Genomic DNA, 57,205 nt, shown 5'->3' with positions numbered 1-57,205 from the left:
ATCACGCCGCAAATCTTCTGAAACCTTGTACTGCCCGGCGATGGACACCAGCTCAGCACTCAGTTGCTGGCAGAAAATCCGTGCCTTGGTATCACCCTTGACCCCGGCCAGTGCCCGACCGCGCATTGGGCCGTATACATGGATGTTGCCATCGGCGAGAAGTTCCGCACCGGGACTGACGGGGGCGACTACAACCAGATCGCCGCCCTGGGCGTAAATTTGCTGCCCGCCGCGTACGGGGGAGGTGATGATCTTTGTAGGCTTGATCGTCGGCTCGGGTGGTTTTTCCGGTTTTTTCTTCACTTCAGTTTCCACCGGGTCGAGCACGCGCTCGCGGGCGCCGGACGGTGGCAATACTGGCAGTTCAATGGCGATGGCCGCAGCGATGTCTTCAATGCGGCTGGCGCGAATGGCCAGGGTGCGCAGGCCATGTTGGCGGCACACGCGCATCAAGCCCGGCAGATCAACGGCGCCCTGGCCGGCTGGCAATTTGTCCAGGGCCAGCACCAGCGGCGCATTGTTGAAGAAATTCGGCGCGAGGGCGACTTTGGCGGCAAGCTGGCGATCCAGTGCGTCAAGGTCGTTGCGGGCCAGTTCCAGCACAGTAATGGCCAGCATGCTGCCCTTGAGCTGGAATACGGGATCTTGGTCTAGCGATTCAGTTTGGCTCATGGTCGGCAAAGCGGCTTGTCACGAAAAGTGTCGAGACTTATAACGAGAACATCCGCTAGCCGCAAGCCGGGTCGAACCGTTGTAGAATGCGCGGCCCTTGTCTTTACCGGAATCTGTAATGGATCGCCCGCGTTTTCGAGCTGTATTTTTTCACCCGCGCTTCTGGCTGTTGTGGCTGGGACTTGGTGTGCTGTGGTTGATCGTGCAGCTGCCATACCGGGTTTTGTTGGGGATTGGCCGTGTCCTGGGTGCGTTTATGTACCGAGTGGCCGGTGAACGTCGGCGTATTGCCGCGCGAAACCTGGAACTGTGCTTCCCGCAAATGTCCGCCCAGGAGCGTAAACATTTGCTCAAGGAAAACTTTGCGTCCACCGGCATCGCCTTCTTCGAGATGGCCATGAGTTGGTGGTGGCCCAAGCCGCGCCTGGCGCGCCTGGCCCATGTCGAAGGGCTGGAACACCTCAAGCAGGCACAACTGGAAGGCAAGGGCGTGATCCTCATGGCCCTGCATTTCACCACCCTGGAGATCGGCGCTGCCTTGCTGGGCCAGAAGCACACCATCGATGGCATGTACCGTGAGCACGGCAACCCGTTGTTCGATTTCATCCAGCGCCGTGGCCGCGAGCGCCACAACCTCGATTCCCTGGCGGTAGAGCGTGAAGACGTGCGCGGCATGCTCAAGCTGCTGCGCGCCGGCCGGGCGATCTGGTATGCGCCGGACCAGGACTATGGCGCCAAGCAAAGCGTTTTTGTGCCGTTGTTCGGTATCCAGGCCGCCACGGTCACCGCCACCAGCAAGTTCGCGCGGCTGGGCAAGGCGTTAGTGGTGCCGTTTACCCAGCAGCGCCTGGCGGATGGCAGCGGTTACCGCATGGTGATTCATCCGCCGTTGCGCGACTTTCCCGGTGAGTCCGACGAAGTCGATTGCCTGCGCATCAACCAGTGGGTGGAAACGGTGGTGCGCGAGTGCCCTGAGCAATACCTGTGGGCCCATCGCCGTTTCAAGAGCCGGCCGCCGGGCGAACCCAAGCTGTACGAAAAGCGTCGCTGAACAAACGGACTGTCCCCCGCCCATGGAGTTATGCAATGCGCCCAACTGAACCGGTCACTGGCTTGATTCTTTCCGGCGGCGGGGCGCGTGCGGCGTATCAGGTCGGGGTGCTGGCGGCGATTGCCGAACTGTTGCCGCCGGGCGCGGCCAATCCCTTCCCGGTGATTGTCGGCACCTCGGCCGGCGCAATCAACGCCGTGAGCCTGGCCAGCGGGGCCATGGATTTTACCGCCGCCATTGAACGCCTCACCGCCTTCTGGCAGGGCTTTCGCAGCCATCTGGTACTGCGCAGCGACTGGCCGGGGGTGATTCACCAGGCCAGCCGCTTCCTGACCCGCAGCCTGTTGGGCCTGGGATCGCCGGTGCCGGTGGCGCTGCTCGACAGTTCGCCACTACGGGAACTGTTGCAGGAAAAATTGCATTTCGAAGGCATCAATGAGGCGATCCGCCATAAACACCTGCACGCCGTCGCCGTGACGGCGTTCGGCTATGAGTCGGGGCAGGCGGTGACGTTCTATCAGGGTGGCGGCACCATCGACGCCTGGCTGCGCCACCGGCGCATTGGCCTGCCCACGGAGTTGACCGTGGAGCACCTGCTGGCCAGCTCGGCGATTCCGTTGCTGTTTGCGCCAGTCAAACTCGATCAGGAGTATTTTGGCGATGGCGCCGTCCGGCAGTCGGCGCCGATCAGCCCGGCTTTGCACCTGGGGGCGAGCCGGGTGCTGGTGGTGGGCGTCAGTGGCAACCCGCGTTCCGTTGACCCGAATGAGCCGCAGCAACGCACTTACACCGGCCAGCAGCCGACCCTGGCGCAGATCGGCGGGCACATGCTCAACAGCACGTTCATTGACAGCCTTGAGAGCGATATCGAGTTGCTGGAGCGCCTCAACCAGTTCAGCCATCTGCAGCCGGCCGACAGCGCCGCGCGCGGTCTGGCACCGGTAGACGTGCTGGTGATTGCGCCCAGCCAGCCAATCGACGAGATTGCGGCGCGCCATCGCCAGGAACTGCCGGCAGCGTTGCGTCTGTTTTTACGTGGGCCAGGGGCGACCAAGACCAGCGGGGCGGGGGTGCTCAGCTATCTGCTGTTCGAGGCGGGGTATTGCAGTGAGTTGATCGAGCTGGGCCGGCGCGATGCACTGGCCAAGCGCGAAGAGTTGCAGCGGTTCCTGGGCTTGGCCTGATCCCTTGTAGGAGACAAGCTCCTACAGGGGGCCGTGTTCAGGCTTTAGAAGTGGTACTTGACCAGCAGGCTCGCCGTGTCCTGATTGGTCTCGAACGCGCCGCTGTCCTGGATCCCGTACTTGTTCTTCCAGTAGTCGTATTCAAAGCCGACATACAACTGCTTGGCGCCCCAGCTCATGGCCTTGCCCAAGTCATATTTGACCTGCGGGTTGAAGTGCAGGTTGGCGTGGTAGGTGCCACGGGCGTTCTTGTCGTTATCCACCACCCAGTCCATGAAACCGTCGATCAGCACGTCGGAGTTGCCCACGGGAATGGTGTACGACCATACCGGCGTGATCTGCCATACGCCGTCACCCGGGCGATTGCCTTCGGTCTGGCGCTGGTAGAAGTTCAACTGGAAGTAATCGAAGCCGGGGATGTTCAAGTCAAATGCCGGGCCTACCAGGTAGGACTCATTGTCGCCTTCGCCGAACTCGTAAGTGAACGCCAGCAAGACATCTTTGATCGGTCCGAAGGACAAGTCTTTATCGAAGATCTTGCCAAACGACAGCCGTGGGCTGAACTCGCCATAGTAAGTATTGGGGCCGACGTTGCCGTCTTCCTTGCCGTTGTAAAAGATACGGTCGAGGAAGAAGAAGTTGTCGCCGTACTTCCACGCATCGGCATGTTCAAAGGTGACGGTTTGCTGGATCTCTGGGTTGACTTTGAAGTTCTTGCCCCACAGGTAAGTCAGGCTGTTGTTCTGCCACTGCAGCAGGTCACCCGCCATCGCTTGGCCCCCAACCAACAGGGATCCTGCCAACATAAGGCTGTTCACGGTACGTTTCATTCGGTTGCTCCCGAGCTAAGGTTTTGTGGTTTTTCTTCTACGCAGGCGCTCTGGTGTGGCGCCTTTTGGTTCGCTGCAAAAATCGTCTGTTCGGTCAGCTTTAATGCTTTTAGCAAGAGCTGCGCCAAGGTGTTTGAAAAGCCAAAAAATCCCCGTCGGCTGCAGGGGATGCAGTCGAATTCAGAGGACTTTTGCGCACTTTGGCAGCCAACATAAGGCCGGGATAAGTTGGCCTTTAAGTCAGCTTTTACATTCGCTGTTTTTTTTTGAGTCGATTTGAGCGGGCGCGGAGAATACTGGCTCCAGAGCCTGTGCTCAAGTGCGCTGTAAAAGAGCGCGAGGGGCGAGAATGGGGCACGGCGTGTGGCCGGCCCCAGGTGAATGGCGTGCATGTGGATATTCCCTGTTCGTTGTTATTTTTGTAGTAACGAAGGAATCAATGCGTATGGGCGATTTCGGGTCGTTCTGAACCGCCCAGGATGTTGAACAACACGTTCAGCGACAACGCACTGAGCGTGGCCATGGCAATGCCGCTATGGGTAATCGGGCTCATCCACAACGGCAACTGGGCGAAGAACTCCGGGCGTACCACCGGAATCAGGCCCATGCCGATGCTCACGGCCACCAGCAACTGGTTACGGCGGTCGGCAATGTCGGCTTCCTGGAGGATCTTGATCCCGGTCGCCGCGACCATGCCGAACATCGCGATGGCCGCACCACCCAGCACCGCAGGTGGAATCGACGCTACCAAAAACGCCGCCTTGGGCAGCAGGCTCAGCACAATCAGAAAGGCCCCGGCCATGATCGTCACCGAGCGGCAACGCACGCCGGTCATCTGCACCAGGCCGATGTTCTGGGCGAAAGAGGAGTGGGTGAAGGTGTTGAAGAACCCGGCAAAGAACGATGCGCCGGCATCGCACAGCAGGCCGCGCCGTAGCATTTTCGGGGTGACTTCCTGCCCGGTGATCTTGCCCAGGGCCAGGAACATGCCGGTGGACTCGACGAAAATAATCACGACCACCAGGCACATCGACAGGATCGGCGCCAACTCGAACGTGGGCATGCCGAAGTGCAACGGCGTGACCACTTGCACCCACGGCGCCTGCTCCAGGCCACCGAGGTCGACCATGCCGAGCAAACCGCACAAGGCATAGCCCAGGGCCATGCCGATCAGCACCGAGATATTGACCCAGAAACCGCGCATGAAACGGTTGATCAACAGGATGGTGGCGAGTACCAGGCCGGCGATGGCCAGGTAGATCGGTGAGCCGAATTGCACAGCGCTGGCGCCACCGCCCGCCCAGTTCACCGCGACGGGAAACAACGAAAGACCGATGGCGGTGATCACGGTACCGGTCACCAACGGAGGGAAGAAGCGTACTACCTTGGACATGAACGGCGCGATCACCATACCAAAGAACCCGGCGGCGATGGTTGCGCCGAAGATCCCTTGCAGGCCGATACCCGGCATGCCTGCCATGGCGACCATGCTGCCGACCGCAGCAAAGCTGGCGCCCATCATCACCGGCATACGGATACCCAGCGGGCCGATGCCAAAGGACTGGACCATGGTGGCGATCCCCGCCACCAACAGGTCGGCGTTGATCAGAAAGGCGATTTCTTCACGGCTCAAGCCCGCGGCTTGTCCGATGATCAGCGGTACGGCCACGGCGCCGCCGTACATCAGCAGTACATGTTGCAGGCCTACCAGGATCAGTTGCAAAAGTGGAAGCCGCACCATGGCGGGCGCGGCAGGAATCTGCGTTTCTAACTGGGACATGCAACACCTCGGATCTTTTTTATTTTTGTGTTGTTTGGCAGTCAATTGCCATTTGGAGCTCGATCTCAAAATCACCGCAGATCCCCTGTGGGAGCGGGCTTGCTCGCGAAAACGGCGGCTCAGTCACCTTAAGGGTTGAATGACACACCGCATTCGCGAGCAAGCCCGCTCCCACATTTTGGATTTGCGTCAGGCTGTCAGTTAGTGCGGGCCCCCTGATTGATCCAGCTACCAATCAACTCGCGTTCCTGTTGAGTCATCTGGGTAATGTTGCCCAGCGGCATGATCTGGCTGGCAACCGCCTGCGCTTGAATGCGCGCCGCTTGCTGCTGGATCTGCGCCGGGGTATCGAACATCACCCCGGCCGGTGCGGTGCTGAACAGCGGGCTGGTGGGCTTGGCCGAATGGCACACGGTGCAACGCTCTTCAATCACGCTATGTACCTTGCCAAAATCCGTCGAGGCCTGGGCCGCAGGCGCTTCTGCCGCTGGTGCTGGCGCGGCGGGAGCTGCTGGCTTGAGGCCGCCACCCAATGCGGTTTCCGGCAATGGCTGGTACTCGATCGCTGCTGGCGCCTTGGCCACGTCCGGTGTGGTAACCGCGGGTTTTGGACCGGTGACATAAGCCAGGCAGATCATCGCCAGGGCACCGACCGGCAGAGTCCAGGCGTATTTCTGGCTGTCGTGGCGGGTGTTGAAGTAGTGACGCACCAACACCGCCGCCACCGCGATCCCGGCCAGGATCAACCAGTTGTACTGGCTGCCGTAGGTGCTCGGGAAGTGGTTGCTGATCATGATGAACAGCACAGGCAGGGTGAAGTAGTTGTTATGGCGTGAACGCAACAGGCCCTTGGCCGGCAGTGCCGGGTCTGGCGTGCGGTTTTCCGCGATCGCCGCCACCAGCGCACGCTGGGCCGGCATGATGATGCGGAACACGTTGCCGACCATGATGGTGCCGATGATGGCGCCCACATGCAGGTACGCGCCACGGCCACTGAACACCTTGCTGAAGCCATAGGCGGCGCCGATCAACAGGACGAACAGGATGAAGCCGAGCAGGGCAGGGCGTTTGCCCAGGGCCGAGTCGCACAGAAAGGAGTAGATGAACCAGCCGGCGAACAGTGAGCCAATGCCCAGCAACACGCCTTCGGTACCGCTGAGGCTGCTGCCGGGGGCGAGCAGGTACAGCGTCGGGTTGAGGTAGAACACCACGCAGAGCAGCGCGACGCCCGACATCCAGGTGAAATAGGCTTCCCATTTGAACCAGTGCAGGTTGTCCGGCATGGTCGGTGGGGCCAGTTTGTATTTTTCCAGGTGGTAGATACCGCCACCGTGGATTGCCCATAAATCGCCAGCCAGGCCGCTTTTGGGGTTGACGCGGTTCAGGTTGTTTTCCAGCCATACGAAATAGAAAGACGCACCGATCCAGGCCACGCCAGTGATCATATGAACCCAGCGCACGCTAAGGTTCAGCCATTCCAACAGATGTGCTTCCACAGTCTTTACCTCTCGCCCGTCACCCTTGTTGTCGGGTGATCGGACCTTCTCTTATTGGTGGGGGGCGAGGATCAACCGCTCATCCTCTTTGAAAAAATGCTCATCGCAGTTATTGCCTGTGCCACTGCGATCAACCACCAGGAAGTCATCCCGCTTTTCGATCGTCAGCACCGGGTGGTGCCAGACGCCGCGATGGTAATTAATGCCCTGCCTGCCGTTGGTGACGAAGGCGCGGACCAAGCCTGATACAGGTTCATCGCCAACCGGCGCGACCACGATCAGAAAGGGGTTGCCGAGCAGCGGGATAAAGGCCTGGCTGCCCAGCGGGTGTCTTTCCAGCATGCACACGGTCAACGGCATGTCCTGCGCATCGGCGCGGAAGATGCTGATGATGGCGTGGTCTTCTGGCGTGGCGGTCTCGACCGTCGCCAGTTTATGAAAGCGCATGGTCGAGCCGTTGTTGATCATGAAGTGATCGCTGCCTTCGGTTTCGATAACGTCTCCGAAAGGGGCGAAGGCTTCTTTGGTCAAGGGTTCGATCATCAGTGTGCGCATGGCTGTCTTCTTAATCTGTTTAGTTATTGATGGATCTGTGTAGGAGCGAGCTTGCTCGCGAAAAACTCAAGGGCACCGCGTTTATCCAGGAGGGGCGCGTTATCGTTGACGATCTTCGCGAGCAAGCTCGCTCCTACATGGGCGGCCTTATTTAGCGACCTTGCCGAAAACCCGCAGGCGGCTCACACCACCATCCGGGAATACGTTGAGGCGGATGTGGGTGATCGGGCCCAGTGCCTTGATCTGCTCGGCGAAGGTGTGTTCGGCGTGCATTTCCAGTTTCTGTGCTGGCAGCAGTTCGCGCCAGAACAGCGATTGGGTTTCGATCTGGCTGTCGGTGCCGCCTTTGACGAACGCGCCCTGGATCGAGCAAGTGTCCGGGTAGTTGCCCTTGAAGTGCAGGGTATCGACCACCACTTTTTCGATCTCGCCGGCATGCCCCAGCGCGACGATTACCCAGTCATTGCCAGGCGTGCGACGGCGTGCGGTTTCCCAGCCATCGCCCATGTTGATGCCGCGGCCCGGGTTGAGGATGTTGCCCATGCGCCCGAAGTGTTCATCGGAGCAGGCCAGTGCGCGACCGCCATTGAGGGAGGAGGCCAGGTCCACTTGTTCGTTGTCACCCACGGTCGACCAGTCGCGGAACGGAATGCCGTACACACGCAGACGTGCTACGCCGCCATCCGGGAAGATGTTGAAGCGCAGGTGGCTGAACGCCTGGTCGTTGTTGATCTCGTGGAAGTGATGGCTGTTGCCCTGCAACTCTACGGCGGACAGCACTTCAACCCACTGGGTGTTGTCATCGGGCTCGCCCGAAGCCAGGAAGCAGCCTTCCAGGGACGCCGATGGCGGGAAGTTGCCGGTGAAGAATGAAGTGTCGATGTCCACGCCCTTGATCGAACCCGGTACGCCCAGGCGGATCACCGCGCTGTCGAAGCCTTCGAAGCGCTTGCGGCGGGACTCCCAGCCGTCCATCCACTTGCCGTTATCATCGAAAACGCCCTCCTTCCATACGGCCGGGGTCGGCTGGAACAGTCGGTTGGCGTCGGCGAACCAGTCATCGGTCACCGAGATGATCTTGGTGCCCAGGCGGGCGTCGGCCAGGTTGACGAACTTCTCGAAAGGTACGGGTTGCGCTTTCATTCTTCTTGTCTGCCTTAGATAGAGTGGCTTGGGATGCTTGCCAGGCCCTGGGCGTTGATCGATTCGCTCGGGCCAGGTTTGCTAAAGGGTCAGTAATCGGAACAACGCGATCTTGTTGATCTCTGCCAGTGCGCACTTGAACTCGGTCTCGACCGGGTTGTGGATGCGCGTTTCAAACGCGGCGAGGATCTGATGCCGGTTGCTGCCTTTTACCGCCATGATGAAGGGAAACTTGAACTTGGCCTTGTAGGCATCGTTCAGCTCGGTGAAGCGCGAAAACTCGTCGCTCGAGCATTGGTGGATACCGGCGCCAGCTTGTTCGTTAGTGCTGGCTTCGGTCAGTTGGCCCTGGACGGCAGCTTTGCCGGCCAGGTCCGGGTGAGCGTTGATCAGGGCCAGTTGCCTGGTGTGATCGGCACTCAACAGGATATCGCTCATGCGCTGGTGCAGGGTCTCAATCTCATCGATCGAAGCGTCCTGGCCCAGGTCGAAGGCCTTTTCGGCCACCCATGGCGAGTGTTCATAGATATCGGCGAAGGCTGCGACAAATTCGTCGCGGCTGAGGGTCGATGGTTTCAAGGTTTGGAACGCTGTCATTTGGCGGCTCCCTGGAAAGGGTGTACGTCATGCCAGTGGCGGGCAATGTCGACGCGGCGGGTGAACCACACCTGGTCATGGCCCTTGGCGTATTCGATAAAGCGCTTGAGTGCGGCCAGGCGCGCCGGGCGGCCGATCAGGCGGCAATGCAGGCCGATGGAGAGCATTTTCGGGGCCTCGGCACCTTCGGCATACAGCACATCGAAGGCGTCCTTGAGGTATTCGAAAAAGTCGTCGCCCTTGTTGAAGCCCTGGACCTGGGTGAAGCGCATGTCATTGGTGTCCAGGGTGTAGGGGATCACCAGGTGCGCCTTGCCGGTCGGGTTGTTCGGTTCCCAGTAGGGCAGGTCGTCGTCGTAGGTGTCGCAGTCATACAGGAAGCCGCCTTCCTCCATCACCAGTCGCCGTGTGTTGGGGCCGGTGCGCCCGGTGTACCAGCCCAGTGGGCGTTCGCCGGTCAGCTCGGTGAGGATACGGATGGCTTCGAGCATGTGCTCGCGCTCCTGGGCCTCATCCATGTACTGGTAGTCGATCCAGCGGTAGCCGTGGCTGCAGATCTCGTGACCGGCGGCGACCATGGCACGGATCACATCGGGGTGGCGCTGGGCAGCCATGGCCACGGCGAAGATGGTCAGCGGAATGTCGAATTCCTTGAACAGCTTGAGGATGCGCCACACGCCGGCACGGCTGCCGTATTCGTACAGTGACTCCATGCTCATGTTGCGCGCGCCTTGCAGCGGTTGGGCCGAGACCATTTCCGAGAGGAAGGCTTCCGACTCTTTGTCGCCGTGCAGGATATTGCGCTCACCGCCTTCTTCGTAATTGAGTACGAACGACAGGGCAACGCGCGCCTTGCCCGGCCAGTGAGGGTGCGGTGGGTTACTGCCGTAACCGATCAGGTCGCGTGGGTAGTCAGCGCTCACTGCAGTCTTCCTTCTTGTTCGTGATCGATGGTGTGGCGGTCGTGGCGTCACAGCGATGGGCTGATTGTATACAACTTGATGGTCACTTTGTAAGCCTGTATTTCTGCATTTTTTCCAGGCGGTAGCAGAGGCCTATCCTTGCAAGAAACTTGCCCAATTGGTCAACTAAAATATGAAAAACCATCTGTAGGAGCCGGCTTGCTGGCGATGGCATTCTTGCCGTTGCCACATCTGTGGTCGATACACCGTCATCGCCGACGAGCTGGCTTCTACAGGGGGAGGGATGTTTGTTGAATTTATTGTGTACAATTTTTTTGAAAAATGTCTTAATCGGCTATCGCCGGCTTTTCATTGCCCTGCAAAGGTGCGGCCTCTTTATTAATCCACGACACGGGAGCTCCGATCCATGGGACGACTGACCACACACGTACTGGACGCCGCCCACGGCTGCCCAGGCAGCGCCATCAAGGTTGAACTGTTCCGCGTCGAAGGCGCGCAACTGGAGCTGGTCGCCAGTGCCCTGACCAACAGCGATGGCCGTTGCGACGCGCCGCTGCTGCAAGGTGATGAGTACCGCAGTGGTGTCTACCAGTTGCAGTTCAGTGCCGGCGACTACTACCGCGCCCGTGGCGTGCAACTGCCGGAACCTGCGTTTCTCGATGTGGTAGTGCTGCGTTTTGGCATCAGTGCCGAACAGGATCACTACCATGTGCCGCTGCTGATTTCGCCCTACAGCTACTCCACCTATCGCGGTAGCTGAGTCGTCACCTCGCTTCACACCCCCAAATGCTCTTCGTTGGTTTCGCCCGCTCACACTGCGGGCTTTTTTTTGCCCGCGAATAAAGGCGGGTCATGAGCCAATGCCAGCGAATATGAGGATTAAGTGTGGGAGCTGTCGAGCTCCAGCGAGGCTGCGATAGCGGCGGGTCAGCCAACATCAATACTGGCTGTGCCGACGTCATCGCAGCCTCGCTGGGGCTCGACAGCTCCCACAGGGTTGTGTGTTAGCCCCTGAGCAGCGATGCCGCCCCGGCGCTGCCAAACAGCCCGGCACTGAAACGGTTGAACCAGCTCTGGCCCTTGCCGGTGCGCAGATACCGCGCGGCACCATGGGCTCCCAGGCCGTAGGCCAGCTTGCATAGCAGGTCCAGCACGGTCCAGGTGGCGATCATGATCAGCAGTTGCGGCAAAAACGGCTGCTGGCTGCTGAGAAACTGCGGCAGGAAGGCGGCGAAAAACAGAATGTCCTTGGGGTTGCTCGCGCCCAGCACAAAGGCCCGGCCAAACAGCGCGCGAAAGCGCGGTACGGGTGCTGCGTCCGGCACCACGGCGCCCTGGGACGGCAGGCGCGACTGCTGCCAGCTCTGCCAGGCGAGGTAGAACAGATACAGCGCACCGACGATCTTCAAGGCGCTGAACAACTGCTCCGACGCCAGCAACAAGGCCCCCAGGCCGAGGGCCGAGGCGCTCAGCAGGCAGATCGAGGCAAACACCCCGCCAAGAAACGCCGGGTACGAACGGCGCAGGCCGTAGTTCAGGCTGTTGCTGATCATCAGCAACGACAGCGGCCCCGGAATCAGGATCACGATCAAAGCAGCGCCGCTGAACAGCAGCCAGGTTTCCACGCTCATTACATTCCTCCATACATGCAAAAGCCCCACCCGAGGGTGAGGCGGTTTTCGCCGGCTTCCGAGTTACAGGAAGACAAACTTGGCGATGAAAATCGCGCACAGCACCCACAGGCTGATGGAAATTTCCTTGTACTTGCCAGTACCGGCCTTGAGGGCCACGTAGGTGATAAAACCCAGGGCGATGCCGTCGGCGACGGAAAAGGTCAAGGGCATCATGATCGCCGTGACAATCGCCGGGATGCTGTCGGTGGCGTCGTCCCATTCGATATGGGCCATGCCGCTCATCATCAGCATCGCCACATAAATCAATGCACCGGCCGTGGCATACGCGGGAATCATGCCCGCCAGCGGGGCGAAAAACATCGCTGCCACAAACAATACGCCCACGGTAACGGCGGTCAGCCCGGTGCGCCCGCCTGCGGCCACGCCCGCAGCGCTTTCCACATAACTGGTGACTGGTGGCACACCCACCACCGCACCAAACACGCTGGAGGCGCTGTCGGCTTTCAAGGCGCGCGAGAGGTTTTCGATCTTGCCGTCGGCGTTCACCAGCCCGGCGCGCTGGGCAACGCCCATCAGGGTGCCGGCAGTGTCGAACATGTGTACAAACAGAAATGCGAACACCACGCTGATCATGCTGACGTTGAACACGCCCATCACGTCCATCGCCATCCAGGTCGGTGCCAGGCTCGGCGGGGGCGCCACAATACCCTGGTAATGCACCAGGCCCAGGCCCCAGCCGGCCAGGGTAACGGCGATGATGCTGATCAGGATCGCACCGAACACCCGGTGATAACTGAGGATCGCGATCAGCAAAAAGCAGATGGCCGCCAACAGCGGAGCCGGTTCATGCAGGGAGCCGAGCTTGATCAGGGTGGCGGGGCTTGCAACGATGATGCCGGCGGTTTTCAGGCCGATCACCCCCAGAAACAGACCCACCCCCGCGCCCATGGCGTGGCGCAGGCTTACCGGGATGCTGTTGAGCAGCCATTCGCGGATGCGCGACAGCGTCAGAATCATGAACAACACGCCGGAGATAAATACCGCACCCAGCGCGGTCTCCCAGGTGTAGCCCATGGTGCCGACCACGGTGTAGGTGAAAAACGCATTCAAGCCCATGCCGGGAGCCAGGCCTACAGGCCAGTTGGCATACAGGCCCATCAACAGGCAGCCGAGAGCTGCGGCGATACAGGTCGCGACAAAGGCGGCGCCGTGGTCGATGCCGGCATCGGCCATGATGTTGGGGTTGACGAAGATGATGTAGGCCATGGTGATGAAGGTCGTGAGGCCGGCGATCAATTCGGTCTTCACTGTGGTGCCATGCAAGCTGAGTTTGAACAGGCGTTCCAGCCAGCCCTGCTTCACGGTTGAAAGGTGGGGCGGACTGCGATCCAGCGTAGGGGCGTCGGATTTATGGCTTTCCACAGCAAGTACTCCTCAAGAGTTTTATTGTTATTTCCAGCACCGGACACAGGGGTGGGCAGCGGTGCTTTGAGGTACCAGCGGGTTTTGTTGACCAGTAGGTCAGGAACTCGCACGAAGCGAATTATGCTTTTGTATACAAAGAAAGCAAATAATGTTTGCGATTATGTGTGCAAAAAAGATGAAAGGCCACTCTCAAGGCAGGGTCAGGGCCTTGTTCACCGCCAGCCAGCCATTCACTGCGTCCTCGCCGGCCTCGGCAAAGGCGCGCTGCAGCAACTTGACTTGCTCGCGGCGCAGGGCGTGTTCGAAGCGCTGGCCTTCTTCGGTCAATTGCAGCAGGCGCTTACGTTTGTCGGTGTCCGAGGCGATGCTGTCGACCAGGTGCATTTCCTGCAATTGGCGCAGTGGCATATTCAGCGCCTGCTTGCTCACCCCCAGCAGTTCCAGCAGTTGCTTGACGTTCAAGGCGGGGTAACGGGCGATAAAAAACACGATGCGCTGATGCACCCGGCTCAAGCCCCGGCGCTCCAGCATTTCATCGGCCTTGGCGGTGAAGGCCTGATAGCCGAAGAAGAACGCTTCCATGGCGGCTTGCTGCGAAGTCTGGTTTTTAAGGTCAAGCATATTGACGTATCTACCCGGGGCGTCGTAATTTCGGTCAACCAGTTTGACGTATTTCCCCCAGGCTTTGCTACCGGTGACCCTATGGCTTTCTCTGAACGTGTTTCGCGCCTTAAAAGCTCCTTGATCCGTGAGATCCTCGCGGCGGCCCAGCGCCCGGAGGTGATGTCATTCGCCGGAGGCCTGCCCGCCGAAGCCATGCTGCCGGCGCTGGATTGGCAGGGCATGCCGCCGGCCATGGGCCAGTACGGCATGAGCGAAGGCGAGCCGCAATTGCGCGAGTTGCTGGCGGCCGAAGCGCGAGCGCTGGGGGTGGCCTGCGAGGCCAGCCAGGTGTTGGTGGTCAGCGGCTCGCAGCAAACCCTGGACCTGGCGGCCAAGCTGTATATCGACCAGGGCACGCAGATCCTGCTGGAAGGTCCGACCTACCTGGCGGCCCTGCAGATCTTCCAACTGTTCGGCGCCGATTGCCTGACCGTGGAACTGGAAGCCGATGGCCCGGACCTGACGGCGCTGCGCAGCAATCTGGAACGCCATCGCCCGGCATTCATCTACTTGATCCCGACCTTCCAGAACCCTTCGGCGGTGCGCTACAGCGAAGCCAAGCGCGACGCCGTAGCGGCCTTGCTGGATGAGTTCGGCGTGACCCTGATCGAAGACGAGCCTTACCGCGAGTTGACCTTCGATGGCGCCAGTGCGCGGCCGATTGTCAGCCGGCTGCGCAAGGCCAGCTGGATCTACACCGGCACCGTATCGAAAACCCTGCTCCCCGGCTTGCGTGTCGGTTACCTGATCGCCAGCCCCGATTTGTTTCCCCATCTGCTCAAGCTCAAGCAGTCGGCGGACCTGCACACCAACCGCGTTGGCCAATGGCAGGCCATGCAGTGGATCGGCACCGAGCGCTACCAGCAGCACCTGGTGCAACTGCGCAGTTTTTACCGTGAGCGTCGTGATGGGTTCCAGGCGGCACTGAAGCGCCACTTCGATGAGCTGGCCGACTGGCAAGTGCCTCAGGGGGGATTATTCTTCTGGCTGACCTTGAAACAGCCCTTGGATACCCGCACCTTGTTGGCACCAGCGCTCGATCAGGACGTGGCGTTCATGCCCGGTGAACCGTTCTTTTCCGAGCCAGACCAGCACCATGGGCACCTGCGGCTCAATTTCAGCCACATCGACCCGGCGCGCCTGGACGAAGGTCTCAAGCGTCTCGCGGCGGTGGTCCGTCAAGCACAGCGCGCGCAAGCGGCATAAGGGGAGCTTCATGTACAAGGTTTATGGCGATTACCGCTCGGGCAACTGCTACAAGATCAAGTTGATGCTCAACCTGCTCGGCATCGCGTATGAGTGGGTGAATGTCGACATCTTGAATGGCGACACACAGACCGCCGAGTTCCTGGCGAAGAACCCCAACGGCAAGATCCCGGTGCTGGAACTGGAAGACGGCACTTGCCTATGGGAGTCCAATGCGATCCTCAACTTCCTCGCCGACGGCAGCGAATTCCTGCCCAGCGAGCCGCGCCTGCGCACGCAGGTGTTGCAATGGCAGTTTTTCGAGCAATACAGCCATGAGCCGTACATTGCAGTGGCGCGGTTTATCCAGCTTTACCTGGGCCTGCCGGACGATCGGCTGGAGGAGTACAAAACCACCCATAAAGGCGGCTACAAGGCGCTGAAGGTCATGGAAAAACAACTGCAAGCCACGCCGTACCTGGTGGGCGACCAGTATTCGATTGCCGACATTGCGTTGTATGCCTACACCCATGTGGCCCATGAAGGTGGCTTCGACCTGAGCCCCTACCCAGCCGTGCAAGCCTGGCTTGAGCGTGTGGCCAGCCACCCCAAGCACGTGCCGATGCTCGACTGATAGGCGCGGTCAAAATGTGGGAGCGAGCAAGCCCGCTCCCACATTTTGACCGCGTTTTCTGTCAGATCGCGGCGAAGCGCTTATCCAGGTAATCGATGATTACCTTGGAGTCATACATCCAGGTGGTCTGGCCGTTTTCTTCGATACGCAGGCACGGCACCTTGATCTTGCCACCTTGCGTCAGCAAAGCCTCGCGGTCCTGCTCGTTGTTCTTCGCATCCTTGAGCGCCACCGGCACATTCAGGCGGTGCAGGGTGCGGCGCGTCTTCACGCAGAACGGGCAGGCGTGGAACTGGTACAGGGTCAGGCCCTTGGCCGCTTCATTGACCTGCGCCTGTTGCTCGGCGCTGCGCTGTTTTTTACGTGGGCGGGTCAGGAAATCGCCCGCGATGATGACGTGGCCGAGGCCCACTCGAAGTGCTTTGACGAACATGGCTGAAACCTCTTGCCCATGACAGAAGGGGCCGCAGCTTACCTGATTTCCACGGGCGAAAAAAAACCGGCGATGAATGCCGGTTTTTCCTGGCGCCGCCGGTTACTTGATCAGGCTGAGGAACTCGCTGCGGGTGGCCGCGTTTTCGCGGAACTCACCCAGCATCACCGACGTGATCATCGACGAATTCTGCTTCTCCACACCGCGCATCATCATGCACATGTGCTTGGCCTCGATCACCACGGCAACGCCCAGGGCACCGGTCACCTGCTGGACCGCATCGGCGATCTGGCGGCTGAGGTTTTCCTGGATCTGCAGGCGACGGGCATACATGTCGACAATCCGCGCGACCTTCGACAGGCCCAGCACCTTGCCGCTCGGGATATAGGCGACATGGGCCTTGCCGATGAACGGCAGCAAGTGGTGTTCGCACAGCGAGTACAACTCGATGTCCTTGACCAGCACCATTTCGCTGCTGTCGGAGCTGAACAGGGCACCGTTGGTGACCTCTTCCAGTGTCTGCTCATAGCCGCGGCAAAGGTATTGCATGGCCTTGGCGGCACGTTTTGGCGTGTCGAGCAGGCCCTCGCGGGAGACGTCCTCGCCGATTTGGCCGAGGATCGCTGTGTAATTCTGTTCCAGGGACATGAAACTACCTGTGGGATTTTCGCAAAGTGCAAGGGTACGGTGGCCGGCAGATCGCTGCAAGCGTGGGTTACTCGTCACGCCCTTCGAGCATCGTGCGCTTGAGCATCACATACACCGCGCCGGCGCCGCCATGGCGCGGTTGGCAGGAGGTGAAGCCGAGCACTTGGGCATGCTGGCGTAGCCAGGTATTGACGTGGCTCTTGATCATGGGGCGCTTGCCGTCCAGGCGCACGGCCTTGCCGTGGGTGACGCGTACGCAGCGGATTTCGAATTTGGTGGCTTCGGCAAGGAAGGCCCAGAGGGTTTCCCGGGCCTTTTCCACGGTCATGCCATGCAGGTCGAGGCTGCCTTCGAACGGGATCTGCCCAGCCTTGAGCTTGCGCACCTGGCTTTCCTGGACCCCGTCGCGGGACCACATCAACTCGTCTTCGGGGCCGACGTCAATCACGAACTGGTCCGACAGGCCGTCCACCGTGGTGGCGTCAGTGCGCACCGTGGCCGCCTGGCGCAGTTTGGCGATCTGCGCGCGGTCGGCCTTGGGTTTGCCGGTATCGGCGCGGTCGTGCTTGATCGGCTTGACGCCGCGCAGCTCGTTTTTGAACAGGGAAAAATCGTCGTCTTGCATGGCAGCCTCCGCGAAGGGCGGGCAGTTTACCCAAATCAGCGCGGTTGATGCGGGACAAAACGCTATCAGTGCTCGATCAGTCGTGCTTTTTCATCAGGTGTGAGGCGATGTTCAGCGCCAGTGGTTCACGCATGCGGCGTCGGCAACGGCGCCACAACCAGACGCCGAGCCACAGGATCAACAGCCCGCCGACTAACAGCACCGCCGCACCGCCCGGGCTGGTATTGAGTTCGCCCAACGCAGGCGAGTGGCCAGACAGCGCGGCGCCACCGGCCAACGAGAGCAGCAAGCCAAACAGCGCGAGCAGCGCGGCAAACACCGCGCCCAGGCGCAAACGCCAGTTGCTCTGGCCCTTGGGGCGCAAGCGACGAGCGTCAAATCCATCGGATATCTTCATTCCGACCTTTCCTCCAGGGTATCGGCCCTTCGACCGGAAGATAAACAACTTGTTCCGGGCTGGGAGGCAATTGCGGTAAATGACAGGCTTTAGCGGATGAGCGGGGCCGCAAGATGGCCGCGCCGCTCATCGACAGGGCGATCAGATCAGATCTTGGGTCAAGGCGAGGGTGGCGAAGTTGTCGGCCATGATGGCCATTTCAGTTTGCTGGACATGTTCGGCGCTGAGGATGCCGCCCTTGTAAGGCAAATCGCGGGTGGCGCAGGCGTCTTCCACCAGGGTGCAGCGAAAGCCCAGGTTCTTCGCCGCGCGCACGGTGGTGCTGACGCTGGAGTGGCTCATGAAACCGCAGACGATCAAGTCCAGGGAGCCCAGGTCCTGTAGGGTTTTTTCCAGGGGCGTGCCGTGGAAGGCGCTGGGCAGCAACTTGCCGATGATGGTTTCGTCGTCTTGCGGTTCCAGGCCAGGAATGAACTCGCCGCGCTCGCCCTGAGGGTCGAACAGGCCGCCGACGGTGCCCAGGTGACGGACATGCACAATGGGGCGCCCGGCCTTGCGTGCGGCGGCGCTCAGTTGCTTGATGTTGTCTACCGCTGCGTCCATGCCCGACAAGGCGAGCGGGCCGCTCAAATACTCTTTCTGGGCATCGATGATCACAAGGGTCGCGTGGCTCAAATTGGCCGGTGCGTAACCGCGACCGCTGAGTTGAAACATCGTCTTTGGAACGGACATTCTGGGGCTCCTGTGAGTGGGGCTTTTGCGACATTGTCCTCTGGCTGAGCGGTTCTGTGAATCGCTACTAACGTAAGGTGCGCCGTTGTTGGCCTACAGCCATGTCAAGAGGGGGTGCTGTGTAGCAGAAAAACCTTGAATCAGGTTAACACTGACGTGCTGCAAAGGTTTTTCAGACATCGTCCGTACAGCTTAAGGCTGTTAGAATTGCCAGTCGTTTTTTCCTGGAGCTTGCCCCCGTGATCACTTCCCGCCTGCGCACCTTGCGCGACCATATCCGTTGGGCTGTCAGCCGTTTCCATGGGGAAGACCTGTTTTTTGGCCATGGTACCGACAATGCCTGGGACGAAGCCCGGCAATTGGTACTCGGTGCACTGCACCTGCCTTGGGAAATTGCCGACAGTTACCTGGACTGCAATCTGGAAGAAGAGGAAGTCGCCCATGTGCAGCGCTTGCTGCATCGCCGTATCCACGAGCGCGTGCCTACGGCCTACCTGTTGAAAGAGGCCTGGTTCTGCGGCATGTCGTTTATCGTGGACGAGCGTGTGCTGATCCCGCGCTCACCGATTGGCGAACTGATCGAAAACCGCTTCGAACCCTGGCTGGCCCAGCCGCCGGCGCGCATCCTTGATCTGTGCACCGGCTCCGGTTGCATCGGCATTGCCTGCGCCTACGAGTTCCAGGAGGCCGAAGTGGTGCTGGGGGACTTGTCCTACGAGGCGCTGGAAGTGGCCAACCAGAACATTGAGCGCCACGGCGCCGATGAGCGCGTCTACACCGTGCAGGGTGATGGCTTCGACGGTTTGCCCGGCCAGCGTTTTGACCTGATTGTGTCCAACCCGCCGTATGTCGATGCCGAGGATTTCGCCGACATGCCCGACGAATACCAGCACGAACCCGAGCTGGGCCTGGCCTGTGGTGATGACGGTTTGAACCTGGTGCGTCGGATGTTGGCCGAAGCGGCCGATCATTTGACCGAGAAGGGCTTGCTGATTGTCGAGGTGGGCAACAGCCAGGTGCACGTTGAAGCGCTGTACCCGGAAGTGGATTTTGCCTGGCTGGAATTCCAGAACGGTGGCCATGGCGTGTTCATGCTGACGGCGCAGCAGTGCCGGGAGCATCAGGCGGTGTTTGCCTCCAGGGTCTAGCCCGGCCCATGTAGGAGCAGGCTTGCCTGCGATGGCATCAACTCGGTGTAGCTGATACACCGAGTCGTCTGCATCGCAGGCAAGCCAGCTCCTACATTTGAGGTGCTTTGTTCAGTTAAACCGCGTTGTCAGCGGTGCGTCGCAATCCAGATCAGCAACCCCGCCTGGAACACGGTAAACGCCACCAGGCAGGTAATGGTGAAGCGCAAGCCGCTGTCTTCACGCTTGAACTTGATGACCTTTTCTTCTTCGTGGCGCAGTTTCACTTCCTGCTCCACCAGGTTCTGCTCGGCCTGTTGCAGCATCTGCGCCGCCTCCAGGATCTCCACGAACTGCACCTTCTCGGTGTTCCAACTGTCCAGCACCTCGCTGACCTTGCCCGGTTGCACATGGCCCTTCAGATGCTGGACATCGGCATAGGCCACGTCAAAACCCTGGATGCGCAAGAAGTGGTCGCGACGCAGGCGCGTGGCTTCGTTCAGTGCGTCCTTGTTCGCCAGGTCGACGCCGTCGACGCGATAGTGCGACCACTTCTTTTTCGCCCATGCGGCGCCCTGGGCGACCAGGAAACGGCCAAGGCCACGGTTTGCCGGTTCGATTTCCAGGCTGTTGCCCGGGCCGAAATGCACGCGGTGGGTGGCGTGGTCGACCCAGACATCGAGGTGATTCTGTTCGCGTCGCACCCGTTGGCTGGGCAATTGGATGACCATGCGCAGCAGGCTATGGTCCTTGTTGTTGCGTTCGGCGTAGCCAAACTGCACAAAGCGCAATGGCCGTGCACCCGTGGCGCGATCGGTGGCCAAGGGCGCCAGGCGCAGCATTTTGAAGTGTTCGGCCTCAACCTCCGCCCACGGCAGCGCAGCCGCTGCCGCCGTTTCGGTGTCGGCGGTGGTGTCGGCGGGAGGTTGCGGTACTGCTTCGGTGTTCGTCATTCGGCGCGATCCTGTCCAAGCCCTGCAAGTCGACAGGCTTTTTGCTGTCGACCCTGTGCTTATCGGCCGTTTTCTCCAGGACTGGAGGGTCAATAGTCGCTTATCGGGGGCGAAGTCCGTCGATAAAGCCAACCAGGCGCCTGCCCAGCGCATCGGCGAGGGGCAATTGCGGATCGTTGTAGGAATTCAGTTGCTGTTTCACGTCGTTGGGCACGATGCGCATGACGTGGTTCATGCCGGGAATCACCGCCAGTTCGGCGTCGGGTTTGGCCTCTTTGAGCTTTTCGGCATCGGCGACCCCCACTTGCAGGTCGGTGGTGCCCTGGACAATCAGCGCCGGCATCGTCAGGCGGGCGAAAGCCGCCGCAGGGTCTGCCCGAAACAGGCTAATCAGGTAAGGCTGAACGCTGGGACGGAAAATACTCTGCAACGGGCCGGGCACATCGGCATCGACCTGGCCGGCCTTGAGCCGATCCAGAATCTGGTTACTGCGCAGCAGCAGGGCAGGGGGCATGTGGTCGGCCAGTTGCTGGCGAATTACCTGGTCCACCGGGCGGGCACTGCCGGACAGGGAAATCACCCCGGCGGGGTCGAGTTCAGGCGCGGCCAGGGTCGCAACCAAGGCACCTTCACTGTGGCCCAGCACCACCAAGGGCCCGAAACGCGGGTCGGCCTTGAGCAATTTGCCCCAGGCCACGGCGTCGGCTACATAGGCATCCAGGGTCAGGTTGCGCTCGTCGGGCGTGGCCTTGAGGCTGGCGGCCACGCCGCGTTTGTCATAGCGCACGCTGGCGATGTTGTGCCGGGCCAGCACCCAGGCCAGGCGCTTGAGGCTGTCGTTGCGTGCACCGTCGGCGCTGTTGCCGTTGCGGTCGGTGGGGCCGGAGCCGGCAATGATCAGCACCACGGGCACGGGTTTGGCGGATTGGGGCAGCAGCAACGAGCCAAACAACTCGCCGCTGCCGGTGTCCAGGCTGATGGGGCGTTGCAGCACCACAGGCGCGGCGGCGTGGGCCACGGTACAGATCAGGGTGAGGGTGAACAGCAAAACTCGCAGCATCATCGCGCCATCATGAGGAAGGTGCCGGTTGGACCAACGTCTACCGGGAAGGTTTCGAGGATGAACTACTGGGTGAGCCTGCGTATACTGGCGCGCTTAGTTATCACGGTTGAGTTGATTCAACTGATTTCACGGAGCGCCCTGCATGTCCGGCAATACCTACGGCAAGCTGTTCACTGTCACCACCGCGGGCGAAAGCCATGGCCCGGCGTTGGTCGCCATTGTCGACGGCTGCCCGCCCGGCCTTGAGCTGTCCCTGGACGACCTGCAGCGCGACCTCGACCGCCGCAAGCCCGGCACCAGCCGCCACACCACCCAGCGCCAGGAGCCCGACGAAGTCGAAATCCTCTCCGGCGTGTTCGAAGGCCGCACCACCGGGTGCGCCATCGGCCTGTTGATCCGCAACACCGACCAGAAGTCCAAGGACTACTCGGCGATCAAGGACCTGTTCCGCCCGGCCCACGCCGACTACACCTACCACCATAAATACGGCGAGCGCGACTACCGTGGCGGTGGCCGCAGTTCGGCGCGGGAAACCGCGATGCGCGTGGCGGCCGGGGCCATCGCCAAGAAGTACCTGGCAACCCAGGGCATCGTGATTCGTGGCTACATGAGCCAACTGGGCCCGATTGAAATCCCGTTCAAGACCTGGGACAGCGTGCAAGACAACGCTTTCTTCAGCCCCGACCCGGACAAGGTGCCGGAACTGGAAGCCTATATGGACCAGTTGCGCCGTGACCAGGACTCGGTGGGCGCCAAGATCACCGTGGTCGCCGAAGGGGTGATGCCGGGCCTGGGCGAGCCGATCTTCGACCGCCTGGACGCCGAACTGGCCCACGCGCTGATGAGCATCAACGCGGTCAAGGGCGTGGAAATCGGCGCCGGTTTCGCTTGCGTGGCCCAGCGCGGCACCGAGCATCGCGATGAGCTGACCCCCGAAGGTTTTGTCAGCAACAATGCGGGCGGCATTCTCGGCGGTATCTCGTCCGGCCAGCCGATTGTGGCGCACCTGGCACTCAAGCCGACGTCGAGCATCACCACGCCGGGCCGTTCCATCGATGTGCATGGCAACCCGGTGGAGGTGATCACCAAGGGCCGCCATGACCCTTGTGTCGGGATCCGCGCCACGCCGATTGCCGAGGCAATGATGGCCATTGTGCTGATGGATCACCTGTTGCGTCACCGTGGGCAGAATGCCGATGTGCGTGTGAGTACCCCGGTGCTGGGCCAGCTGTGACGGTCTGACCGTGACAGCGCTCCCGTACTGGCGACTTTCCAGCTTCTATCTGTTCTATTTCGCCCTGCTGGGGGCGACGGCGCCATTCCTGGCGCTGTACTTCCATCATCTGGGGTTCTCCAGCGCGCGCATTGGTGAGCTGGTAGCGATCCCGATGCTGATGCGCTGCGTAGCTCCCAATATCTGGGGCTGGCTGGGGGACTACACCGGTCGGCGCCTGGCCATCGTGCGATTTGGCGCGGTGTGCACGTTGCTGAGCTTCTCGCTGATCTTCGTCAGCCAGAGCTATGCCTGGCTGGCGCTGGTGATGGCCCTGCATGCGTTCTTCTGGCATGCGGTGCTGCCACAGTTTGAGGTCATCACTCTGGCGCACCTGCAAGGCCAGACCTCGCGCTATAGCCAGGTCCGCTTGTGGGGCTCCGTCGGGTTTATCCTCGCAGTGGTTGCCTTGGGGCGATTGTTCGAGGCCTTGAGCCTGGATATCTACCCGGTGGCGATCGTGTTGATCATGGCCGGTATCATCGGTGCCAGTTTGTGGGTGCCCAATGCCCAGCCGGTTTCCACTGGCGATGGTGGGGTCGGCGACGGTTTCCTGCGGCAGTTGCGCAGCCCTGGTGTGCTGGCGTTTTATGCCTGTGTCGCCTTGATGCAAATGAGCCACGGCCCGTACTACACCTTCCTCACCCTGCACCTGGAAAACCTGGGCTACAGCCGTGGCGTGATCGGCCTGTTGTGGGCCCTTGGCGTAGTGGCGGAAGTGTTGATGTTCATGGCCATGAGCCGGATTCTCACGCGTTTCTCGGTGCGTCGGGTGCTGGTGGCCAGCTTTCTGTTGGCGGCGTTGCGCTGGTTGTTGCTGGGATCGTTCGCCGAGTTCCTGTGGGTGCTGCTGTTTGCCCAACTGCTGCATGCCGCGACCTTTGGCAGCTTTCATGCGGCGGCCATCCAGTTTGTGCAGCGTAGCTTCGGTGCGCGCCAGCAAGGCCAGGGTCAGGCTCTTTATGCTGCGCTGGCCGGTACGGGTGGTGCGCTGGGCGCCTTGTATTCCGGGTACAGCTGGAACCAACTGGGGCCCACCCTCACATTCAGTATTGCCAGCCTCGCGGCCTTGGCAGCCGCGTTGATCATGGCCGTGCGCTTGCCCGAGGAGCGGCCATGAGCCCGGTCCATCATCTGAATATTCTTACTGCCCGAGGACTCCTTTCATGAGCATTCTTTGCGTTTATCACGTCTCTACCCCGGACACCCCGAACAAAGTCTTGACCCACGTTGACGATATTGCCCAGACCCTGGCCGAGCAGGGTGTGGGTTTTGAACGCTGGCAGGCCAGCACCCGCGTGGAGGCCGGGGCCAGCACGGCTGAGGTGACGGCGGCGTACCAGGGGCAGATCGACAGCTTGATGACCGCAGAGGGCTACGCGCAGGTGGAGGTGTTGAGCGTGAGCCGCGAGCACCCGCAGCAGGATGGGGTGCGGGCGCGCTTGCGTGATGAACATCGCCATGACGCCGATGAAATCCGCCTGTTCGCTGCTGGGCGCGGGCTGCTTGGCCTGCACATCGACGACTATGTCTACACGGTGCTGTGCGAAAAACACGACCTGCTGCGCATACCGGCCGGCGTGCCACGCTGGTTTGATTTGGGAGAGGAGCCGCGAGTGGTCGCAATCAGCCTGTTCAAGACCGCGTCCGGGGCCGTGGCACACGTGACTGGCAGTGAGATCGCCCAAGGATTTCCTGGGCTGGATGATTGACGTTAGTTCACGATCTGCAAACTTATTCAATACACTTAAGTTGGATAAGTTTGTGGGAATGGACTCTATAGTTTGTAAGTTCCGGCTATTTGTCTGTGGGTCGATGTGTTAATCCCAGGCTTTGTGTAACTCTCCCGTCGCTGTGTACTTATCTGTCAATAGGAGGAGTCCGAATATTGGCAGTGCAAATCACTACGAGAGGGAGAGGCATGCATGAGCAGCCCAGAGGAGCCCACCCCATCCGTTGAGCCTGCGGCAAACGCGGCGGTGGATGTGTGTGAGCAGGCGTCCGACGACCGGGCTGGCGGCGCACCGTCGTTGCCGGATAAACCGCTGACGGTCAAAGAGTTGGAAATACTGCGCTGGGCCACGGAGGGCAAGACAGTGTGGGAAATCAGCCGTATACGTTGTGTCTCACAGGCCACGGTGAAGTTTCATCTGCGCAATATCTACTGCAAATTGCACGTCAATAACCGAGTCCAGGCGGTGAGCGAGGCGATCAAGCGCGGATTGTGCGGGTAAAAAAAGGGCCGTGAAGCATCACGGCTTCACGGCCCTGGGAAACTGACCTGCACTTATGCCGAGTGGTACGTCGGCAGGGCAAAGCGATTCTGACTTTGCAGCATCGAAATCTGTGGCAATTCGCTGGCCTGTTCTGCCAGGTCACGACGGATGGCGCTGATGACCCAGGTCAGTTGATCGGCGGTGTGCAGTTGCTGGTAGGAGATCGAGCGCTTGATCTGCTTGCCTTCGGTGTTACGCAAGGTCAGCAGGATGCCACCGTCAGGACGCGGTTGGGTGGTGACGTCGTAGCTGGAGAATACAGAAGCGAATTTGTCTTGGATCAGGCTCATGTCTATCGGCTCCATTGGCTCGTGTTGTGCGGCATGGAGTGATAGGTGCAGTGATTGTGCCAGTATTGTGATTTATAAAATATCCTTATAAATCAATGATTTACAAAAAATCAGCATTTTCGGTTTCGTGCAATATGCATGAATGGCCATCGTGCATCCTGCATTTTGCGCTATTGACCGGTGACGAGCGGTACTGGGGGGCGCCGTTCCCCGGGATACAAAACATTGCAAATCCTGCGTGTACAGCCAAGGAATGGCTGGCGTATTTTCCTGCAAGGCATTCAGGAACGGTCCTACACCGTATGAACGCCCGCGGGTCATACGAATAATAAGAAAAAGGACTTTTGTGCATGAGCAATCCGAACAGCGAGATGATCACCCTCGGCATGATGTTGCGTAAGGTGCCGACCATTGTCAGGGCCCTGCCACGATTGGTGCGCGGTATCCGCGTCGCCAATATCACGGACCCCGACCAGCCGTGCGGGCTGGGCTGGACCTTCGAACAGGCCACCCAGCGCAATCCCGAGGGTGCGGCCCTGTTGTACGGCGATCAGGTCCTCAGTTATCGCCAGGCCAACCAGCACGCCAACCGCATCGCCCATCACCTGCAGGCCCAAGGCATTGGCAAGGGCGATGTGGTCGCGCTGTTTATTGAAAACCGCCCCGAGCTGCTGCTGACCGTGCTGGCAGTGGCCAAGGTCGGCGGTATCTGCGCCATGCTCAACACCGCACAAACCCAGGCGGTGCTGGTGCACAGCCTGACCCTGGTGAACCCGGTGGCGATTGTTGTCGGTGCCGAACTGGTCGCAGCCTTTGACGCGGTGCGTGAGCAGGTGGCGATCGATCCGCTACGCACCTGGTATGTTGCCGATCAACAGGCGGTGCCGGTGCCTCACGGGTACATCGACCTGATGGCCGTCAGCGCGGACTGCTCGACGGATAACCCGGCCAGCAGCCAACAGATCTACTTCAACGACCCGTGCTTCTATATCTATACCTCCGGCACCACCGGTTTGCCCAAGGCCGGCATCTTCAAGCATGGCCGCTGGATGAAGTCCTCGGCCAGCTTCGGCACCATCGCCCTGGATATGGGGCCTGAGGATGTCGTCTATTGCACCCTGCCGCTGTACCACGCCACGGGGCTGTGTGTGTGCTGGGGCTCGGCGATTGCCGGCGCGTCGGGGTTTGCCATCCGCCGCAAGTTCAGCGCCAGCCAGTTCTGGGACGATGTGCGCAAATTCAACGCAACGACCCTGGGGTATGTCGGTGAGTTGTGCCGCTACCTGATCGACCAGCCGCCAAGCCCGCGCGACCGCGACAACCGCGTGGTGAAGATGATCGGTAACGGCTTGCGCCCCGGGGTGTGGGGGCCGTTCAAGGAGCGCTTTGGCGTCGATCATATCTGCGAACTGTATGCAGCCAGCGACGGTAATATCGGTTTCACCAATGTGCTGAATTTCGACAACACCATCGGCTTTTCCCTGATGCACTGGGCACTGGTGGACTACGCTCACGACACCTGCGAACCGATCCGTGGCAGCAACGGTTTTATGCGTGAAGTGCAGAAGGGCGGCCAGGGCCTGCTGCTGGCCAGGATCGACGACAAGGCGCCGTTCGATGGTTACACCGACCCGGAAAAGAACCGCAAGGTGGTGTTGAGCGACGTATTCGAAAAGGGCGATCGCTATTTCAACACCGGCGATCTGTTGCGCAGCATCGGCTTTGGCCATGCGCAGTTCGTCGACCGCCTGGGCGACACCTATCGTTGGAAGGGCGAGAACGTTTCCACCACCGAGGTGGAAAACATCTTCATGCAACACCCGCAGATCACCGAGGCGGTGGCCTACGGTGTGGAAATCGCCAACACCAACGGGCGGGCCGGGATGGCGGCGATTACCCCGACCGAATCCCTGGCAACCCTGGATATGCAGGCATTGCTGCAGTTCGCCCAGAGTCAGATGCCAGCCTATGCTGTGCCGCTGTTCCTGCGGGTCAAGGTGAAGATGGAAACCACCGGCACCTTCAAGTATCAGAAAGTGCGGCTCAAGGAAGAGGCGTTCGACCCGGCCAAGGTCGGTGATGACCCACTGTATGCCTGGCTGCCGGGCACTGATGCCTATGTTCCGGTGACCGGGCAGGTGTTGGCGGATATTCAGGGTGGAAAATATCGCTACTGACGGTATGTGATAGGGCACGACTATCGCGGCCTTCGGCAAAAAAGGGATGACAGGCGTACGGTTGCTCGGGAAACTGACGGCCTTACGAAACACCTTACAGGGAGCCGCAGATGTCAGATCAAGCCAAACAAATGACCGAAGAAGAAGCCGCCGAATTTGCCGAGCAGGTCTTCGACGTAGCTCGCCGGGGCGATGCCGCCATGTTGGCGGCACTGTTGGCCAAGGGCTTGCCGGTCAATCTGCGTAACCACAATGGCGATACCTTGTTGATGTTGGCGGCCTATCACGGGCATGCCGAGGCGGTGAAAGTGTTGCTGGAGTTCAAGGCCGACCCGCAGATGGCCAACGACAAAAACCAGTTGCCCATCGCCGGTGCTGCGTTCAAGGGCAACCTTGAGGTGGTCAAGGCGCTGATCGAAGGTGGCGCCCCGGTTGAAGGGGCATCTGCCGATGGCCGCACGGCACTGATGATGGCGGCGATGTTCAATCGCACCGAAATGGTCGAGTACCTGCTCAGCGTGGGGGCCAACCCCAAGGCTACGGATGCCCAGGGTGTAACCGCCCTGGTGGCCGCCCAGACCATGGGGGCTGTGGATACGACGGCGCAGTTGCAAAAACTGGTGTAGGCTTTGCGCCCTCAAAATCAGCCTCGCCACAGGATTCGCCCATGAACACCGCGCTCGTCGAACTCATCACTAAAATCAGTTCCGGTTGCCTGGGTGACGCCGAGATCGTGCAGATCGCCGACGAAGCCACCCAGGCCTACGCCGATGCCGAGGGATTTCTGGCGGCCAACCCTGATATCAACTACGACGACACCTTCCCCATCCCCCTGGGTGAGTGGATTGTGGTGGGCAGCCTGCCGGAAACGGTGCTGTTCCAGGCCGATACCTACCAGGAACTGTTCGCCCAGATCGTCGCGTCCTTTGGCCCCAGCGTTGCGTTCAACCTCAAGCCCAAGCAACTGGCCAAGACCGAGGCGCTGACTGCGCTCAATCGGATCCAGATCCAACTCGGCGCCATGAACCCGGAAAACGGCGGTTATACGCTGATGAATTTCAGCCAGTTGCTCGATGACGAAATCCAGGCGGTATTGGTGTATGGCAACGACGTACCACGGGTGCTGGAGTTGTGTGCCGAAGTCGGGATCAAGGGTGAGCCGTCCCTGGAGGCCCTGCGCATTGCATTGCACGTCTGAAATAAAACGGAACCCTCGCCAGGGCTGGCTATCCTAAGCAGGCAAGCCCTCACTTAGGAGCGACACCATGGGTTCCACATTTAACAGCCTGATCGGGTTGATCATCCTGGCGCTGGATATCTGGGCGATCATCAACGTCTTCAAAAGCGGCGCCGGGACCGGGGCCAAAGTGTTGTGGATCCTGTTGATCCTGTTCCTGCCGGTGCTGGGCCTGATTATCTGGGCCATTGCCGGGCCACGGGGCAATGTGCGGATCTGACCGACACACTCCATTTTTCGAGTGAGCACAGTAAATGTGGGAGCAAGCCCGCTCCCACAATTGCTTCTCCTGTGTTCTGAAGATTTGTGTGTCGAGATATTCGCTGGACAAAATTTTCACACTTCATCCAAGACAATTCCCCCGCTTTATTTTCCTGCCACGGCCCGTGTGTGCCGCCAGGAGCCCTGCGCGATGAGTAATCAATAGCGTTGCCGACGTTGATCGGGCACCATCTGCCCACCGCGTAATACCTGGACCCTGCGCCTTCATTGGCCGGGGCAGGACGCCGCTGCATTATTTCGCAACTTAAACTTCCAATGGGTCCTCAAACAACATGGCAAACCCGGACGCCCTGAATCAGCAGCGAGCTTCTAATCGCTTGCTGCAACCCACCGTCAAATCCCACCTGGCCTACACGCTGCTTTGCGCCCTGGTCATGATGGTGATGCTCTCCCTGCTGCGCCTCGGGCTGTTGGTGTACAACAGCGACATGATGCTCGATACCCCGGCCTCGACGTTCCTTGAAGCGTTCGTCAATGGCCTGCGCATGGACTTGCGTCTGGTGGTGTACCTGAGCATTCCGCTGATCCTGGCCCTGTTCAGTGTGCGCGCCATGGCTGCCCGCGGGTTCTTCCGGTTGTGGCTGACCGTGGTCTCCAGCATCGCGCTGTTCCTTGGCCTGATGGAGATGGACTTCTACCGCGAGTTCCACCAGCGCCTCAACGGCCTGGTCTTCCAGTACGTCAAGGAAGATCCGAAAACCGTGATGAGCATGCTCTGGTACGGCTTCCCGGTGGTGCGCTACCTGCTGGGTTGGGCGGTCGGTACGTTTATCCTGAGCATCGCCTTCAAGGGCGCCGACCGCGCGACGCGCCCGCGTGGCCCGTTCAGCGGTGGCACCGTCGGCACTCGCCAGGTTGCCCCGTGGTACAGCCGCATTGCGGTGTTCGTGGTCTGCCTGCTGATCGCCGTGGTCGCCGCACGCGGCACCCTGCGCCAGGGCCCGCCGATGCGTTGGGGTGACGTGTACACCACCGACTCCAACTTCGCCAACCACCTGGGCCTCAACGGTACGCTGTCGCTGATCGGTGCGGCCAAGGCGCGTTTCTCCGAGCATCGCGAGAACGTCTGGAAAGCCACCCTTGAGCAACCGCTGGCCACCCAGACCGTGCGCGACATGCTGGTACTGCCGGACGAGAAACTGGTGGATACCGACACTGCCGCCGTGCGCCGTGACTTCACGCCACCGGCCGAGAAGACCCTGCCGATCAAGAACGTCGTGGTGATCCTGATGGAAAGCTTCGCCGGTCACTCGGTGGGCGCGTTGGGCAGCAACGGCAAGATCACGCCGTACTTCGATGAGTTGACCAAGGAAGGCCTGCTGTTCGACCGTTTCTTCTCCAATGGCACCCATACCCACCAGGGCATGTTCGCCACCATGGCGTGCTTCCCGAACCTGCCAGGCTTCGAATACCTGATGCAGACCCCGGAAGGCAGCCACAAGCTGTCGGGCTTGCCGCAATTGCTCAGCGCCCGTGATTTCGACGACGTGTATGTCTACAACGGCGACTTCGCCTGGGATAACCAGTCGGGCTTCTTCAGCAACCAGGGCATGACCAACTTCATTGGCCGCAACGACTTCGTCGACCCGGTGTTCTCCGATCCGACCTGGGGCGTGTCCGACCAGGACATGTTCGACCGTGGCCTGCAAGAGTTGAAGGCGCGCGAAGGCGGCAAGCCGTTCTACGCACTGCTGCAAACCCTGTCCAACCATACGCCGTATGCCTTGCCGACACCGTTGCCAGTCGCGCCGGTCACTGACCGTGGCCGCCTCAACGAGCATTTGACGGCCATGCGTTACTCCGACTGGGCCTTGGGCCAGTTCTTCGAGAAGGCCCGCAAGGAGCCGTACTTCAAGGACACCCTGTTTGTGATCGTCGGCGACCATGGTTTCGGTAACGAGCAACAGATCACCGAAATGGACCTGGGCCGTTTCAACGTGCCGTTGCTGTTGATCGCACCGGGCGTGCAGGACAAGTTCGGCGTGCGTGACCACACCGTGGGTACGCAGATCGATATCGTGCCGACCATCATGGGGCGCCTGGGCGGTGAAACCCGTCACCAGTGCTGGGGCCGTGACCTGCTCAACTTGCCGGAAGGCGACAAGGGCTTTGGCGTGATCAAGCCATCGGGCAGCGACCAGACCGTGGCCTTGCTCACCGCTGACCGCGTGTTGGTACTGCCCAAGGAAATGCCACCGAAGCTGTGGCAATACGAACTGGGTGCCAACCCTACTGGCAAGGTGATCCCTGAGTCGGCGGATGAGGCGCAACTTAAGCAGAAACTTGAGTCGTTCCTGCAAACTGCTACCAAGAGCCTGTTGGATAACACCGCAGGCGTGGTAGACGGCAAGCCGGACTAATCGTCGCCAATAAAAAAGAGGCCTTCTTCAAGGCCTCTTTTTTTTGCATCTTTTTCTGTAGGAGCGAGCTTGCTCGCGAAGAACTCAGAGCCGGCACGTTTATCCTGAAGAAACGCATTGCCTGGGTGTTATTCGCGAGCAAGCTCGCTCCTACAGTTATGGGTTACAGCCGTTATATCTTGCCCAGCAGCAACAGGATCAACAGCACCACCAGCACCGTACCGAGAATGCCCGATGGCCCATAACCCCAGTTGCGTGAGTGCGGGAACACCGGCAGGCCGCCGACCAGCAGGAGGATCAGAACAATGATAAGAATGAGGCTCATAGTGTGTTTTCCTTATTCGTCTTCTGAGAAATACCTGAGTATCAAGTGATAGCGCCGGTCATTTAAAACGGCTGCCTTAATTGATCCGACTCCTGCACTTTGCAGAAAATTCCCTGTTTTTTTAACTCGATTTGGCTACTGGTTTATTTCTTTTTTAATTGTTGTGCTGCTTCGCACTTAGTTTGAAAAGATTGAACTTACCCCGTGCTCCGGCATCCGACCGGGCCTTTGGTTTGCTTCGGGCATTCAGCAACTTGATGGTGCATGGGTCGATGAATAACCTTCGCTACACTGGCGCGTACTTCTTCCCTGAACCACAAGGCTACTTCCTATGCAAAATCGCATGATGATCACCGGCGCTGGATCTGGCCTGGGTCGCGAAATCGCTCTGCGCTGGGCCCGGGAGGGCTGGCAACTGGCCTTGTCGGATGTCAGCGAGCCGGGCTTGCAGGAAACCCTGGCGCTGGTGCGCCAGGCCGGTGGCGACGGGTTTATCCAGCGGTGTGATGTGCGTGACTACAGCCAGCTCACGGCCTTTGCCCAGGCCTGCGAAGTCAAGCTGGGCGGTATCGATGTGATCGTCAACAACGCCGGGGTTGCCTCCGGTGGGTTCTTCAGCGAATTGTCCCTGGAAGACTGGGACTGGCAGATCGCAATCAACCTCATGGGCGTGGTCAAGGGCTGCAAGGCTTTCCTGCCGCTGCTGGAAAAGAGCAAGGGCCGCATCATCAACATCGCCTCCATGGCTGCCTTGATGCAAGGCCCGGCCATGAGCAACTACAACGTGGCCAAGGCCGGCGTGGTGGCGCTCTCGGAAAGCCTGCTGGTGGAGCTCAAGCAACAGGAGGTCGGGGTGCACGTGGTTTGCCCGTCGTTCTTCCAGACCAACCTGCTGGATTCGTTCCGTGGCCCGACGCCTGCGATGAAGGCCCAGGTCGGTAAATTGCTGGAAAGCTCGCCGATCAGTGCGGCAGACATTGCCGATTACATCTACCAGCGTGTGGCCGAGGGTGAGTTCATGATCCTGCCCCACGAGCAAGGGCGGATGGCCTGGGCACTGAAGCAGAAAAATCCGCAGTTGCTGTATGACGAGATGACCAGCATGTCGGAGAAAATGCGCGCCAAGGCGCAGTCGGTCAAAGGCTGATAGATATAAACAATATGTTTATATTTTTGCGGTCCTGCTTGGCTATTTGATATTTGTCTGTCAGTAAAACAAACCCTAGGTTGTAGGGAAGATCTGTTTATTTGGCAGGTCATTGATGGCTCGTAGGGGAGGGAGCATGGTCGATGTCCGGTAATTTTCCAAAGGACAAACACCATGCTGGTACTTAGCCGCGCGGTAGGCGAAATCATTTCCATCGGCGATCACATCACCCTGCGGATCCTGGAGGTCAACAACCTCCAGGTGAAACTCGGCGTGGAAGCGCCGACAGGGGTCAACGTGCACCGGGCGGAGGTCTATGAAAGGATCCGCCACCAGCAGGCAAACCCGGTATCCGTGCCTAATCCCTAGTCAAACAGGTGCTTGGGCACATCGTGCTTGAGCATCAATTGGCACTGTTCACTCTCAGGGTCGAAAACGATCAGCGCCTGGCCCTTGGTCAACGCCTGGCGTACGCGCAATACGCGGGTTTCCAGGGGCGTGTCGTCGCCGTTATCGGTGCCGTCGCGGGTCACGAAGTCTTCGATGAGGCGGGTCAGGGTGTCGACTTCAAGTGCATCGTGGGGAATCAGCATACAAGCCTCAAATGATTGATCCCGGCGATGCTACTGTGCCGGGATCATTGTTGCCAGCTTCAGGATTTCTGCCCGACCAGGCTGTCTACCGAGGGCACGCGGGTATCGCTCTCCATTTGTGTTTCGTGTTCCAGCTGATGACTGAAGCGGTCCAGGGATCCCTGGGCCGGTTGGGCATCGCTGGCAAACACCGGCGGGCTGAGGATGTAGGCGCCCAGCAGGCGACTCAAGGCTGCCAGGCTGTCGATATGGGTGCGCTCGTAGCCGTGGGTTGCATCGCAGCCGAAGGCCAGCAGCGCGGTGCGGATATCGTGGCCGGCGGTGACGGCCGAATGGGCATCACTGAAGTAATAGCGAAACAGGTCACGCCGTACCGGCAAATCGTTATCTGCCCCCAGGCGCAGCAAGTGTCGGGACAGGTGATAATCGTAAGGACCACCAGAATCCTGCATCGCCACGCTCACCGCATGTTCACTGGAGTGCTGGCCGGGGGCGACCGGTGCAATGTCGATGCCGACGAATTCACTGACATCCCAGGGTAATGCGGCCGCCGCGCCACTGCCGGTTTCCTCGGTGATGGTGAACAGCGGGTGGCAGTCGATCAGCAACGGTTCACCACTGTCGACGATAGCCTTGAGCGCCGCCAGCAAGGCGGCGACCCCGGCTTTGTCATCCAGGTGACGGGCGCTGATATGGCCGCTCTCGGTGAATTCCGGCAGCGGGTCGAAGGCCACGAAATCACCGACACTGATCCCCAGGGAATCGCAATCGGCACGGGTGGCGCAGTAGGCGTCCAGCCGCAGTTCGATATGGTCCCAACTGATTGGCATTTCATCCACGGCGGTATTGAACGCGTGTCCGGAAGCCATCAGCGGCAGGACGCTGCCACGGATCACGCCATTGTCGGTGAACAGGCTGACGCGGCTGCCTTCGGCAAAACGGCTGGACCAGCAACCGACGGGGGCCAGGGTCAGGCGGCCATTGTCCTTGATCGCCCGCACGGCGGCGCCGATGGTGTCCAGGTGCGCGGAAACGGCGCGGTCCGGGCTGTTTTGCTGGCCCTTGAGGGTGGCGCGGATCGTGCCGCGCCGGGTCATTTCAAAGGGGATGCCGAGTTCTTCCAGGCGCTCGGCGACGTAACGCACGATGGTGTCGGTAAACCCGGTGGGGCTGGGGATGGCGAGCATTTCCAGCAGCACTTTGTGCAGGTAGTTGAGATCCGGTTCGGGGATGGTTCGGGTCATAAGGGGTCCTTAGCTGCAAGTTTCAGGCTGCAAGCTGCAAGATAAATAGGGGCTGCTTTATTCTTGCGGCTTGCAGCTTGTCACTTGCAGCTTTTCACTATGTGGAAACAACAGATCCACGAATTTCTCCGCAGTCGGTTGCGGTTCATGATTGGCCAACCCAGCACGCTCATTGGCCTCGATAAATACGTACTGCGGCTGGTCGGCGGCCTGCACCATCAAGTCCAGGCCCACCATGGGAATATCGAGGGCACGGGCCGCGCGGATGGCGGCATCCACCAGCGTGGGGTGCAGGATTGCGGTGACATCTTCCAGGCAACCGCCGGTGTGCAGGTTGGCGGTGCGCCGTACCGCGAGCACTTCACCGCAAGGCAAGAGGCTGTCGTAGTCATATCCCGCGGCCTTCAGGGTGCGCAGGGTTTCGTCGTCCACCGGGATCTTGCTCTCGCCGTCTGTGGCAGCCTGGCGACGCCGGCTCTGGGCCTCGATCAGGGCCCCGATCGAGTGCTTGCCATCACCGATCACCTGCGCCGGGCGACGGATCGCAGCGGCCACCACTTCGAAACCAATCACCAGGATGCGCAGGTCCAGGCCCTCATGAAAGCTTTCCAGCAACACCCGTGAGTCGAACTGGCGCGCCGCTTCGATGGCGCGTTGCACTTCTTCGATGGTCTGCAAGTCCACGGCCACGCCCTGGCCCTGTTCCCCGTCCAGCGGCTTGACCACGATGCGCCGGTGTTCGTCGAGAAACTCCAGGTTATCGTCGGCGCTGGCCGCCAGTTGTTGCGCCGGCAATTGCAAACCGGCGGCGCTCAGTGCCTTGTGGGTCAGGCTCTTGTCCTGGCACAAGGTCATGCTGATCGCGCTGGTCAGGTCGCTCAATGACTCGCGGCAGCGCACCCGGCGCCCGCCATGGCTGAGGGTAAACAGCCCGGCATCGGCGTCATCTACCTGTACGTCGATCCCGCGCCGGTGGGCCTCCTCGACAATGATCCGCGCATAGGGGTTGAACCCGGCCTGTGGCCCCGGCCCAAGGAACAGCGGCTGGTTGATGCCGTTCTTGCGCTTGATGGCGAAGGTGGCGAGGGCGCGAAAGCCGAGCTTGGCGTAGAGGCTTTTAGCCTGGCGATTGTCGTGCAATACCGACAGGTCCAGATAACTCAGGCCACGGCTCATGAAGTGTTCGATGAGGTGGCGTACCAGCACTTCACCGACCCCTGGCCGCGAGCATTGCGGGTCCACGGCCAGGCACCAGAGGCTGCTGCCGTTCTCCGGATCATGGAAGGCCTTTTGATGATTAAGGCCCATGACGCTGCCGATCACTGCACCGCTGTCTTCATCTTCGGCCAGCCAGTACACCGGGCCGCCTTGATGGCGCGGGGTCAACAGGTTGGCGTCCACCGGCAACATGCCGCGCCCCTGGTACAGGCGATTGACGGCCTGCCAGTCGGTTTCGCTCTGTACGCGACGAATGCGAAAGCCACGAAACACCCGGGTCGCCGGACGGTAGTCGGTGAACCACAGGCGCAAGGTGTCGGAGGGGTCGAGGAACAACTGTTGTGGATCAATCCCGAGGATCTGCTGGGGCGCGGCCACATACAGGGCGATATCCCGTTCCCCGGGCTGCTCGTTGAGCAACTCCAGGGCCAGGCTCGCTGGGTCGGGGAAGGTATGCCCAATCAACAGGCGGCCCCAGCCGCAATGCACGGCGATGGGTTGCGCGCTGGGTTCGCTGCCGTCTTCGGCGAAGCGCGCCTGCAGGCGCTCGTAGGACGGCGCCTGGCCGCGCAGTAGGCGTTGGCTGTAGGCCGTGGCGTGAGGTTTCATCAATCAGATTCCTTGTTCGCTGAGCCACAGGTTCAGCGCTGCCAATTGCCACAATTTGGAGCCGCGCAACGGCGTCAGTTGCCCTTGCGGGTCAGTGAGCAGGCGGTCGAGCATCGCCGGGTTGAACAGGCCACGATCCTGGCTCGGGTCCAGCAGCAGGTCGCGCACCCAGTTGAGGGTATCGCCCTGCAAGTGCTTGAGGCCGGGCACCGGGAAGTAGCCTTTCTTGCGGTCGATGACCTCACTGGGGATCACCCGGCGCGCGGCTTCCTTGAGCACTTGCTTGCCGCCGTCCGGCAGTTTGAATTGACCCGGCACACGGGCCGACAACTCCACCAGGCGGTAGTCGAGAAACGGCGTACGCGCTTCCAGGCCCCAGGCCATGGTCATGTTGTCCACACGCTTGACCGGGTCGTCCACCAACATCACCGTGCTGTCCAGGCGCAGGGCTTTGTCCACGGCGGCAGTCGCGCCGGGTTGTGCGAAATGTTCGCGCACGAAGTCGCCGGCGGCGTCATTGGCGGTCAGCCATTGCGGCGCGACGGTGGCCGCGTAGTCGTCGTAGCTGCGGTCGAAGAATGCTTCGCGATAAGCCGCGTACGGGTCGCTGGCGCCGTCCACCTGTGGGTACCAGTGGTAACCGGCGAACAACTCATCGGCGCCCTGGCCGCTTTGTACTACCTTGCAATGCTTGGCCACTTCCCGGGACAACAAGTAGAAGGCGATGCAGTCATGGCTGACCATCGGCTCGCTCATGGCACGGAATGCGGCGGGCAGTTGTTCGATGATTTCGCTTTCGGCGATGCGCAACTGGTGGTGCTCGGTAGCGTAGTGTTTGGCGATCAAATCCGAATACTGGAACTCATCGCCACGCTCGCCCCCGGCATCTTCAAAGCCGATGGAGAAGGTCGACAGATCCTGCACGCCGACTTCGCGCAACAGGCCCACCAGCAGGCTTGAATCCACACCACCGGAAAGCAGTACGCCGACATCCACCGCTGCGCGTTGGCGAATGGCCACGGCTTCGCGGGTGCTGTCCAGCACGCGGTCGGTCCAGTCTTCCAGGGTCAGGTTTTGTTCATCGTCGCGGGGGCCATAGGGCAGGGTCCACCAGGTTTTCTGCTCGGTGTTGCCGTCTGCGTCGATGCGCATCCAGGTGGCTGGCGGCAGCTTTTCGATGCCCGCCAGCAAGGTGCGCGGTGCGGGCACCACGGCATGGAAGTTCAGGTAGTGATTGAGCGCCACCGGATCGAGGAGCGGGTTGATGTCACCGCCCTTGAGCAGCGCCGGCAACGCCGAGGCAAAACGCAGGCGCTGGCCGGTGCGCGACAGGTACAAGGGTTTGACGCCCAGGCGGTCGCGGGCGATGAACAGGCGCTGGCTGTCGCGCTCCCAGATGGCAAAGGCAAACATGCCATTGAGCTTGGGCAGCAAGGCTTCGCCCCAGGCGTGATAGCCCTTGAGCAGCACTTCAGTGTCACCACCGGAATAAAAGGCATAGCCCAATGCTTCAAGCTCGGTGCGCAGTTCCGGGAAGTTGTAGATCGCGCCGTTGAAGGCCAGGGATAGGCCCAGTTGGGCGTCGACCATCGGTTGGGCGGAGCCGTCCGACAGGTCCATGATTTTCAGACGGCGATGGCCCAGGGCAATCGGCCCTTGGGCATGGAAGCCCCACGCGTCAGGGCCGCGTGGTGCCAAGTGATGGGTGATTCGTTCCACCGCTGCCAGGTCGGCAGGTTGATGATCGAAACGCAGTTCTCCAGCTAGTCCGCACATAAATTCCTTACCGGTTTTTCCGTTGGGGAGGGATAAAAATGCACGCGCCAAAACGGCGGGTACCTAGGGACTGACCCGAGGCTGTTAGTGGAGTTTTAGATCAATACGTTATATGGCAAACGGCCGCTCCCCTTCGCCACAGACCCTGCGGGCTGTGCAGCGTGGGTGCAGCGGGGAGGAATTAGGTCAACGTGATATGCAAATAGTGGGGGCGCTCCGATCGGAAGGACCCCAGCTATGGCGGGTTGAGGGGCCGCTCACTGAGGCTTTTTTGCCACATTGCTGCGAATCAATGCGCGCACGGCAAAGCGATTCGGGTGACAGGCCTCAGCCACGCTGCGGGGCAGGGGCAGTGGTTCATTGTCCAGCCATGCCGCCAGCAGTTCACCGGACAACGGTGCGGTGATCAGACCCCGTGAGCCGTGGCCACTGTTGACGTATAGACCGTCGAGCCACGGGCAGATGGCGTCCGGCGTGTGGCGGGCGTCCTTGCGCAGGCTGTCATAGGCTTGCGTAAACGCCTGGGGATCGACCAGTGGCCCGACAATCGGCAAGTAGTCCGGGCTGGTGCAGCGAAAGGCCGCCCGACCTTCCAACGCTTGCGGGGCCAATGTGGCAGCGTGCAGGCGCTGGGCCAGGTCCGGGGAAATTTCCTGCAGCAGCTGCAGGTTGCCGGCGTGCTCGGCGGCGGTGGGGGCCAGGTCATCGCTCTTGAAATCAAAGCTGGCGCCCAGGGTATGTTCGCCCAGGCGTGGTGGTGCAACGTAACCTTCGGCGCACACCACCGTGGCCAATGCTGCGCTCTCGGCAGTCTGCGGCAACCGGGTGATTTGCCCGCGAATGCGCTTGAGGGGCAGTTCGGCGCTGGCGGCAAAGCGCTTGACCTCGGCGGCCCCGGCCAGTACCACCACGGGCGCGCTGGCCAGTAGTACTTCACCGTCCCAGGCCTGCCATTGGCCGTCGACTTTGCGCAGCTTGAGCACTTCATGATGAACATGCACCGTGATGCCCGGCTGGCGCGCCTGCCACTCACAGAGAGCGGGCGGATGAACCCAGCCACCCTCGGGGAAAAACAGCCCGCCATGGTCCAGGCCAACCCCGGCCCGGGCCTGTGCCTGGTCCTTATCCAGCAGATGCAGCAAGTCAGGGGGGAACGCTTCGGCCAGTTGCACCTGGCGTTCGGTTTCCTTGGCATTGAACGCCAGTTGCAGGACGCCGCAACCGTCCCAGTCCACGCCGCGTTGCAGGTGCTCCAGCAGGCGACGGGTATGCCCGAACCCGCTGACAATCATCTGCGACAACGCCGTACCGTGCGCCGACAGCTTGAGATAAAGCACCCCTTGCGGGTTGCCAGAGGCTTCTTGAGCGAGGCCTTGATGACGCTCCAGCAGACTGACTTGCCAGCCCCGTGCCGCGAGGCTGGCCGCGCTCGCGCATCCGGCCAGGCCGCCGCCGATCACCAGGGCACGGCGCTCGCCGCCGAGCACGGGCGGGCGGGCGAACCAGGGTTTGCTGCTGGCGGGTACCGGCGTTTCGGCCGGCCAGCCGAGGAACTCACCCCGCAGGATTTCCCACTTGTGGCCGATGCCTGGCGTGCGTTTCATCTTGAACCCGGCACCATTGAGCAGGCGCCGCACCCAGCCGGTGCTGGTAAAGGTGCTGATGGTCGAGCCCGGGGCTGCCAGCCGCGCCAGTTCGGCGAACAGTTCGGCAGTCCACATGTCAGGGTTTTTCGCCGGTGCGAAACCATCAAGAAACCAGGCGTCGACCTGCGCGTCCAATTGCGGCAGTTGTTCCAGTGCATCTCCGACCAACAGCGTCAATGTGACGCGCCCGTGATCCAGCACAAGGCGCTGGAAACCTTGATGAATAGCGATGTACTGCGCGAGCAATTGATCGGCCAGTGGCTTGAGTTCCGGCCAGAGGGCGAGCGCGCGTTGCAGGTCGGCGTGGCTCAGCGGGTACTTTTCCACACTGACAAAATGCAGGCGCGCACCTGCTACCGCATGCTGTTCAAACAGCTGCCAGGCACACAGGAAATTGAGCCCGGTGCCAAACCCCGTTTCTCCGATGATAAGCCGCCCGCCCACGGGCAGCGCGGCAAAGCGCTCCTGCAGACGGTTCTGCTGGAGGAACACGTAGCGGGTTTCTTCCAGGCCCGACAGGTCGGAGAAATACACGTCGTCGAACACCCGCGAGCGCGGGCGTCCCTGGTCGTCCCAATCAAGCTGGGCATTTGGCAGTACGGGGTTCATGGGTAACTCGGCCAAGACAAGGCGGCCATTCTAGCCGATACCGGAGCATGCGATTGATCCACGGTTGCCCGTGTCGAAATAATGGCGGTAGCCCATTAGTTCTTACATGGAAAAAGCCACCGAAATACCACGTTGATTGATTAACTATCAGCGTTAATTCAACGCCTTGCACCGGGGTATCGTTAACGCTTGATTATTGGGCAATAAAGGATATTGCTGATGCAGGCACAGGATGATTTGACTAAGACATGTACTCAATTGACGCAGCAACAATTGCAAGCTGCCTTGTTGGAAATGACGGGCGATCTAGCCAAGGCCGATGTGCTGCAAAAGCGCCTGCCGGGCTGGATGATCAATGCCCCGAAAGGTTTGCTGGAAGCGCTGGAAAAGGATGCTGAGCGGGTCGAAGAGGCCAGGACTGCGGTCGACGGCCGTTTGAGGCGATTACGGTCGCTGGATGAGTTTTGCAGTGGGCACTTGAAGGCGTACTGCCAGAAAAAGTGGCAGGCAACGGTGGACCCCAAAAAGGATCTTTTTGTCTATGCCACCTACGAATACCAAAAAGCAGTCCTTCCGTTGGAATATGAGAGAAGCCTCAAGCTGGAACGGCAGAGCTTGTTGCACATGGCGCTGCAGAATTTTTCCGAGGAAGAGGCGCGAGCGGGGCATTACTCAGAGGAGTCGGGGCTGCAAGCCGGATCAGCCCCCTATGCAGCTATCGCGGTCTCTGCGCATGAGTTTGCCAAGGGTTGCAGGGAGCTGGATCTTGGTCGGCTGTATCAGCAGCACATCGCTGAAGTATTTCACCTGGATATTGGCGAGACCGCTGATGGGCCCTACGTCAACGGGGCAGCGGTTGATATTGGTTGGATGAAAACCCTGGACGTAAGAATCGACGCGCATATCGCCTGCATGCGTGGCGATATCACCCAGGACTCCTACGCCATGCTATGCACGCTGCTTGATCGGAACATGACTCCCGCCCAGGCCAAAGACCTGTTGTTTCAGGGGCGCCCGGTCCTCTGGCAAGGCTTGAATGCACTCGACTGTTGCCTGTGGAGTGTCGTGGTGTTCTCGGGACGGCCGATCGGGGATTACCCGGAAGAACCCTGCGTGGTCTATATGCCCAATGAGCCCAAACGACCGTTCTTTGAGTATCCCTCGCTCAATGACTTCAAGGTCTATCTGGATCTGAAGCTGGAAGTCTCCACCTATCGCACATTCTTTACCGGTTACCTGGGGGAGGTTGACCGGCTGGTTTTTTTCAGTCGGTTTGGGGAGCACCGTACGCTGGGTGTGCTGGCGGCCAAGCCCATAACGACCAGCTTGGCGCTCCACTTTTTTGCCACTTACGTGGGCAAGTTGCAAATCGACGCGAGGACACTGGCGGTACCGGTGGTAGATGTCGATGAGGACGTCCGCAAGCAGCGCTTGCTGGAGTACCTTGATGCCGGTTTGACGCTGCTCAACCTCGCGGGCTTTGTCGTCCCAGCGTTGGGATTGCTGATGACGGGGGTGGCGGTGGGGCAGATGCTTGGCGAGGTGTATGAGGGCATTGAGGACTGGCGTCGCGGTGACAAGGTAGAGGCGCTCAAACAGTTGGGTGCTGTGGCGGAGAGCCTCACGTCGATGGTGTTGTTCGCGGCGGGGGCCAAGGTGGTCGGTAAGGTTTTGAAGCGCGCCCGACGGGGCATTGAGGGCTACTTCCAGGAACTGGAGGCCATACGTTTAGACGACGGTAACCTACGGCTATGGCGCCCCGACATACTGCCGTACGCCCATGATCAGCACCTCGTCGACAATAGGGTTGCCGATGCGGAAGGCATTTATAAAGTAGGTGGTCATTCCTACGTAAAGGTCAATGGTTTCGTCCATCAGGTTTCGTTTGATCCAAAGCTGGGTCAGTGGCGGGCTAACCCCGCTGTGCGGCAGACGGCCTATCGTCCGGCAATGCTGCACAACGGTGAGGGCGCTTGGCGTTTTTCATTTGAGAATCCTGAGACGTGGGAGGATGAAGGGTATCTCTTTTCACGCCTGGAACCCGCGAGTCGTCACCCGGTGCTGGATTCGCGCAAGTTGCAACTGGTCAAGTCCATCATGGACAAGCCCCACCGATGGGGTTACCACCTGGCTCAGGAATGCCTTCCCTTTCCCGCACGGTTTCGTGATTTATACGAGCGTTTCAGGCTGGAGCACTCCATTCGTGACCTGATCTGGCTGTTGGAGCGCAGTGTTTACCTCAATGCTGAAAGTGCGATCTTGCAGATGCACGCTTTGCCCTTGTTGTCGGGTTGGCCTAAGGGCCGTTATTTCGAAGTGCTTGACGCCCAGGGAGGCGTCAAGGCGCGTTACCCCTCCACCGGCTTTATTGACGATGTCAGGCAGCGATTGACCATCACCGAGAAAGCTGTGTCCGAGGGGAAGGTGTTTGATGTGTTGTTGTCCCGGTTGGATGAGCAGCAAAAAATCGGGCTGTTGGGGGAAGGCATTACTGCCAATCAGGAGCACGCTGTATTGGCGCGCCAATTGCTTGAGCACCTCAAGGCTGATCGTAAACCGCTGTTTGAGCAGTTGTATCAGTCCTATGACGGGCCGGTGCCACAGGAGTGGGAATTGCTCAGGAAGACGTATCCGCAATTGCCCTATCGAGTCATGCGGGAGGTGATGGCTGAGGCGTCCTCGGTGGAGAGGGAATCTCTGCGTGACAAGCAGCGTGTTCCCATGGGGCTGGCCGAATCGGTGCGATATGCACTCGAAGAACAGCGCCTGGATCGCGCCCTTGCCGGTTTTGAACAGCCGGAGTTGGCTGGCCTCGACACGCAGTGTCTCGCGGTTCGCATGTTGCCGCGCGTAGACGGGTGGGATAAGTCGCTACGACTGGAGTTACGCCAGGATTCTCCACAGGGTGACTTATTGGCCCTTGGTGCGATTGAGAGTGCCAGCGTGCGTCGGGTTGTGGTCAGGTCCACAGCAGGCTTTGAGCCGTTCGATGACAACGCTGTGAGTAGGGGGGATGTTCAGTCAGGTCCGGACGGGCTTTTCGAGACGATCCTGGGCACGCTGGAGGACAGGCAGCGGGCGACCTTGAAACTGCCTTTGGAAGGGACCGAAAGCGGCTGGAGGCTGCGACGTATGGTTGCCGACCGGGCTCAGAGTGAACGTGATGTGGCGGCCGAGGCTTTCTCCACTAAGGCCCACGAGCCCCTGACAGTGGAAACACCTTGCCGGTTGGCGGATCCAGCGACCGGTTCGGCGGCGCAATCCTCTGCGCTGGTGCGCAAAGTGAAGAAGATTTATCCGCTGCTCAGTGACGAGCAAGCGTTTGACCTTCTCCAGTCGGTGTCAGGTGTCGATGAGCTTTCCCGGGCCAAGGCCGTTGCTCGTATGGAGGATGACCTGGGTCATCTGCGGGCAATCCTCAAGCACTGGAAGAACAACGTTGGAGACCTGGAGACGCAACCGGGTTTCAGAGACATTCGGCAGAGCCGCCAGCAAGTGGCTGAGCGCATTGAAGCATGCTGGCGGCGCCAGGGTTTTGTACTTGATGAATTGCAGGTGCCCGTTTACGGTCTGACCCTGGACGGGATGCGTGTGGGCTCATTACCGAAACTGCCCCATGAAATTCGTTTTGATCATGTCCGGCAGTTGTCCCTCAAAAATATGCGCTTGGACGATGACGCTGCCTATTTCCTGAGGCACTTCAAGGGGCTTAGGCGCCTGGATCTGGACCGTAACAATCTGACCCGGCTACCGGAATATCTTTCCCGCATGCCTGAACTCGACAGTTTGTCGTTGCCTCACAACCAGCTTGCGCTGACCGAGTACACCCGAAAAAAACTGGCCGACATGACCACGTTGCGTCGGTTGGACATGAGCCACAACCCTGTTGAGGTGCACCTGGATGTCAGCAATATGCACGATTTGCATACATTGTTATTACAGGACACGAGGATTGTCGACCTGCCTATAGGGCTCGGGCGTCTGGCCCATTTGGAACAGGTGGATCTGCGCAATAACTGGATTACGGTGTTGCCCGACTGGGTATTCACCATAACGCGCGGTTTCAGCCAGGCGATCAACTTGGCTGGTAACCCATTGTCCGCCACAACGATGACTGCACTGGTCCGCTACCGAGACGAGATGGGTATTGGTATGGGCCTTGTGGATGACGATCAATCACGCTTTACCGAGTTGAGCGCCCGGGCGGCCTGGTTGCCGGACGAGGTGTCTGCTCAAGATGCCAACAAACGCACCCTTTGGGCGAACCTGCGCGATGACCCTGACTCGGCGCCGCTGTTTATATTACTGGCCAAGTTATCCGATACCGCCGACAGCCTTTACGTCCGTGAGGATTTGAGCCGCAGGGTCTGGGACGTCTTGCAGTCGACCCACGACAGCGTCGAACTCCGCGAGCAGGTCTTTCAACTGGCGGCTCAGCCGCCAAACAGTTCGGATCAGGCTGCAGAGACCTTCAGTCAGATAGAAGTCCTCAAGACGGTCAAGAATGCGACTCGTCAGGCCGGTCGCGGGCAAGGAAACACGGATGTGCTATTGACCTTGGGCCGTGGTTTGTTTCGCCTCAGTGAGCTGGAAAAAATTGCGGCACGCTATGCCGTCGAGCACTCCTCCGAGTATCCCTTGGAGGTCAGCCTGGCCTACCGAGTCGGGTTGGCCAAGAGCCTTCAGTTGCCGGGACAACCCAAGCACATGCAGTATGCTTCATTGGCCGACTTGACCAGTAGCGCTTTGGAGAGGGCGCGCGGACAGGTCCTCAAGGCCGAGTTATCCCCCGCGTTCTTGTGTTTTATTGCACAACTGTCTTTCTGGAAAGTCCATCTCAAACAGCAGTTTCCCCGTGAATTCGGATTGGTCACCGAACCGTTTGATGTGCAACAGCAGACGATCTTCGAGAACGGTCAAAACCTCACCGACGGGGAGTACCGCAGGCAAATAGAAGCCCTGCGTTCTCCTCGCCAGCAGGCGATAAACGAAGTACTGGAGCGCCTGACCCAGCAGATGATGAAGCACCAGGATCTGGGTATCTGTCATGTGTCTGAGGGCTGACCAACAAGCACGGCAATTGATCCACGGCAAGCCGTCTGGAATTGCTTGCCCGCCGTGCTGCCCAATCCGCTAGTCTTGATCCATCTTGGAAGGGAGTCGCCCATGTTCGAATCCGCAGAAATTGGTCACGCCGTCGATAAGGACACTTACGACGCTGAAGTCCCGGCGTTGCGTGAAGCCTTGCTGGAAGCACAGTTCGAGTTGCACCAGCAGGGACGCTTTCCGGTGATCGTTCTGATCAACGGCATCGAAGGGGCCGGCAAGGGCGAGACCGTCAAGCTGCTCAATGAATGGATGGACCCACGGCTGATCGAGGTGCGCACCTTCGACCAGCAGACCGACGAAGAATTGGCCCGTCCGCCGGCCTGGCGCTATTGGCGGCAATTGCCGGGCAAGGGGCGCATGGGGGTGTTCTTCGGCAATTGGTACAGCCAGATGTTGCAGGCGCGCGTCCATGGTCAGATCAAGGACGCCCGCCTGGACCAGGCCATCGCCGGGGCCGAGCGCCTGGAGCAGATGCTCTGCGATGAAGGGGCGCTGATCTTCAAGTTCTGGTTCCACCTCTCCAAGAAGCAAATGAAGGCGCGGCTCAAGTCCTTGCAGGATGATCCGCTGCACAGTTGGCGCATCAGCCCGCTGGACTGGCAGCAGTCCGAGACCTACGACAAGTTTGTGCATTTCGGCGAACGGGTCTTGCGTCGCACCAGTCGCGACTACGCACCCTGGCACGTGATCGAAGGCGTGGATGCCCATTACCGTGGCCTGACGGTGGGCAAGATTCTTCTGGAAGGTTTGCAAAATGCCCTGAAGCTGGCCAAGGTCAAGGCCAGCGGAATTCACCCTGCGCCGCTGCCGACTGCCGTCGATCAACGCAGCCTGCTCGATAGCCTGGACATGACCCAGCGCCTGGAGAAGGACGACTACGAGGAGCAGTTAATCACCGAACAGGCGCGGCTTTCCGGCTTGATGCGTGACAAGCGCATGCGCAAGCACGCGCTGGTCACCGTCTTTGAAGGTAACGATGCGGCGGGCAAGGGCGGGGCGATCCGTCGGGTGGCGGCGGCGCTGGATCCGCGCCAGTACCGCATCGTGCCGATTGCCGCGCCCACTGAAGACGAACGCGCCCAGCCGTACTTGTGGCGATTCTGGCGGCAGATTCCGGCACGGGGCATGTTCACCGTGTTTGACCGCTCCTGGTATGGCCGCGTGCTGGTGGAGCGGATCGAAGGCTTTTGCACCACGGCGGACTGGATGCGTGCTTACGCCGAAATCAACGATTTCGAGGAGCAACTGCGCGACGCCGGGGTGATCGTGGTCAAGTTCTGGCTGGCGATTGATAAGGACACCCAACTGGAGCGTTTCCAGGCCCGGGAAGAGATCCCGTTCAAACGCTTCAAGATCACCGAAGACGACTGGCGCAACCGCGACAAGTGGGATGCCTACCGGGCGGCCGTGGGTGACATGGTGGACCGCACCAGCACCGAGATTGCGCCCTGGACGTTGGTTGAGGCCAACGACAAGCGCTGGGCGCGGGTCAAGGTGCTGCGCACCATCAACCTGGCGTTGGAAGAGGCGTTTGCCAAGTCCGACAAGCACGACAAAAAGAAGAAGCACAAGTAGGAGCGAGCTTGCTCGCGAAAATCGTCAACGATAACGCGGGCATCCTGAATGAACGCGCAGCCCTTGCGTCTTTCGTCGGAACGCCGCCCGGAGCCAAGCTCGCTCCTACAGGGTTCGAGCCATGCTTTTGCATACGTCAGGTGAATGATCATCGCGATCACCCGGCGCTGGATCTATCCTCGATCTGTCTCCCAACAACGACAAGATTGAGGTAGTCCATGCGTGAAGTAGTGATCGTCGACAGCGTGCGAACCGGCCTGGCCAAGTCCTTTCGCGGCAAGTTCAACCAGACCCGTCCCGATGACATGGCGGCGCATTGCGTGAACGCGTTGCTGAGCCGCAATGGTCTCGACCCGGCCAGCGTCGAGGATTGCATTGTCGGCGCCGGCTCCAACGAAGGTGCCCAGGGTTACAACATCGGTCGCAACGTGGCAGTGCTGTCGCGCCTGGGCACCGGTACCGCGGGCATGACCCTCAACCGTTTCTGCTCCTCAGGGCTACAGGCGATTGCCATCGCGGCGAACCAGATCGCTTCCGGGTGCAGCGACATCATTGTCGCCGGCGGTGTCGAGTCCATCAGCCTGACCATGAAAAGCGTCAACACCGATAACCTGATCAACCCGCTGCTCAAGGAGCAGGTGCCGGGCATCTACTTCCCCATGGGCCAGACCGCCGAAATCGTCGCCCGCCGTTATAACGTCAGCCGCGAGGAGCAGGACCTGTACGCCCTGCAAAGCCAGCAGCGCACCGCCCAGGCCCAGGCCGACGGGCTGTTCGACGATGAAATCGTGGCCATGGCGGTCAAGTACAAGGTTGAGGACAAGAACTCCGGTGAGGTGCAGATCCTTGACGGTGTGGTCGACCGTGATGATTGCAACCGTCCGGACACTACCCTGGCCAGCCTGAGTGGGCTCAAACCGGTGTTTGCCGAGGACGGCTCAGTGACGGCGGGCAACTCGTCGCAATTGTCTGATGGCGCGTCGATGACCCTGGTGATGAGCCTGGAAAAAGCCCTGGAGCTGGGTCTCAAGCCAAAGGCGTTTTTCCGCGGCTTTACCGTCGCCGGCTGCGAGCCGGACGAGATGGGCATCGGCCCAGTGTTCTCGGTACCCAAATTGCTCAAGGCCCGTGGACTGCAAGTGGCCGATATCGACCTGTGGGAACTCAACGAGGCATTTGCGTCCCAGTGCCTGTATGCGCGCAATCGCCTGGAGATCGACAATGCCAGGTACAACGTCAACGGCGGATCTATCTCGATTGGCCATCCGTTCGGCATGACCGGCTCGCGGCAGGTGGGGCATCTGGTGCGTGAGCTGCAACGGCGTAATTTGCGCTACGGTATCGTCACCATGTGCGTCGGCGGCGGGATGGGCGCCACCGGTTTATTCGAAGTCGTGCGCTAGTACATTGATAGTTTCCGCACTCCGGGTCGCTCGTATCCGGTGAAGATCCGAGGGGGAGTTTGCTCCCCCTTTGCATACCTGCTGTTTAGCAATCATCAGATCTTTCAGATTCGACTTTTTGCTTGTCTCCAGTTGCAGTCGTGTTTCATAGAGGTCTTAGTCGCCTCTCGTGCTTAATGAATTAATTATTGAGTGGCTTCCCTCTTGTAAATGTTGTTATTTTTTAGTGTGTGTAATCTGCTTCTTACGGATATGTGTGGCTATGAATTATTCTCATTAAATCACGCGTAGTCCAATTCCTTCAGCTACTTCTAAAGTTTTGGCAAAGTGCCATAAATTTCCTATGTCTTTTGGTGTAAAAGAGCTACGACATTAAGCGAAAAGGGTGGCTTCCTTATTCTTGTGGTAAGTGGAAACTTACCTGGCATTGGACAAGTTCTGACTTGCAATGCAAATAGTTGGAAAAGCCTGAAATAAAACAGTCGGCTAATGAGACTGGTTATGACCGCTTGTTTTATACGCCTTGCGCGCACCTGCGGTGGGGCTCCTTTAGTGACGTTTGTTTATGTGGGAATCTTTAAATGAAAGCAAAAATCAAAGCTGCGCTGTTATCTATCGGGTTGTTGGCGGGTTCGATCTCCATGGCTAATGCAGCGGATGGAACCGTTACGTTCTTGGGGTCGGTCCACTCGGGTGCCTGCTCTATTAAGCCTGACTCGGTAGATCAAACAATTCACCTAGGGGCGATCGCAAAACATCAGTTGCAATCGGGAGGCAAGTCTGAAGCCCGTCGTGTGCTTATAGAGCTTGAAGGCTGCAGTTTGTCTGACCTCACTGATAACACTGTGACAACCACCTTCACTGGTGCGCCATCGAGCGCTGTGCCGGGTGCATTGGGTACTGTCGGTAGTGCTGGCGGCATTGGCATCATGATGACCCATGCTAATGAACTCATTGAGTTGGGTGTCGCTACAGCCCCGCAGATCATTGGTGCTGGTGATAACACGCTGGAGTTCGGCGCCTATGTACAAGGTGCTGCTACGGATCCAATCATCCCCGGTGATTTCAGCGCGATCACCAACTTCACCTTGGCTTATCAGTAAGTTTTCCCCCCGCCACTTAGTGTGGCGGGGGGAACTGGCGGGGGATAGAGGTGAAAACATTTATAAGTCTCGCGGTTGCCTCTTCATTGACGATATTCATCAGCCCTTGTGCTTTTGCACAGGCCGCTGCGCAAGGCGAAGGGATCGTCACGCTGGGGGGGGAAGTCGTTGATTCAGCCTGCGGGCTGGAACTGGTCTCTGTCGATCAAACCATCGAGATGCCTCCCGAGCCAATAGGCCGGATTGTGCGAAACGCAAGGGGAGAACCACACCCCTTCCAACTGCGTCTGGTCAATTGCTCATTGACTCGCCCAGACCCGTTGCGTCCTGGTGAAACCCTGCCTGACTGGCAGCACCTGCAAGTGACGTTTGACGGCCCTACTGATAGGGACGGGCGCTCCTTTGCGGTCTTTGGTGGCTCGCAGGGAGTTGCGCTGCACATTGTGGACTCTGCTGGCCAGGAGAGTGTTCCGGGTGAGCGAATGGCACCGGCGCCATTAGCTGAGGGTGACATGACGCTGCACTACACCTTTCGCTTGGTGGGTAACGGATTGCCGATGGCCGTTGGAGCCCACAGTGCCGCTGTGCGGTTCAAGTTGGAATACTTCTGAATATTGATGGGCTGCTTTCATGTTGAATACGTTGAAGGTCAAAAATACGCTACGCCCAAGCCTCTTTGGCGGGTTGCTATCACTGGCAGGAACTGTAATGGGAGCCGGAGATATCGAGTTTAATACCGATGTTCTTGATCTGAGTGATCGCACTAATATTGACTTGTCTCGGTTTGCGCGCAGTGGCTTTATTCTGCCGGGCACCTACTTGATGACAGTGCAGATAAATACCCAGCCTATTCCAGAGCAATCGGTGGCGTTCTATCCTCCCGATAAAGATCCCAAAGGCAGTCAGGCATGTTTATCGCCCGGTCTTGTCGAACAGTTGGGCCTGAAGGCGTCTGAAGCCGACAAACTTGTGTGGTGGAAGGGCGGGCAGTGCCTGGATGTTAAAAGCTTGCCTGGCATGGAGGTCACGGGTGATCTGGCCACCTCCACGCTGAACATCAATCTGCCCCAGGCCTATCTTGAGTACAGCGCCATCAATTGGGATCCGCCCTCTCGTTGGGACGAGGGGGTGCCGGGATTGCTGATTGATTACAACATGACAGCACAATCGAACTATCAAAAGAATGACGGGACCCGCAATAACCTCAGTGGTAACGGAACACTTGGAGCCAATGCCGGTGCCTGGCGCCTGAGGGCGGATTGGCAGGGGCGTGTCGAGAATAGTCGCGAGGGGGCGTCCGATTATCACAGGCTGGAATGGAGTCGTTATTATGCTTATCGAGCCATTCCTGCGCTGAAGGCACGCCTGGTAGTGGGCGAGGACTACCTGTATTCGGACTTGTTTGACAGCTTCCGTTTTACCGGGGCCGCACTCAAGTCGGATGAAAGCCAGTTGCCACCCAACTTGCGTGGTTATGCCCCGGAAGTGGTTGGGGTGGCCAAGACCAATGCAAGAGTTGTTATCAGCCAACAGGGCCGTGTGCTGTATGAAACCCTGGTGGCGGCAGGCCCCTTTCGCATTCAAGATCTTCAGGATGCGGTGACGGGCTCGCTGGATGTGCGGGTGGAGGAACAGGATGGCTCGGTACACAGCTTCCAGATCGATACGGCAGGTGTTCCCTACCTGACACGCCCTGGACAAGTTCGTTACAAGTTGGCTACCGGGCGCCCGTCCAATCTTCAATATGGCGCTGATGGCGACTTTTTCGGCAGCGGAGAGTTTTCCTGGGGGATCAGCAATGGTTGGTCCCTGTTTGGTGGCGGTATAACAGACAACAACTATCGTGCGTTATCCATTGGTGCCGGGCGGGACTTGCTGATGTTTGGGGCTGTCTCACTGGATGTTACCCAGTCACGTGCAAACGTGTGGAACGAGACGCTCTCGGGTAAATCCTACCGCCTTCAATACTCGAAGAACTTTGAACAGTACGACAGCCAAGTAACCTTTGCCGGTTACCGGTTTTCCGAGAAGAACTTTCTGAGTATGAGTGAGTACCTGGATGCTCGTCATTACGGGTTGAACGGCGAACTCGGCGGGCGTGGAGAGGGTGATGACTGGAAGCCTATTGGTGCGAGCAAGGCCCTTTATACGGCGACGGTGAGTAAGCAGTTTCGTGATTTAGGGACCAGCGTCTACGCCAGTTACAACAAACAAACCTACTGGGATCGACCGGACACTCAGCGCTGGAATTTGTCGGTGTCGCGTTACTTCAATTTAGGGACAGTTAAAAACATGAGCCTGTCGCTGAATATGTACCGTAGCCAGGAGTACGACTATAAGGATAACGGTATGGCGCTGACGGTCAGTCTGCCGTTGGGGCGCACCGGTACATTGTCGTTGGATGCCAATAGAGCGGCAGGTAGCAACACGTTTTCAACGCGCTACAGTGACCGTCTGGATGAGCGCAATAGTTATCAACTCGGTGCAAGCAACAACGCCGTCAATGGTTATCTGAGTCATATGGGTGACCAGGTTGATATTGATCTGAGCGCCAGCCAGCAAGAAGGGAGTTACAGGAGCCTCAGCGTGTCTGCACGCGGCGGCGGCACACTCACGCCTTACGGTGCAGCCTTGCATCGGACCAATGGTACGGGTGGAACCCGCCTGATGGTTGATACCGCAGGTGTACCCGGTGTGCCAGTGCGGGGTTACGGTTCACCGACTCGCAGTAATGTCTTCGGCAAGGCCGTCATCTCCGATATCAGCAGTTATCAGCGTACGGCTGCCAGTGTCGATCTGGAGAACTTGCCGGGCAATGTCGAAGCGACTCAATCAGTGACGCAATTGACACTGACCGAAGGGGCTATTGGTTATCGATCACTGGAAGTGATTTCCGGTGAGAAGGCCATGGCTGTTCTTCGCCTGCAGGATGGTAGTTCACCGCCCTTCGGCGCGACGGTGAAGAACTTAAAACAGCAGGACACCGGGATTGTGAATGACGCTGGCAATGTCTACTTGAGCGGCATTAAAGCCGGCGAGCAGATGATCGTCAGTTGGGCTGGCGATGAGCAATGTGTCCTCACACTCCCAGGCATTTTGCCGGCTGATGGTTTGACGGATGCCCTGCAACTGCACTGCCAGAGCGTAACCACTGTTCAAGCTTTACCTGAGCCGGCAACGTTGCCCGGCAAGCATCCCGATACGGAGAATATATCCTCATGATGTTGAACCCACGTCTCACCCCCCAGGCTTTCGTGCTGCTCGCTCTAGGCTTGAGCCAGAGCGCTGGTGCCGCTGTCGGCCTGGATCGTACCCGAGTGATTTTTGATGGCGGCAAAGATGCCACCAGCGTGAACATCACCAATAACAATACCCAGTTGCCGTATTTGGCTCAGGGCTGGATTGAGGATGAAGAGGGTAAAAAGATTTCCACGCCCTTGATTGTGCTGCCACCGGTTCAACGGTTGGAGCCAGGGAAACAAAGCCAGGTGAAAGTTCAGGCGTTGCCGGCTGCCAAGTTGCTACCGCAGGATCGAGAGACGGTCTACTACTTCAACTTGAGGGAAATTCCTCCGCGCAGCGATAAGTCCAACACCCTGCAAATTGCCCTGCAGACCCGGATTAAATTGTTCTATCGGCCGCAAGCCATTACGCCAAGCCAGCAAGACTTTTCCAGCCCCTGGCAAGAAAAGCTGACCCTGACCCGCGAAGGCGACCGTTATCAGGTGAACAACCCTACGCCTTACTACGTGACGCTGGTGGATGCGCGCAGCAGCAAGGACGGCAAAACCGTGCAGGGTTTCGAGCCGCTGATGGTACCGCCCAAAGGCTTGCTGACCTTGGGCCCTACAGCCAAGGTCCTTGGCACCACACCTTATCTGGCCTACGTGAATGATTACGGCGGACGTCCGCTGCTGGCCTTCACCTGCACTGGCGATACTTGCAAAGTGAATGCGCAGGCGTCACCGCCTAATCAGTAGCGCCTGTTGGGGGAGAAACTCATGAAGTCGCAAATTGTGAAGGTCTTGGGCGGCCTGTTGCTGGCCTTGGGGGGAGGCGTTCATGCCCAGGATATCGATGGTCAGAATGGGCTGCTGAATGTTACCGGGTCCATGCATGAAACCCCTTGCAATCTGGAAATGGCATCACAGCATCAAACGATTGACTTGGGTGTCGTCTCGGCCAGTCAGTTGCAGCGCCCCGGTGACCAGGCGCCCGCCAGGCTATTTCAGCTGCGTTTTACCGATTGCCAGCGCACCGCCGGCAGCATCCGCAGTGAACGTACGGGGAATCTGACATGGAGTGCCTATCAGCCGGTGCTGTCGGTCGCGTTTATCGCACCGGCCGATGCCAATGACCCACGTCTGGTCAAAGTGCAAGGCATCACCGGCATGGGCCTGCGCTTGACTGATGCACTGGGGCGGGATGTACAGCTGGGCTCAAGAGGCGAGCCGTTATTTTTGACCCTCGGCAGCAACACGCAGACATGGAGTGTTCGGCCCACGCGCACCTTGGCGCCGTTGACCAGTGGGGTATTTCGCGCTGTCGTGGATTTCAGGCTCAATTATGAGTAAGGGCAAAAGAATGGCTAAGGCAACCGGCTCATGGGCCTTTCTTATTGCTGGCGGATTGCTGTGGGCCGTCAGCCAAGGTGTGCAGGCTGAGGTCAGTCTGATCATCCGTGCGGTGATCATCGCACCTCCACCGTGTGTCATTAATGGCGGCAGTACGCTCGATGTGCCTTTTGGGGCTGACCTTCTGACATCACGGGTTGACGGGGTTAATTATCGTCGGGATGTGCCTTACACCGTCACCTGCAGCGCCCCGTTCAGTAACGCGATGACCCTGGAGCTCAAGGGGCCGGGGGCTGCGTTCGATAACCGCGTGCTCTTGACCCGCAAACCGGACCTTGGGGTAAAGCTGTTCGTCAATGGCGCCGACTGGCCTCTGAATACGGCGGTGAATTTTACGTACCCCAACTTTCCAGTGGTGCAGGCGGTGCCTGTCAAACGCGTGGGCAGCAGGCTGACGGGAGGGGCGTTCGATGCCGCTGCCACCCTTGTGGTCGAATACCAATGAAGAGGAACGATCAATGACCTGTTGGCAGCAGCGAGCGTTGCTCGCCTTGTGCTCCATCGGCCTTTGCAGTGGTGCGTCGGCCAACTTAACGTTCAGCGGAACGCTTAATGAGCCTCCCCCCTGCACGATTGATGCTGGGAACACGATTGAAGTCGATTTTGGGGATGTCGGGGTAAAGCGCGTCGATGGCGTGAAATACCGCCGGGGCGTTGGTTACACCATCAGCTGTGGTACCGACACGCTCCCGTGGGAACTGAAGTTGAGTGTTAACGGTACATCCACCACGTTTGATGGCTCCGCGGTGCAAACCAGTGCGCCGGAACTGGGTATTCGGATTTTTCAGAATGGCGTGCCGTTTCTACTCAATACGCCACTGGACATCACCTTGTCATCACCGCCGACATTGGAAGTGGTCCCCGTCAAACGGCCAGGTGCAATTCTGACGCCCGCAAGGTTTACGGCGGTGGCCACGCTGTTGGCCGAATACGAGTAGGAGTTGAGTCCATGCGACACGCAATTGTTCATAAGTGTTGGTCCTGTGCCGGGCTGATATTTCTGCTCACCTTCGGTCTGATGCCCACAGGAAATGCGGCGGACAACCTGAGTTTCAAGGGCAACCTGGTTGAGCAGGCCTGCACCATTCGCCCTGGCGACGAGGCAATCACGCTGGAGCTCTGGGACTTGACCAGCAAGCATCTCTACATCAACACCCGTTCGCGGGGGAAGGCTTTCCGCCTGCACCTGGACGACTGTAATACCACGATCGGCAACACGGTCACCATCACGTTTGGCGGTAGGGAAAACATGGCGCTTCCTGGATTGTTCGCGCTGGATGGCGGCAGTGGTGCCTCAGGTATTGGGATTGGCCTTGAGACGCCGAGCGACAAGCCATTGCCCCTGAATGTCGTCAGTGACGAGCAGGTGTTGAGCAATGGCAACAACGTGATTGAGCTCAAGGCCTATGTGCAGGGTGAGCCGAATGCCATCAGGGATCAAACCATAGGGCATGGCCCGTACACGGTGACCTCTACGTTTACGTTGGATTACCCGTAGCGATGAACCGTCATTCATAGGCTGAAAACAGCCTCGGACAAACCTCAAACCTCCGCCGGGTGGCTTTAACACACGAACCGCGTGTTCGATGGGCCGTGCCTGGGTGGAGGTGCAACGAGAGATCGAAATGAAACGACTATATGGGGCCTTTGTGCTTCTTGTCCTGACTGCTGTGACTACGACTGCGCAGGCTGTTGATTGTCGGGTCAATGGAGGGCCTTGGCAAAATGGCAATCCAAACCTGCAAGTCCCCGTTACGGTAACCCTGAGTGCAGACCGCACCAGGGTATTGCTGGAAGGGGCAAGGCTGGAATGTCGATTTACCTATAGCGGAGGCCCTGCTTGGCATGCGGACTATTGGGTAAGTGGGAGTGCAGCAGGTACCGCTTGGACTCCGGGACCAAAATTTGCCGGCGAAGGGACCGGTTTGCGAATCAACGGAAATTTCCTGAACACGCCGGTGCCGTCTGCTATTGGGATAGTTACCATACCCAATAATGGGATCTCTTACTTGATCAATGTCACCCCCTATATTCTTCTGCGTAACTACCCGTCCAATCCGTTCGATGTTCGAATAGGCGACAACTTAGGTCTGTTACGCCTTACTAGTTCGAACAATTACGACAGCACCCGACCACAACTCACCGTCACATACACCGCTGCCAACAACTTCACCATCTCCCCATCAACCTGCACTATCAACAATAACAATCCAATCGAAATCAACTTCGGCAACGTACACCAGCGAGCAATCGGCACTGACCCGCTGACATCGACCATCGTCAGCAACCGCAGACTCACTTACTCATGCCCGGATGGGGGGATTAACACACCGATTACCATTACCTACAAAGGCAATTCCTCGGCGTTCGACTCACGCTTACTGATGATGACTAACCCTGACGTGGGCACGGCACTAGTGCGTGCAGGCTCTGCGGTTCAAGTGAACGGTTCGTTCCTGACCCGCATTACCAACAGCGTAGGAGGCGACGATGTGACATTTTCCCTCGTTCGGCGAGCCGGATCCCTGCCGACTCCCGGAGCCATCAGCGGCAGCGGTGTCCTCGTGAT

The 57,205-nt window shown here is 59.4% G+C and carries 55 protein-coding genes (2 of these 55 cut by a window edge); 29 read left to right on the top strand and 26 right to left on the bottom strand.

The window, feature by feature from the left end; all coding sequences use genetic code 11:
• On the bottom strand, positions 1-672 hold the 5' portion of the coding sequence (gene minC, locus H097_RS25115; RefSeq protein ID WP_032863256.1) for a septum site-determining protein MinC. It extends 66 nt beyond the left edge of the window; only the first 672 of its 738 coding nucleotides appear in the window; it begins with the start codon at positions 670-672; the stop codon falls past the left edge of the window.
• Positions 673-790: 118 nt separating this feature from the next.
• Here minC and H097_RS25110 point away from each other — a divergent pair, with 118 nt between their 5' ends.
• Positions 791-1,723: a lipid A biosynthesis lauroyl acyltransferase gene (locus H097_RS25110; RefSeq protein ID WP_032863255.1), complete on the top strand. Its 933-nt coding sequence runs from the start codon at positions 791-793 to the stop codon at positions 1,721-1,723.
• A 35-nt stretch (positions 1,724-1,758) separates the two neighbouring features.
• Positions 1,759-2,907 carry a patatin-like phospholipase family protein gene (locus tag H097_RS25105; RefSeq protein WP_032863254.1) on the top strand — a complete coding sequence of 383 codons (1,149 nt, stop codon included), beginning with the start codon at positions 1,759-1,761 and terminating at the stop codon, positions 2,905-2,907.
• A 44-nt stretch (positions 2,908-2,951) separates the two neighbouring features.
• Here H097_RS25105 and H097_RS25100 read toward each other — a convergent pair whose 3' ends face one another.
• The 8 genes from H097_RS25100 to puuE all read right to left on the bottom strand — a co-directional run bounded on the left by H097_RS25100 (position 2,952) and on the right by puuE (position 10,231).
• Entirely contained in the window at positions 2,952-3,737 is a 786-nt protein-coding gene (locus H097_RS25100) for an outer membrane protein OmpK (RefSeq protein ID WP_032863253.1), read from the bottom strand.
• Positions 3,734-4,129 carry a hypothetical protein gene (locus H097_RS28270; protein WP_130898266.1) on the bottom strand — a complete coding sequence of 132 codons (396 nt, stop codon included), beginning with the start codon at positions 4,127-4,129 and terminating at the stop codon, positions 3,734-3,736. The genes H097_RS25100 and H097_RS28270 overlap by 4 nt, the downstream gene beginning before the upstream one ends.
• Positions 4,130-4,173: 44 nt before the next feature.
• Positions 4,174-5,517, bottom strand: coding sequence for a nucleobase:cation symporter-2 family protein (locus H097_RS25095; RefSeq protein WP_032863252.1), 1,344 nt, complete (start codon positions 5,515-5,517; stop codon positions 4,174-4,176).
• Positions 5,518-5,714: 197 nt separating this feature from the next.
• Positions 5,715-7,013 (bottom strand): urate hydroxylase PuuD, encoded by a 1,299-nt coding sequence (locus tag H097_RS25090; RefSeq protein WP_032863251.1) that lies wholly within the window; start codon positions 7,011-7,013, stop codon positions 5,715-5,717.
• Between the two features lie 51 nt (positions 7,014-7,064).
• Complete coding sequence (locus H097_RS25085; RefSeq protein WP_032863250.1) at positions 7,065-7,568, bottom strand: ureidoglycolate lyase; 504 nt, start codon at positions 7,566-7,568, stop codon at positions 7,065-7,067.
• A gap of 147 nt (positions 7,569-7,715) precedes the next feature.
• The gene (gene alc, locus H097_RS25080) at positions 7,716-8,711 is read right to left on the bottom strand and encodes an allantoicase (RefSeq protein WP_032863249.1); all 996 of its coding nucleotides are present in this window, start codon (positions 8,709-8,711) and stop codon (positions 7,716-7,718) included.
• An 81-nt stretch (positions 8,712-8,792) separates the two neighbouring features.
• Entirely contained in the window at positions 8,793-9,308 is a 516-nt protein-coding gene (gene uraD / locus H097_RS25075) for a 2-oxo-4-hydroxy-4-carboxy-5-ureidoimidazoline decarboxylase (RefSeq protein WP_032863248.1), read from the bottom strand.
• A complete protein-coding gene (gene puuE, locus H097_RS25070) occupies positions 9,305-10,231 on the bottom strand; it encodes an allantoinase PuuE (protein WP_032863247.1) in 927 nt (308 codons plus the stop codon). Before puuE ends, uraD begins: the two co-directional genes overlap by 4 nt.
• A gap of 406 nt (positions 10,232-10,637) precedes the next feature.
• Here puuE and uraH point away from each other — a divergent pair, with 406 nt between their 5' ends.
• Entirely contained in the window at positions 10,638-10,991 is a 354-nt protein-coding gene (uraH, locus tag H097_RS25065; RefSeq protein WP_032863246.1) for a hydroxyisourate hydrolase, read from the top strand.
• A 244-nt stretch (positions 10,992-11,235) separates the two neighbouring features.
• On the opposite strand, the gene H097_RS25060 is transcribed toward uraH, so the two are convergent.
• The 3 genes from H097_RS25060 to H097_RS25050 form a co-directional block, all read right to left on the bottom strand.
• The gene (locus H097_RS25060) at positions 11,236-11,862 is read right to left on the bottom strand and encodes a LysE family translocator (RefSeq protein WP_032863245.1); all 627 of its coding nucleotides are present in this window, start codon (positions 11,860-11,862) and stop codon (positions 11,236-11,238) included.
• Between the two features lie 63 nt (positions 11,863-11,925).
• Positions 11,926-13,257: an NCS2 family permease gene (locus tag H097_RS25055; protein ID WP_223232712.1), complete on the bottom strand. Its 1,332-nt coding sequence runs from the start codon at positions 13,255-13,257 to the stop codon at positions 11,926-11,928.
• Between the two features lie 222 nt (positions 13,258-13,479).
• The gene (locus H097_RS25050) at positions 13,480-13,911 is read right to left on the bottom strand and encodes a MarR family transcriptional regulator (protein ID WP_032863243.1); all 432 of its coding nucleotides are present in this window, start codon (positions 13,909-13,911) and stop codon (positions 13,480-13,482) included.
• Between the two features lie 81 nt (positions 13,912-13,992).
• Here H097_RS25050 and H097_RS25045 point away from each other — a divergent pair, with 81 nt between their 5' ends.
• Positions 13,993-15,159: a PLP-dependent aminotransferase family protein gene (locus H097_RS25045; RefSeq protein WP_032863242.1), complete on the top strand. Its 1,167-nt coding sequence runs from the start codon at positions 13,993-13,995 to the stop codon at positions 15,157-15,159.
• Positions 15,160-15,169: 10 nt separating this feature from the next.
• On the top strand, positions 15,170-15,772 hold the full coding sequence (locus H097_RS25040; RefSeq protein WP_032863241.1) for a glutathione S-transferase family protein: 603 nt from the start codon (positions 15,170-15,172) through the stop codon (positions 15,770-15,772).
• Positions 15,773-15,833: 61 nt separating this feature from the next.
• Here H097_RS25040 and H097_RS25035 read toward each other — a convergent pair whose 3' ends face one another.
• The 5 genes from H097_RS25035 to H097_RS25015 all read right to left on the bottom strand — a co-directional run bounded on the left by H097_RS25035 (position 15,834) and on the right by H097_RS25015 (position 18,607).
• On the bottom strand, positions 15,834-16,205 hold the full coding sequence (locus tag H097_RS25035; RefSeq protein WP_032863240.1) for a glutathione S-transferase N-terminal domain-containing protein: 372 nt from the start codon (positions 16,203-16,205) through the stop codon (positions 15,834-15,836).
• Between the two features lie 102 nt (positions 16,206-16,307).
• Complete coding sequence (gene folE / locus H097_RS25030; protein ID WP_032863239.1) at positions 16,308-16,853, bottom strand: GTP cyclohydrolase I FolE; 546 nt, start codon at positions 16,851-16,853, stop codon at positions 16,308-16,310.
• Between the two features lie 67 nt (positions 16,854-16,920).
• Positions 16,921-17,478, bottom strand: a complete 558-nt coding sequence (locus tag H097_RS25025) for a Smr/MutS family protein (RefSeq protein WP_032863238.1) — start codon at positions 17,476-17,478, stop codon at positions 16,921-16,923.
• 76 nt (positions 17,479-17,554) lie between these two features.
• Positions 17,555-17,875, bottom strand: coding sequence for a hypothetical protein (locus tag H097_RS25020; RefSeq protein ID WP_032863237.1), 321 nt, complete (start codon positions 17,873-17,875; stop codon positions 17,555-17,557).
• Between the two features lie 141 nt (positions 17,876-18,016).
• A complete protein-coding gene (locus tag H097_RS25015; RefSeq protein ID WP_032863236.1) occupies positions 18,017-18,607 on the bottom strand; it encodes a cysteine hydrolase family protein in 591 nt (196 codons plus the stop codon).
• Between the two features lie 239 nt (positions 18,608-18,846).
• On the opposite strand from H097_RS25015, the gene prmB reads away from it, so the two are divergent.
• A complete protein-coding gene (gene prmB / locus H097_RS25010) occupies positions 18,847-19,755 on the top strand; it encodes a 50S ribosomal protein L3 N(5)-glutamine methyltransferase (protein WP_032863235.1) in 909 nt (302 codons plus the stop codon).
• A 128-nt stretch (positions 19,756-19,883) separates the two neighbouring features.
• Here the strand turns inward: prmB and H097_RS25005 are convergent, their stop codons facing one another.
• Both H097_RS25005 and H097_RS25000 read right to left on the bottom strand, forming a co-directional pair.
• Positions 19,884-20,687 (bottom strand): hypothetical protein, encoded by an 804-nt coding sequence (locus H097_RS25005; protein WP_032863234.1) that lies wholly within the window; start codon positions 20,685-20,687, stop codon positions 19,884-19,886.
• A gap of 100 nt (positions 20,688-20,787) precedes the next feature.
• Entirely contained in the window at positions 20,788-21,750 is a 963-nt protein-coding gene (locus H097_RS25000) for an alpha/beta fold hydrolase (protein ID WP_032863233.1), read from the bottom strand.
• A gap of 142 nt (positions 21,751-21,892) precedes the next feature.
• On the opposite strand from H097_RS25000, the gene aroC reads away from it, so the two are divergent.
• From aroC to H097_RS24980, 4 genes are all read left to right on the top strand, one after another.
• On the top strand, positions 21,893-22,984 hold the full coding sequence (aroC, locus tag H097_RS24995; protein ID WP_032863232.1) for a chorismate synthase: 1,092 nt from the start codon (positions 21,893-21,895) through the stop codon (positions 22,982-22,984).
• A gap of 10 nt (positions 22,985-22,994) precedes the next feature.
• The gene (locus tag H097_RS24990; protein WP_032863231.1) at positions 22,995-24,143 is read left to right on the top strand and encodes an MFS transporter; all 1,149 of its coding nucleotides are present in this window, start codon (positions 22,995-22,997) and stop codon (positions 24,141-24,143) included.
• 46 nt (positions 24,144-24,189) lie between these two features.
• Positions 24,190-24,735, top strand: coding sequence for an acireductone dioxygenase (locus H097_RS24985; protein ID WP_032863229.1), 546 nt, complete (start codon positions 24,190-24,192; stop codon positions 24,733-24,735).
• A gap of 213 nt (positions 24,736-24,948) precedes the next feature.
• Positions 24,949-25,257: a helix-turn-helix transcriptional regulator gene (locus H097_RS24980; protein ID WP_082445671.1), complete on the top strand. Its 309-nt coding sequence runs from the start codon at positions 24,949-24,951 to the stop codon at positions 25,255-25,257.
• A gap of 53 nt (positions 25,258-25,310) precedes the next feature.
• Here H097_RS24980 and H097_RS24975 read toward each other — a convergent pair whose 3' ends face one another.
• Positions 25,311-25,589: a DUF3509 domain-containing protein gene (locus H097_RS24975; RefSeq protein WP_032863228.1), complete on the bottom strand. Its 279-nt coding sequence runs from the start codon at positions 25,587-25,589 to the stop codon at positions 25,311-25,313.
• A gap of 350 nt (positions 25,590-25,939) precedes the next feature.
• Between H097_RS24975 and H097_RS24970 the strand changes: the two genes are divergently transcribed.
• The 5 genes from H097_RS24970 to H097_RS24950 all read left to right on the top strand — a co-directional run bounded on the left by H097_RS24970 (position 25,940) and on the right by H097_RS24950 (position 31,645).
• Positions 25,940-27,766 carry a long-chain-acyl-CoA synthetase gene (locus tag H097_RS24970; RefSeq protein ID WP_032863227.1) on the top strand — a complete coding sequence of 609 codons (1,827 nt, stop codon included), beginning with the start codon at positions 25,940-25,942 and terminating at the stop codon, positions 27,764-27,766.
• A gap of 110 nt (positions 27,767-27,876) precedes the next feature.
• On the top strand, positions 27,877-28,392 hold the full coding sequence (locus tag H097_RS24965; protein ID WP_032863225.1) for an ankyrin repeat domain-containing protein: 516 nt from the start codon (positions 27,877-27,879) through the stop codon (positions 28,390-28,392).
• 41 nt (positions 28,393-28,433) lie between these two features.
• Positions 28,434-28,964, top strand: coding sequence for a hypothetical protein (locus tag H097_RS24960; protein ID WP_032863223.1), 531 nt, complete (start codon positions 28,434-28,436; stop codon positions 28,962-28,964).
• A gap of 67 nt (positions 28,965-29,031) precedes the next feature.
• Positions 29,032-29,223, top strand: coding sequence for a PLD nuclease N-terminal domain-containing protein (locus H097_RS24955; protein WP_032863221.1), 192 nt, complete (start codon positions 29,032-29,034; stop codon positions 29,221-29,223).
• A 334-nt stretch (positions 29,224-29,557) separates the two neighbouring features.
• Positions 29,558-31,645: an LTA synthase family protein gene (locus H097_RS24950; RefSeq protein ID WP_032863218.1), complete on the top strand. Its 2,088-nt coding sequence runs from the start codon at positions 29,558-29,560 to the stop codon at positions 31,643-31,645.
• A 172-nt stretch (positions 31,646-31,817) separates the two neighbouring features.
• On the opposite strand, the gene H097_RS28050 is transcribed toward H097_RS24950, so the two are convergent.
• Positions 31,818-31,970 (bottom strand): DUF3309 family protein, encoded by a 153-nt coding sequence (locus tag H097_RS28050; RefSeq protein ID WP_032863216.1) that lies wholly within the window; start codon positions 31,968-31,970, stop codon positions 31,818-31,820.
• Positions 31,971-32,301: 331 nt separating this feature from the next.
• Between H097_RS28050 and H097_RS24945 the strand changes: the two genes are divergently transcribed.
• Both H097_RS24945 and csrA read left to right on the top strand, forming a co-directional pair.
• Complete coding sequence (locus H097_RS24945; RefSeq protein WP_032863214.1) at positions 32,302-33,117, top strand: SDR family oxidoreductase; 816 nt, start codon at positions 32,302-32,304, stop codon at positions 33,115-33,117.
• Positions 33,118-33,291: 174 nt separating this feature from the next.
• Positions 33,292-33,486, top strand: a complete 195-nt coding sequence (gene csrA / locus H097_RS24940; RefSeq protein WP_032863212.1) for a carbon storage regulator CsrA — start codon at positions 33,292-33,294, stop codon at positions 33,484-33,486.
• Here csrA and H097_RS24935 read toward each other — a convergent pair.
• From H097_RS24935 to mnmC, 5 genes are all read right to left on the bottom strand, one after another.
• Positions 33,483-33,710: a YheU family protein gene (locus H097_RS24935; protein ID WP_003172962.1), complete on the bottom strand. Its 228-nt coding sequence runs from the start codon at positions 33,708-33,710 to the stop codon at positions 33,483-33,485. The two genes, csrA and H097_RS24935, sit on opposite strands and share 4 nt — an antisense overlap.
• Positions 33,711-33,769: 59 nt before the next feature.
• The gene (locus tag H097_RS24930) at positions 33,770-34,954 is read right to left on the bottom strand and encodes an osmoprotectant NAGGN system M42 family peptidase (RefSeq protein ID WP_032863209.1); all 1,185 of its coding nucleotides are present in this window, start codon (positions 34,952-34,954) and stop codon (positions 33,770-33,772) included.
• Positions 34,955-35,011: 57 nt separating this feature from the next.
• Entirely contained in the window at positions 35,012-36,781 is a 1,770-nt protein-coding gene (gene ngg, locus H097_RS24925) for an N-acetylglutaminylglutamine synthetase (RefSeq protein WP_050593445.1), read from the bottom strand.
• A 3-nt stretch (positions 36,782-36,784) separates the two neighbouring features.
• Complete coding sequence (locus H097_RS24920) at positions 36,785-38,557, bottom strand: N-acetylglutaminylglutamine amidotransferase (RefSeq protein ID WP_032863208.1); 1,773 nt, start codon at positions 38,555-38,557, stop codon at positions 36,785-36,787.
• 257 nt (positions 38,558-38,814) lie between these two features.
• Positions 38,815-40,812 (bottom strand): bifunctional tRNA (5-methylaminomethyl-2-thiouridine)(34)-methyltransferase MnmD/FAD-dependent 5-carboxymethylaminomethyl-2-thiouridine(34) oxidoreductase MnmC, encoded by a 1,998-nt coding sequence (mnmC, locus tag H097_RS24915; protein ID WP_032863205.1) that lies wholly within the window; start codon positions 40,810-40,812, stop codon positions 38,815-38,817.
• A 219-nt stretch (positions 40,813-41,031) separates the two neighbouring features.
• Here mnmC and H097_RS24910 point away from each other — a divergent pair, with 219 nt between their 5' ends.
• The 12 genes from H097_RS24910 to H097_RS28045 all read left to right on the top strand — a co-directional run.
• A complete protein-coding gene (locus H097_RS24910) occupies positions 41,032-45,876 on the top strand; it encodes an NEL-type E3 ubiquitin ligase domain-containing protein (RefSeq protein ID WP_032863203.1) in 4,845 nt (1,614 codons plus the stop codon).
• Positions 45,877-45,978: 102 nt separating this feature from the next.
• Positions 45,979-47,496, top strand: coding sequence for a polyphosphate:AMP phosphotransferase (pap, locus tag H097_RS24905; RefSeq protein ID WP_032863201.1), 1,518 nt, complete (start codon positions 45,979-45,981; stop codon positions 47,494-47,496).
• Positions 47,497-47,714: 218 nt separating this feature from the next.
• Complete coding sequence (locus H097_RS24900) at positions 47,715-48,899, top strand: thiolase family protein (RefSeq protein ID WP_032863199.1); 1,185 nt, start codon at positions 47,715-47,717, stop codon at positions 48,897-48,899.
• 581 nt (positions 48,900-49,480) lie between these two features.
• Positions 49,481-50,002, top strand: a complete 522-nt coding sequence (locus H097_RS24895) for a fimbrial protein (RefSeq protein ID WP_032863197.1) — start codon at positions 49,481-49,483, stop codon at positions 50,000-50,002.
• Between the two features lie 50 nt (positions 50,003-50,052).
• The gene (locus H097_RS24890) at positions 50,053-50,613 is read left to right on the top strand and encodes a fimbrial protein (RefSeq protein ID WP_032863195.1); all 561 of its coding nucleotides are present in this window, start codon (positions 50,053-50,055) and stop codon (positions 50,611-50,613) included.
• A 19-nt stretch (positions 50,614-50,632) separates the two neighbouring features.
• Positions 50,633-53,224, top strand: a complete 2,592-nt coding sequence (locus H097_RS24885; protein WP_149830636.1) for an outer membrane usher protein — start codon at positions 50,633-50,635, stop codon at positions 53,222-53,224.
• A complete protein-coding gene (locus H097_RS24880) occupies positions 53,221-53,982 on the top strand; it encodes a fimbria/pilus periplasmic chaperone (RefSeq protein ID WP_032863191.1) in 762 nt (253 codons plus the stop codon). The genes H097_RS24885 and H097_RS24880 overlap by 4 nt, the downstream gene beginning before the upstream one ends.
• Positions 53,983-54,003: 21 nt before the next feature.
• The gene (locus H097_RS24875) at positions 54,004-54,576 is read left to right on the top strand and encodes a fimbrial protein (protein WP_032863188.1); all 573 of its coding nucleotides are present in this window, start codon (positions 54,004-54,006) and stop codon (positions 54,574-54,576) included.
• 10 nt (positions 54,577-54,586) lie between these two features.
• Positions 54,587-55,081: a fimbrial protein gene (locus H097_RS24870; protein WP_032863440.1), complete on the top strand. Its 495-nt coding sequence runs from the start codon at positions 54,587-54,589 to the stop codon at positions 55,079-55,081.
• Between the two features lie 13 nt (positions 55,082-55,094).
• Positions 55,095-55,574, top strand: coding sequence for a fimbrial protein (locus tag H097_RS24865; protein ID WP_032863185.1), 480 nt, complete (start codon positions 55,095-55,097; stop codon positions 55,572-55,574).
• An 11-nt stretch (positions 55,575-55,585) separates the two neighbouring features.
• A complete protein-coding gene (locus H097_RS24860; RefSeq protein WP_032863183.1) occupies positions 55,586-56,134 on the top strand; it encodes a fimbrial protein in 549 nt (182 codons plus the stop codon).
• A gap of 127 nt (positions 56,135-56,261) precedes the next feature.
• Positions 56,262-57,205, top strand: the 5' portion of a protein-coding gene (locus H097_RS28045; RefSeq protein WP_082445677.1) for a fimbrial protein. Its footprint extends 13 nt past the window's final position; the window shows 944 of its 957 coding nt (coding positions 1-944); the start codon lies at positions 56,262-56,264; its stop codon lies off the right edge, out of view.

Origin of the sequence: Pseudomonas sp. FH4, from assembly GCF_000510915.2 — a bacterium.
In the GTDB taxonomy this organism is placed as follows: Bacteria; Pseudomonadota; Gammaproteobacteria; order Pseudomonadales; family Pseudomonadaceae; genus Aquipseudomonas; species Aquipseudomonas brenneri.
This window is presented reverse-complemented; position numbering and strand designations above follow the sequence as displayed.

Bases quoted from the DNA above. Each gene is read 5' to 3' on its own strand.
- ngg (WP_050593445.1), bottom strand. From the start codon at position 36,781: ATGAAACCTCACGCCACGGCCTACAGCCAACGCCTACTGCGCGGCCAG.
- H097_RS25100 (WP_032863253.1), bottom strand. From the start codon at position 3,737: ATGAAACGTACCGTGAACAGCCTTATGTTGGCAGGATCCCTGTTGGTT.
- H097_RS25050 (WP_032863243.1), bottom strand. From the start codon at position 13,911: ATGCTTGACCTTAAAAACCAGACTTCGCAGCAAGCCGCCATGGAAGCG.
- H097_RS24900 (WP_032863199.1), top strand. From the start codon at position 47,715: ATGCGTGAAGTAGTGATCGTCGACAGCGTGCGAACCGGCCTGGCCAAG.
- H097_RS25005 (WP_032863234.1), bottom strand. From the start codon at position 20,687: ATGACGAACACCGAAGCAGTACCGCAACCTCCCGCCGACACCACCGCC.
- pap (WP_032863201.1), top strand. From the start codon at position 45,979: ATGTTCGAATCCGCAGAAATTGGTCACGCCGTCGATAAGGACACTTAC.
- folE (WP_032863239.1), bottom strand. From the start codon at position 16,853: ATGTCCCTGGAACAGAATTACACAGCGATCCTCGGCCAAATCGGCGAG.
- H097_RS25020 (WP_032863237.1), bottom strand. From the start codon at position 17,875: ATGAAGATATCCGATGGATTTGACGCTCGTCGCTTGCGCCCCAAGGGC.
- uraD (WP_032863248.1), bottom strand. From the start codon at position 9,308: ATGACAGCGTTCCAAACCTTGAAACCATCGACCCTCAGCCGCGACGAA.
- H097_RS25110 (WP_032863255.1), top strand. From the start codon at position 791: ATGGATCGCCCGCGTTTTCGAGCTGTATTTTTTCACCCGCGCTTCTGG.
- H097_RS25045 (WP_032863242.1), top strand. From the start codon at position 13,993: ATGGCTTTCTCTGAACGTGTTTCGCGCCTTAAAAGCTCCTTGATCCGT.
- H097_RS24920 (WP_032863208.1), bottom strand. From the start codon at position 38,557: ATGTGCGGACTAGCTGGAGAACTGCGTTTCGATCATCAACCTGCCGAC.
- H097_RS24860 (WP_032863183.1), top strand. From the start codon at position 55,586: ATGCGACACGCAATTGTTCATAAGTGTTGGTCCTGTGCCGGGCTGATA.
- H097_RS24970 (WP_032863227.1), top strand. From the start codon at position 25,940: ATGAGCAATCCGAACAGCGAGATGATCACCCTCGGCATGATGTTGCGT.
- H097_RS24965 (WP_032863225.1), top strand. From the start codon at position 27,877: ATGTCAGATCAAGCCAAACAAATGACCGAAGAAGAAGCCGCCGAATTT.
- H097_RS24945 (WP_032863214.1), top strand. From the start codon at position 32,302: ATGCAAAATCGCATGATGATCACCGGCGCTGGATCTGGCCTGGGTCGC.
- H097_RS24960 (WP_032863223.1), top strand. From the start codon at position 28,434: ATGAACACCGCGCTCGTCGAACTCATCACTAAAATCAGTTCCGGTTGC.
- H097_RS28270 (WP_130898266.1), bottom strand. From the start codon at position 4,129: ATGCACGCCATTCACCTGGGGCCGGCCACACGCCGTGCCCCATTCTCG.
- H097_RS24865 (WP_032863185.1), top strand. From the start codon at position 55,095: ATGACCTGTTGGCAGCAGCGAGCGTTGCTCGCCTTGTGCTCCATCGGC.
- H097_RS24955 (WP_032863221.1), top strand. From the start codon at position 29,032: ATGGGTTCCACATTTAACAGCCTGATCGGGTTGATCATCCTGGCGCTG.
- H097_RS25040 (WP_032863241.1), top strand. From the start codon at position 15,170: ATGTACAAGGTTTATGGCGATTACCGCTCGGGCAACTGCTACAAGATC.
- H097_RS24880 (WP_032863191.1), top strand. From the start codon at position 53,221: ATGATGTTGAACCCACGTCTCACCCCCCAGGCTTTCGTGCTGCTCGCT.
- H097_RS24980 (WP_082445671.1), top strand. From the start codon at position 24,949: ATGAGCAGCCCAGAGGAGCCCACCCCATCCGTTGAGCCTGCGGCAAAC.
- H097_RS25015 (WP_032863236.1), bottom strand. From the start codon at position 18,607: ATGTCCGTTCCAAAGACGATGTTTCAACTCAGCGGTCGCGGTTACGCA.
- H097_RS24975 (WP_032863228.1), bottom strand. From the start codon at position 25,589: ATGAGCCTGATCCAAGACAAATTCGCTTCTGTATTCTCCAGCTACGAC.
- H097_RS25000 (WP_032863233.1), bottom strand. From the start codon at position 21,750: ATGATGCTGCGAGTTTTGCTGTTCACCCTCACCCTGATCTGTACCGTG.
- H097_RS28050 (WP_032863216.1), bottom strand. From the start codon at position 31,970: ATGAGCCTCATTCTTATCATTGTTCTGATCCTCCTGCTGGTCGGCGGC.
- aroC (WP_032863232.1), top strand. From the start codon at position 21,893: ATGTCCGGCAATACCTACGGCAAGCTGTTCACTGTCACCACCGCGGGC.
- H097_RS25085 (WP_032863250.1), bottom strand. From the start codon at position 7,568: ATGCGCACACTGATGATCGAACCCTTGACCAAAGAAGCCTTCGCCCCT.
- H097_RS24875 (WP_032863188.1), top strand. From the start codon at position 54,004: ATGAAGTCGCAAATTGTGAAGGTCTTGGGCGGCCTGTTGCTGGCCTTG.
- H097_RS24950 (WP_032863218.1), top strand. From the start codon at position 29,558: ATGGCAAACCCGGACGCCCTGAATCAGCAGCGAGCTTCTAATCGCTTG.
- H097_RS24895 (WP_032863197.1), top strand. From the start codon at position 49,481: ATGAAAGCAAAAATCAAAGCTGCGCTGTTATCTATCGGGTTGTTGGCG.
- uraH (WP_032863246.1), top strand. From the start codon at position 10,638: ATGGGACGACTGACCACACACGTACTGGACGCCGCCCACGGCTGCCCA.
- H097_RS25025 (WP_032863238.1), bottom strand. From the start codon at position 17,478: ATGCAAGACGACGATTTTTCCCTGTTCAAAAACGAGCTGCGCGGCGTC.
- H097_RS25105 (WP_032863254.1), top strand. From the start codon at position 1,759: ATGCGCCCAACTGAACCGGTCACTGGCTTGATTCTTTCCGGCGGCGGG.
- H097_RS25095 (WP_032863252.1), bottom strand. From the start codon at position 5,517: ATGTCCCAGTTAGAAACGCAGATTCCTGCCGCGCCCGCCATGGTGCGG.
- alc (WP_032863249.1), bottom strand. From the start codon at position 8,711: ATGAAAGCGCAACCCGTACCTTTCGAGAAGTTCGTCAACCTGGCCGAC.
- H097_RS24910 (WP_032863203.1), top strand. From the start codon at position 41,032: ATGCAGGCACAGGATGATTTGACTAAGACATGTACTCAATTGACGCAG.
- H097_RS25035 (WP_032863240.1), bottom strand. From the start codon at position 16,205: ATGTTCGTCAAAGCACTTCGAGTGGGCCTCGGCCACGTCATCATCGCG.
- H097_RS24985 (WP_032863229.1), top strand. From the start codon at position 24,190: ATGAGCATTCTTTGCGTTTATCACGTCTCTACCCCGGACACCCCGAAC.
- H097_RS24885 (WP_149830636.1), top strand. From the start codon at position 50,633: ATGTTGAATACGTTGAAGGTCAAAAATACGCTACGCCCAAGCCTCTTT.
- csrA (WP_032863212.1), top strand. From the start codon at position 33,292: ATGCTGGTACTTAGCCGCGCGGTAGGCGAAATCATTTCCATCGGCGAT.
- mnmC (WP_032863205.1), bottom strand. From the start codon at position 40,812: ATGAACCCCGTACTGCCAAATGCCCAGCTTGATTGGGACGACCAGGGA.
- H097_RS24930 (WP_032863209.1), bottom strand. From the start codon at position 34,954: ATGACCCGAACCATCCCCGAACCGGATCTCAACTACCTGCACAAAGTG.
- H097_RS24935 (WP_003172962.1), bottom strand. From the start codon at position 33,710: ATGCTGATTCCCCACGATGCACTTGAAGTCGACACCCTGACCCGCCTC.
- H097_RS24870 (WP_032863440.1), top strand. From the start codon at position 54,587: ATGGCTAAGGCAACCGGCTCATGGGCCTTTCTTATTGCTGGCGGATTG.
- H097_RS25060 (WP_032863245.1), bottom strand. From the start codon at position 11,862: ATGAGCGTGGAAACCTGGCTGCTGTTCAGCGGCGCTGCTTTGATCGTG.